Source organism: Lysobacter sp. TAB13 (assembly GCF_052113885.1).
Taxonomy (GTDB): domain Bacteria; phylum Pseudomonadota; class Gammaproteobacteria; order Xanthomonadales; family Xanthomonadaceae; genus Lysobacter; species Lysobacter gummosus.
In genome coordinates this window covers 113,127-169,451 of sequence record NZ_JBFRDR010000004.1, presented here as the reverse complement: position 1 = coordinate 169,451, position 56,325 = coordinate 113,127, and the positions used below count along the sequence as shown (strand labels likewise).

Genomic DNA, 56,325 nt, shown 5'->3' with positions numbered 1-56,325 from the left:
GCGGCGGCGCGAGCAGGCCCGAGGATTCGCCCGGGAAGCCGCTGCCCGGCTTGCTGCCGTAGCCGAAGTTTCGGATGAACTTATAGAAGTAGTCGTTAGGCAATGGCAGCGCCAGCTTGGCCGCGCCGATGTTCGAGCTCTTGGTGATCACGCCGGTGACGGTCAACACGCCGTTGTTGTGCGTGTCGGTGATGCGGTAGCGGCCATTGGGCATCCAGCCCGGCGAGGTGTTCACCAGGGTGGTCGGCTTGACGGTGCCGGCGTTGAGCGCGGCGGCGACGGTGATCGGCTTCATCGTCGAACCCGGCTCGACCACGTCGGTGATCGCGCGGTTGCGATGAGTGTCGCGATTGCCGGCGCCCAGCATGTTCGGGTTGTAGGTCGGCAGATTGGCCATCGCCAGCACTTCGCCGGTCTCGATGTCCAGGACCACGGCCGAGGCGCTGCTGGCGCCGGTGTCGATCAGAGCGCGGCGCAGTTCGCGATAGGTCAGGTACTGGATGCGCCGGTCCAGGGTCAGGGTGATGTCCTTGCCCGGTTCGGCCGACTGCACCAGATCGACGTTCTCCACGATGCGGCCGGCGCCGTCGCGGATCACCCGCTTGGTGCCGGGCTTGCCGCGCAGTTCGTGGTCGAACGCCAGTTCCAGGCCTTCCTGGCCGCGGTCGTCGATATTGGTGAAGCCCAGCACGTGCGCCATCGATTCGCCCTGCGGGTAGAAGCGGCGGAACTCGCGCTGCGAGAACACTCCGGGAATCTTGTAGGCCAGGATCTTGCGCGCCTCGTCCGGATTGATCCGGCGCTTGAGGTACATGAACTCCTTGCCCGAACGCTGCGACAGCTTGCGGGTCAGTTCGTCCGGCGCCACGCCCAGGGCCTTGGCCAGTTCCGGCAGGCGCTCGGGGCTCTTGGCCAGTTCCTTCGGGTTGCCCCAGATCGATTCGACCGGCGTGGACACCGCCAGCGGCTCGCCGTTGCGGTCGGTGATCATGCCGCGCGAGGTCGGAATCGGAATCTCGCGCAGCGAGCGCGCGTCGCCCTGCTGGCGGTAGAAGTCGTTGCTGATCACCTGCAGGTCCAGCGCGCGGCCCAGCAGCGCCAGCGAGCACAGCCCCAGCGCGCCGCCGACCAGGATCAGGCGGTTGCGCAGATTGAACTGGGCGTTGCGGTTGCGCGGCTTGTTGCCGGCCGCGCGCGCGCGCTCATCGCGCAGGCGCGAGAAGCCTTCGCCGAGGTTCTCGACCAGCCGGTCCAGGCCGCCGCCGCGATTGCCGCGCTCGCCCAGCACGCGGTCGAGCGGACCGCTGCGGCCGGGGCGCTTGTTGTTCTTGCGCGCGCTCATGGCCGGATCACCACGGTTTCGCCGCCTTCGGGAAATTTCATCCCGATGCGCTCGCGCGCGACCTGGTCGATGCGGTTGCTTTCCGCCCAGGTGGCCTGCTCCAGCTGCAGCCGGCCGAATTCGATATTGAGCTCGTCGCGTTCGCGCTGCAGCTTGTTGAGCTGCACGAACAGCTGGCGATGCTCGTGGCGCGCGAACACCACCAGCAGCGCGGACACCACGTTGGCGACGATCAGCAGGGCCAGCAGCAGGCGCATCATGCCGCCACCTCCAGCTTCTCGGCCACGCGCAACACGGCGCTGCGTGCGCGCGGGTTGTCGGCGGTTTCCTCCCACTCGGCCTTCTGCGCGCCGTCGATGGCGAGCAGGGTCGGGGTGAAGTCGATCTCCACCGGCATGCGGCGGTTGGCCGGCGGCGCCTTGGAGTGACGCAGGATGAATTGCTTGACGATGCGGTCTTCCAGCGAATGGAAGCTGATCACCGCCAGCCGGCCGCCCGGCTTGAGCCGCGCCAGCGCCGCGTCCAGGCCGAGTTCCAGATCGGCCAGCTCGCGGTTGATGAAGATGCGGATGGCCTGGAAGCTGCGCGTGGCCGGGTGGATCTTCTGGTCGCCGCGCGGCATGACCGAGGCGATCAGGTCGGCGAGCTGGGCGGTGCGGGTCAACGGCTGCCCGTCGCGACGCGCCACGATGGTGCGCGCGATCTTGCGGCTCTGCCGTTCCTCGCCATACGTCCACAACACGTCCGCGATCTCCTTCTCGCCCGCCTTGGCCAACCATTCCGCCGCGCTGAGCCCGTTGTCCGGGTCCATGCGCATGTCCAGCGGGCCGTCCTTGCCGAAACTGAAACCGCGCTCGGCCACATCCAATTGCGGCGAGGACACGCCCAGGTCGAGCAGCACGCCGTCCAGACCGGCCGCGGTCGCGTCCCACTGCGCCAGGTCGGCGAAGCTGCCGCGATAGATGGACACGCGCGGATCGCCGCCGAACTCGCTTTCGGCCACGGCGATCGCTTCGGGGTCCTTGTCCATCACCAGTAGCCGGCCTCCGGCCTGCAATTGCGAAAGCACGCCGCGGGCATGCCCGCCGCGTCCGAACGTGCCGTCCAGATAGGCTCCGTTCCCGTGCACCCGCAGGCCTTCAAGCACCTGCCGGTACATCACGGGAAGGTGGCCGGATCGCGCGTGCGTGCGTTCCATGCCACCGCCCGTCATAGCTGCAAGTCGAGCAGTTCGTCGCTCAGATCGTCGTCGGTGATGGTCTGACGGATCTGCGCGTGGTGCGCCTGCTCGCTCCAAAGTTCGAATTTGTCGCCCATGCCCAGCAATACGGCCTTCTTCTCGATGCCGACCGCGGCGCGGTGGCTGGCCGGGACGGTGATGCGGCCGTTGCCGTCGAGTTCGACGAACGCCGCCGCGCCGACCAGCTTGAGCTGCATGTTGCGATTGACCTGCTTGACCTTGGGCAGCTTGTTGACCTGGTCGCGAACGCGTTCCCAGATCGACAGCGGATACAGATAGAGAGAGCCCGACTCGAAGGGGTTGTAGGTGATGACCAGGCGGTTGTCGCACTCGCGCGCGACGAGGTCACGGTAAGCGGTGGGCACCGCCAGCCGGCCCTTGTCGTCGATCGTGATGGCGGTTTCGCCTTGGAACATTGCGCACCTTTGCGGCTCCCGTCTCTACCGGACGGGTCACCTCAGTTCTTTCGCCCGGCTGGGCGATTGGCCTCCGAAAACCACTAAAACCCAGGTTTTCCCTCGGATGTCCACATTAGCAGGGCCCACAGGGTTGTCAACAACTTTCCTGGCCAAATTTCGCTAGGCGCATCAATGGCTTGCAGCGAACTTCAGAGTCTTATTCAAGACTTATCCACTACCCTTTGTTTCGTCTCATGTTTTGAGACTCTGAACGTCACAAAGTGACCCTTGAGCGAACTCCGTCACAGTTGTTTGGACATGCCGCGGCCATGTTGCCGCGCAGCAAAAGGCGAAGATCGGCGCAGAAGATCGGATTTGCCGGCGTGATCGCTGGCAACTATCGACATGGGCGCAATGCGGCGGCCGCGCAGACCGACATCGGGTTCACGCAGCAGGGCCTAGCGTGGCCGGCACCGTTTCCCGGAGTCCCGCCCCATGTCCACCACGCCCCTGCGCGCCGGCCTGCTGGCCCTGTCCCTGGCCGCCTTGTTCGCAGCCGGCTGCAACCGCGCCCCGCCCGACCGCGCGCCCCTGACCGCCGCGGCCGCCGACGCGACCATCCTCAAGCGCATGCAGGCCGAACAGGCCCAGCAGGACCGCAACCTGCAGACCTTCGACGAGCTCGATTTCGTCCACTACAGCAACCAGCAGTGGAACGATTTCCATAAGAGCCACGCGCAGAACATCCTCGTGCACTACCCCGACGGCCGCACCACCACCGGCCTGGACGCGCACATCGCCGAACTCAAACCGCTGTTCGCCTTCGCCCCAGACACCAAGATCAAGGTTCATCCGATCAAGATCGCCCAGGGCAACCTGACCGCGGTGACCGGAGTGATGGAGGGCACCTTCAGCCAGCCGATGGCGCTGGGCGACGGCAAGACCCTGGCCCCGACCCAGAAGCGCTTCAAGCTGGACATGGCCACGATCGGCCGGTGGGAAAAAGGGGTAATGGTTGAGGAGTGGCTGTTCTGGGACAACCAGGCCTTCATGAAGCAGATCGGCGCGGCGCAGTAACGGCGCGCAGAACCGGATCGAGCCCTTCTCTCGCGAGCGGGAGAAGATGGCCCGAAGGGCCGGATGAGGACCAGCCGCTGCAGCTCACGCAGACGCGTGAGCTCGCGCGCCCTCACCCAACCCGCCCCAGCCCAAACGCGTAGCGTTTGGGCGTTCGCGGACGCGCGAGCCGATGGCTCGCAAGCAGCGCCCACTCACCCCGCAAGCGGGAGAGGGCTTCAAGCGAAAGCGGATCGTTCGCCGCGCCCGCATCGATACGAGAGCCCCCTTTAGTAAAGGGGGCGCCCCGAAGGGGCGGGGATTTGGATGCCAATGAGCTGGGGCCCAAAGTTTGCTACGCAAACTTTGGGGCTTCTTAGGCGAATGCCTAAGAAGCGCGAAGTAGGCCGATAAGCCGGGTTCTGTCGTGGACAGTCATTCCTCTAGGCGCAACGTCACCGTTACGCTCAAGCAACCTACCCGGAGACATCGCGGGCCGCGACATAGTCTCCCTATTTGGTTTTGCTCCCGGTGGGGTTTGCCGTGCCGGTCTGTTGCCAGACTCGCGGTGCGCTCTTACCGCACCGTTTCACCCTTACCACGCACCCTTGCGGGCCGTTCGGCGGTCTGCTCTCTGTTGCACTTTCCGTCGGCTCGCGCCGCCCAGGCGTTACCTGGCACCGTGCCCTGTGGAGCCCGGACTTTCCTCGGCACCGGATCTTGCGACCCGATGACGCGACTGCCTGGCCTACTTCGCGCCGGCATTGTCGCACGCGCACGCGCCCAACCGCCGTCGCGCAGTTAAATTGGCGAATACCGCGCATCCGCGCGCCGCGGCGAGGATCGGCCGGCCCATGCAAAGCGACGACCCCGAAGACCATTACCCGCTGTACCCACGCGGCATGCTCCGCCGCGCCGGCCTGCTCGACGCTCAAAGCCTCTCCGAGCGCCTGCCCGATTGGACCGAGGAAGAACTGCAGGCCGCGTTCTGGCCGGCCTATGGCTCGATCCGCCGAAGCGAAGCCGACGGCGAACGCTCCTTCAGCATCGACGGCGGCGAACGCACGCTCCAGGTCAACGGCCTGCCGATCTTCATCTCCGAAGACCGCTGGTGCTTCGACGTAGTGGCGGGGCCGGAACTGCTGGATCAACTGGTCGCGGCGATGCGGCCCCTGCGCAAACCGCCGCCGGGCTAATCGACCGCGCTTACTCGCCGCTGCCGTACAGGGCCTTGCGCGGTGCCCCGCTCAACTCCGCCGCCAGCTTCGCCGCGGTGGACGGCGGCAGGTGTTCGCTGAGCTTGGCGTAAATGCGCTTGCCTTCGATCACCTTGGCGTCGGCATCGTCGCCGGCGCCTTCGACGATCACCACGAACTCGCCCTTGCGCTGATTGGGATCGGCCTTCACTCGCGCCGCCAGTTCCACCAGCGGGCCGTCGAGCACGGTCTCGAACAGTTTCGTCAGCTCGCGCGCGATCACCGCCACGCGCTGTTCGCCGAACGCGGCCACCATGTCGTCCAGGGTTTCCTCGATGCGGTGCGCCGACTCGTAGAACAACAGCGTCTGCGGCTCGGCCGCCAGCCGGGTCAGGCGCTCGCGCCGCGCCGAGGTCTTGGCCGGCAGGAATCCTTCGAAACTGAACCGATCCGAGGCCAGGCCGGCGACGCTGAGCGCGGCGATCGCGGCGCAAGCGCCCGGCACCGGCGACACCCGGATGCCGGCCGCGCGCGCGGCGCGGACTAATCGATAGCCCGGATCGCTGACCAACGGCGTGCCCGCATCGGACACCAACGCCAGCGACTCGCCCGCCTGCAAGCGCGCCACCAACTGCGCCGCCTGTTGTTCTTCGTTGTGTTGATGCAGAGCCAGCAGCGGCCGCTCCAGGCCGAAATGCGACAGCAACTGGCGGGTATGGCGCGTGTCCTCGGCGCAGATCGCCGCCACGCTGCGCAAGGTTTCCAGCGCGCGCGGAGTGAGGTCGCCGAGATTGCCGATCGGGGTGGCGACGATATGTAAGGTGGCGGGAGTCTGCATCGTGCTCAACTGAATGAAATCGCTTGGCCGGTGGCGCCGGGTGCGCCAGAGCCGGACCGGCGCGCGCGCCGGATGCCGTACCCGCCGTCCAGCGCCGTACCTGAAGCCGGGGCGGCGCGAATGATTCACCGCTACCCAGGCCGGGTAGAATCCTAACCGGTCCCATAGGAACGCCGCTGCGCGGCGAATGCAAGCCGATGACTTATAAGAAAAACCGGCCCGCTTTGACATGGATGTTCAGTGCTTTGGCGGCGACCGCGCTGTTGGGCGGCTGCGCCAGCGTGGAAACCCGGCCCACCGCCGCGGTCAGCGCCTCCAATCCGATCGTGGCCCAGGCCGGCCATCTGGCCGGCAAGCACGGCGGCCTGACCGGCGCGGAGCGCGCCGCGAACGAACAACAGATCGATCGCCTGCTGACCCAGCTCGACGACGCCACCTTGAGCCGCGAAGCCAACGCGCTGCCGCCCGGCGATCCGCTGTACAACTTCGTCGGCCGCGCGCTGATGAAGCGCGGACTGCCGCTGCCGCGCCCGTTCGACCGCAGCTCGGACTGGAGCTTCAACGCCGGCCAGCGCCCGCCCGCGGAAGCCGACGGTTACCGCCCGCCGATGAAACTGGCGGTGCTGCTGCCCTCCAGCGGCCCGAGCATGATCGCCGGCGCGTCGGTGCGCGACGGCTTGAACGCCGCCTATTACGGCGAAACCCGGCGCCGTCCGGAAATCAATTTCTACGACACCGGCAGCACCGGCGGCGGCACCCTCGCCGCCTACGACAAGGCCGTGGCCGACGGCAACGACTTCGTCATCGGCCCGCTCGGCCGCGATGAAGTCAGCGCCCTGTTCGCCAAGGGCGCCTTGCCGGTGCCGGTGCTCGCGCTCAACCGCGGCAACGTGGCGCCGCCCAGCGGCAACGTCAGTTTCTCGCTGACGCCGGAAGACGAAGGCCTGGCCGCGGCCGACTACCTGCTCGAACGCAAGGTCAAGCGCGTGCTCGCCATCGACGGCGGCGACGACGGCCAGCGCCGCGCGATCGCCGCGCTGAAGGAACGCCTGGCCGGCGCCGGCGCGGTGGTCACCGACAGCGTCAGCGAAGGCACCGCCGACCTGGGCCCGTTCGTGGCCAAGGAAGGCGGCGTCGATGCGGTGTTCCTCGCGGTCAAGGGCAGCTCGGCGCGCAATCTGGTACCCAAGCTGGCGATGGTCGGCCTGTCCGACAAGCCGCGCGTGGCGACCTCGCAAGTGCTGCAGGGCACCGGCAAGCCGGAGCAGGACCGCGTCCTGGACGGCATCGCCTTCCCCTCGGAAACCTGGACCGCCGGCGGCATCCGCGGCCTGTCGCCGGCGGTCGGCGTCGCCCAGACCCTGCCGACCGCGCGCGGCCCCGGCGGCGCGCGCCTGTTCGCCTTCGGCTACGACGCCTGGCAGCTCAGCGCGTATCTCGAACGTCTGGCTTCGCGTCCGGACGCCTACATCGCCGGCGCGACCGGCGTGTTGCGCATCGACGGCGGCGGCACCGTGCTGCGCACGCCGGCGTGGTCCACCTTCAGCAGCGGCGTCGCGGTGCCGCTGGCGGATGCCTCGCGCCGCTGATCCGGCGGCCGATCCGGCGCGCAGCGCGTCGGATCGTCGCGGCCGCGGCGCTGCAGTCGAAGCCGCGGCGCGCGCGTATCTGCTCGAACACGGCCTGCGCGCCGTAGCGGCCAATGCCAACTACCGTTTCGGCGAGCTCGATCTGGTCGTGCTCGACGCCGACACCGTGGTCTTCGTCGAAGTGCGTTACCGCCGCGACGATCGCTTCGGCGGCGGCGCGGTCTCGGTGGACGCGCGCAAACGCCGCAAGCTGGTGCTGGCCGCGCAGGCGTTTTTGCTCGCTCATCCGCGTTATGCCGAGTGTCCGTGCCGCTTCGATGTGATCGAGGCCGATGGCGATCCGGCGCAGCCTCGCTTGAACTGGTTGCGCGATGCGTTTCGCGCCGACGATGTCTAGCGTTTTTGCGCTTGTGGCATTTGCTGCTGTGGGATTTGCTCTTGTGGGAGGGGCTTCAGCCCCGATGCCTTTCGATCAGGTCGCCAAACCTTTCCGCAATCGCGCAATCTGATCGAAAAGCATCGGGGCTGAAGCCCCTCCTACAAAAGACTTCGCCGCTGCGCGGCGATCCGCCAGCAGCAACCGCCGGCCCGCGGCGATACCATGAGCCCACTATGCCGACCATCATGACCCACGCCGTGGTTCCGCTCGCCCTGGGCTGGGCGCTGGGCCCGCGCACGATTCCGCCGCGGCTGTTGGTCGCCGGCGCGATCGCGGCGATGCTGCCCGACGCCGACGTGGTCGCGTTCAAGCTCGGCATCGCCTACGCGGACGACTTCGGCCATCGCGGCGCCAGCCATTCCTTCGCCTTCGCGGCGATCCTCGCCGTATTCGGCGCGCTGGCTTCGCGCTGGTTGCGCGCGCCGCCGTCGCGCGCGGCCTTGTGGCTGTTCGTTTGCGCCGCCTCGCATCCGCTGCTGGATGCGCTGACCGACGGCGGTCTCGGCGTGGCGCTGTATTGGCCGTGGTCGGACGCGCGCATCTTCGCGCCGTGGAGGCCGATCGAAGTCTCGCCGATCGGCGCGCGTTTCTTCAGCGCGCGCGGCTTGCAGGTGCTGTGGTCGGAAGCGCGCTGGATCGTGCTGCCCGCGCTCGCCGTCGGCGCGCTCGGCGCGGCGTTGCGGCGGATGTCGATGCGCGCGGAACCGGCGCGATGAGCAGCCGCCTGCCGCCGGCCTTGCACGAGGAACTCGCGCGGCTGCTCGGCGACGCGTGGCTGACCGATCCGGGCGACCGGCTGTCCTACGCTTACGACAACTCGCGCCGGCAAGCGTTGCCCGACGCGGTCGCGCTACCGCACAACCGCGAGCAAGTGCAGGCGCTGGTGCGCGCGTGCCGGCGCCATCGCGTGCCGGTGGTCGCGCGCGGACGCGGCACCAACACCACCGGCGCATCGGTGCCGATCGCCGGCGGCGTGGTGGTCTCGTTCGAGCGCATGAACCGCATCGTCGAAATCCGTCCCGGCGACCGCTGCGCGATCGTCGAACCCGGCGTGCTCAACGGCGATCTGCAGACCGCGCTCAAGGCTCACGGCCTGTTCTGGCCGCCGGACCCGACCAGCGCGGCGTTCAGCACCGTCGGCGGCAATCTGGCCTGCAACGCCGGCGGCCCGCGCGCGGTGAAGTACGGCGCCAGCCGCGACAACGTGCTGGCGCTGACCGCGGTGACCGGCGCGGGCGAATTGATCGTGTGCGGCACGGCCACGACCAAGGGTTCGACCGGGTACGACTTGCATCGTCTCCTGGTCGGCAGCGAAGGCACGCTGGCGCTGATCGTCGAAGCCAGCCTGCGCCTGACGCCGTCGGCGCCGGCGCGCGCGGCGGTGCGCGCGATCTATCGCGACGTGTCCTCGGCCGCGCTCGCGGTCGCGCGGCTGATGGCGCAACCGGTGACGCCGTCGATGCTGGAATTCATGGACGCGCACGCGGTGCAACTGGCGCGCGACGTCGGCGGTGCCGATCTGCCGCACGAGGCCGGCGCCTTGCTGATGATCGAAGCCGACGGCGATGCGCAGACCTTGCCGTATGCGATCGAAGCCTTGAAACGCGCCGCCGCCGGCGACGGCCTGCTTTCGCTCGACGACGCCGCCGACGAAGCCGCGCGCGAAAAACTCTGGGCCGCGCGCAAGGCGCTGTCGCCGTCGCTGCGCACGCTGGCGCCGGGCAAGATCAACGAAGACGTGGTGGTGCCGGTCTCGCGTATTCCGGAACTGGTCGATGGCGTGCAGGCGCTGTCGCGCGAATTCGACTTGCCGATCGTGTGCTTCGGCCACGCCGGCAACGGCAATTTGCACGTCAACCTGCTCTACGACCCGGCCGACGAATCGCAGAACCAGCGCGGGCACCGCGCGATGAACCGCGTGTTCGAACTGGCGCTGGCGCTGGGCGGCACCTTGTCGGGCGAACACGGCATCGGCCTGGCCAAGCGCGAATTCATGCCGCAGGCGGTGGGCGCGCAGACGCTGGCGTTGATGCGGCAGTTGAAGACGGTGTTCGATCCGGACGGCATTCTCAATCCGGGCAAGTTGCTGCCGGACGAATAAGGCGTCGGGCGGTGCCTTTCACCGCCGATGCGATGCTGTTGTTCGTTTCGCAGCGCCTGCACGGCACACGCGTGGATTGAAGTATCGGCTCGAAACGATGCTGCGCCTGGACCTTGGACTTGAATGTTCCCGCCTGCTCAGCGGCGCGGCTCACAACATCCGCACGCCCGGCAGATCGCGAAAATATGTCGACACATCGCCCGCGCTGAGTTCGGCATGTCCCGGACGCCCCGGCAAACCGTCGGGAGCGGTCGAACCATAAGTGCCGTAACGTCCGCTGCGGCCCGAGTGGCTGCCACCGCCGCCGCTGCCCTGGCTGCCGCCGCTGCCGCCGTCGCCGCCCGGGCCGGGAGGGCCGCCGGAAACGTCGAAACGCAGCAGTTGCGCGAGTTCCGGATAACGCCGGTCGTAGACCAATTCGATCCCGCCGCCGTCGCCGCCGATACCGCCTGGCGCGCCGTAACCGCCATCGCCTCCGTCGCCGCCATCGCCGCCGTAACCCGGGCGATCCTTGTCGCCTTCGCCGCGTCCGCCATCGCCGCCGCTGCCGCCCATGCCGCCGTCGCCGCCCGCACCGCCGATGCCGCCGGTCGCGATCAGAGTCAGCGGACGATCCGCCGGCGCCAGCACGAAGTCCTCGAAATCGCCGAGCACGCGCACCGCGATCAGCTTCGGATACAGCCGCGTGCTCGCGAAGGTGGCGTACATGCGCAGCCGCGGCCCTTGGAAACCGGGGCCGCCCGGCATGCCGTCGCCGCCGCGACCGCCGTTTTGTCCGTCCTGGCCGTCGTAACCGCTGCGTCCGTCGCTGCCGCTGAAACCGCTGGCGCCGTCCGCCCCCTCCAGCCCGGGTCCGCCGGGCGCGCCGACACCAACGATGCAGCGGTAATCGGCTGGGTAATGCTGCGTCTGCGCCAACGACGCGGTCGGATGCAGCAACTGCGTGCTGATCGCGAAACCGCTGTCCACCGTCGCCAGCACATCGGGATCCGGCGCGAACCAACCCAGTTCGTCGAACCGTCCCTGCGCGCTGGAAAAAACGAAATTGCGAAAATCCAGCATGCCGTTGCGACGCGTGCCGTTGCTGCCGCTCCAGGTCTCGAAGCTGGCCGGCGCCGGTTGGCGCGGCAGTTGCGCGGTGACCACCACGTGCATCTGCACCGGCTGGCGCGGGCAGATCGTGTTGACCCCGGGGCCGATGTCGGCCTGGATCGCGCTGACCTTGGCGTCGCGCAGATGGACGGTGTTGATGCCGGCGATCGAACGCACCGCGCCGCAGCCGCTAAGCAGCGCCGGCACCAGCAGCGCCAGCGCCGACGAAGGCAATGCGATCCGTCCAAAACGCCCGAAACAGATCGACCGAATCGTCGGATGCATAGTCTGGATAAAGGGTGGGTTAAGCGGAAACTGGCACTGCCGCGATGAAATGAACCTGAATTCCGGCGTTCAACGCACCCAACCTCAGACACTGCAGGCCGCCCGACATCCGATCGCAAGATCACCCGCCAAAGTGATCGACGACGTTGAAACCACTCATGTCGGTGCGAATCGCTAATACCATGCCAACTGGGCGCCCCAATGCATCCAGTTCAGCCCTCGCGTCGGCAAGGGATTTATAGACCATGGTCGCCTGCATCTCACATCCAGCCACCGTGAGGTCTATCCCGCAGCCGAAATACAACTCCACCGATACCGGATCGCCAACGACGGACAGGGCCTGGGTAAAGCTCGCATAGTCGCTTACGTTCAACACCGCTTGCGGATCGTCGGTGTGGGACATCAGCGCGATCGATACCATCAGGGCCAACAACGCACCCTCCACCGCAATTCCGGCCGCGGCGCCCTCCGCCGCCGTTGCTACATGACCTAAGCCGTAGAGCTCAAGCGCAGTATCCACGCCTTCAATCACGACCTTCGGAGTGCTGTGCTCGACATGCACCAGTTGGAAGCATCTGGGCTCGATCGGAAATCCACAAGCTCCGTACTCGGCGCCGTCGGCAAGACCTTCCGCATAAACGTCCCGCGCGAAATCCGGGATCCCGATGAAAGGATCCGCCTCGCTTGCATCGGCCACATAGCCCTTGGCGAATCCCAGCTGATAGTAAGCCAGTTGTTCGCCGTTATAAGGCTTGAAAGGAAACATGTCATCCTCCTGATTTGATTCGATCGATGATCCGGTTCGGGTATTTGAGCTATCGCAGAACCTTCACGACGTTGAGTGCACCCGATCGCATGACGTCATTGAACGGCCTGGCGAATCGGCTTGCGTTGACCGCATAGTCCAGTTGCACCTGCGCTCCCTTCGCCGCCAATGCCTGCGCGGCCGGAGACTGCGAAAGAACGGTCAATCGAGCCGTGGTCTTGTCGCTCGCCGATACAGTGCGCGGCATGGGCATAGGCAGCAGTCCGACCGCCGACAACATGTCCCGGGCCGTGTCCACCTGCGTACCCACGAGCGATGGAACAGCGACCTGATCGCCTGCCGCGGGCTGGACTCGGCGTTTCAATCTCACCGTCGGCAATCCCGCGACTTCAAGGTAGGGCGTGATATCGCCTCCCTCCGTCAACCGGGTTGCATGCGCCATGACCTTACCCCAGGCCTCGGTGTAAGCGGTTCTCCATTGCCTGGCCTCCTCGTCGTCGGGAGGCGACTCGAAATAGGCGCGATTCTGACCGGCCAACAAAAAATCCAACTCGTCGATGACCTGCTTATAGGTAGTGCGCTTGCGAGCGCAATCGTCAAGATATTCGCGCAACTCGAACTTTGCCAACTCATTGGACTGCAAGCCGGGAATGCTGGCATAGGGCGCGAGTTCAACCTGCACGGAGATGGGATGCGCTTGAGCGATCCGCGGAAAGTCCTTGAGACGGTCCATGACACCGGCTACATCGGTCACGATGCTGACCTCGACCCCGACACCGGAAGCCTGGTACTGGATGACGCGAAGTTGCGACTGACTTGCCTTGGATTTGGTGTCGGTGGATAGACTGAAACTGATTTCAGCACTGGAAAAGAATGCGTTGTATTCGGCCTGCAGACTTGCCGCGAGGCTCTTTTGCACCTGCACCTCCGAGTGCACGATCTCAACGATTACGTAGAATTCGCCACCCGTCAGCGCAGCACGCACGTAACTGTCCCCGTACATCGCGACAAAACTTGAATCCTGGGCGCGCATGTCCTTGGCGGCCTGCTTGGCGCTGGGATCGAACAGGCCGATGGGCGGATTTCGCACATCGCACTTCGCGATGATGTAGGTCGCAAATTCCTTGTATTGTGTCTTTTCCCTCATCTCGAACTTACCAGTGGCCTGAAACAGGCCATAGCGCATTTCCGCGCCGACGGACAGTCCGAGCGATTCCTCAAGCTCCTGCGAGGTCTCGATTATGTTGACGTCATAGCTGACGATCTGGCCGCTGTTGTTGGGATCGATGATGGGCGTGTCGGGCACTATCGCAACACCGAGAGGCGAGCCGCTTGCCGAATCCACCCCGCGTCCCAATTGCAACGACGGCCGCCCAGCCGAGTTCATGAATTTGACCGGCATAGCAATCTCCTTCGCTTGTTAACGTCCGAGTCCGCGCAAGCACCGACGATCATCGCGGCGCACGCGAAGCACGAAAAATTCCGCGGATCCGAGGCGTCAATCGACACGGTAAGTGACGTAGTAGCAGGAGCTTTCGATCAGCGACTGGGCTTTCTTTGCGATCACCCCGGCCCCAAGCTCGGATTCGTACATCGTGACCGAACCCATCAGATCGTCGTCAGACACGTCGGCATCCCACAGTGAAATGTTCTGCGAGAACCCAAAGTTCACCGCCACCATCGGCGATTCCGATTGACCGGCCTGCATCTCGACTTTCCGGCCAGGTTCCGGCCAGATGGCATGATCGCGCCCGCTATTGGTGCTGGTGGTCATGTAGAGTTGGTCGGGATCGGATCGCGCCGCATCGATGATCGCAATCACTCCGGGAATTTGTTTGACTGCATCCAGGATCGAAAATCCTGCAACGTTCCCGAACGGAATTATCTCCGGCAGAGTCGCGAATGCTTGGTTGACTTCAGCGTCAGTCCCCGTGGACTGCTGGACGCAGAGCAGTGAAAGAATAGTCGCGCTGGGCATGGCCAAGTCCTTATGTAGAGTGATGAGTGCCGAATCGGTCCGGAACGCCAACAAGGTCCGACGACAGAGTTGATTGAGCACATGGCATCCCGCGTAGCGGGCGGCCAATTCGGCAACGGCGTCTTGCGACGCGATTGCCGACGTCTCCAACTCAGGCTAGTTCCACCGTGATCGCTGTTCTATCGCATGACGATGCGACAAGATCGCGCACAACGCGGAACGCGATCAGACCAGGCCATGCCGCAACGCGTAGGCCGCGGCTTCGGCGACGCTGTGCACTTGCAGCGCGGCGTAGATCCGCCTCACATGGGTGCGCACGGTATCCAGCGATATCTCCAGCGCGCGCGCCACTTGCGGATACGACTTGCCCTTGACCAGTTCGCGCAGCACGTCCAGCTGACGCGGCGTCAGCCCCAGATCGGCCGGCAGCGCGTGGTTGAACGCGTGGGCGTTGCCGACGCGGATGAAGTTCATCACCGTCGCCGCCAGTTGCGGCGACAAGGCCGCACCGTGGCCGGCGACTTGCTCCAGTTGCTCGCCGATCTGCGCGCCCATCGCACTCTTGAGCAGGTAGCCGTCGGCGCCGGCGCAGATCGCGGCGAGCACGCGGTGTGGTTCCTCGAACACGGTCAGCACCACCACGCGCACCTCGGGAAACATCGCCTTGAGTTTGCGCGTGGCCTCGATGCCGTCGAGTTGCGGCAGACCGATGTCCATCAGCACCAGGTCCCACGGCCGCTGTTCGCCGCGACGCTGCGCTTGAGCGGCGCGCGCGAGCAACGGCTCGGCGGCCGCATAGGCGGCCACCAGCGCGAACCGCGGCAGATGCCGCGCCAGCGTTTCCAGGCTGGCGCGGTAGCGCGGATCGTCTTCGACCACGGCCACGCGGATCGCGGCAGGCACGGTGTTCATGCGTTGCACCGTGCAGGTCGCGGCGGCGGCCGCATATCGCATGGGCATGCGATCCACGCCCGCCGTGTGTCGAAAGGGTTCGAGCGCGACGGGTTCATTCACCCACCGAATGGTTCGAAATACACCGCGATGCGGGTGCCGGCGCCCGGCGCGCTGTCCAGTTCCAGGCGCGCGCCGATCGCGCGGGCGCGCTGGCGCATCGTGTCCAGGCCGCTGCGGCGCGCCGGATGCTCCGGGTCGAAGCCGACGCCATCGTCGTCGATACGCAGCCGCCAGCCGGCGGCCTGCGCGCTCAATTCCACCACCACTTGCGCCGCGTGCGCATGGCGGGCGGCGTTGTGCAGCGCTTCCAGCGCGATCATCAACACGTGCCGGCGCACTTGCGGCCGCACCGTGCCGGGCGGGAATTCTTCCGGCCAGCGCATGCGCAGTTCCGGCGCCGGTCCCGGCAGCAGGCGTCCGGCGTGCTGGGCCAATTGCGCGGCCAGATCGGCCAGGCCGGCGCGGCTCTCGCGCATGGTCCACACCAACGAACGCAGGCCGCCTCCGAGCAGCTCGGCGACCGAGGCGATCTCGCCGGCGATCTGGCGCCGCTCGCCCTCGTCGTAACCTTCGCGCGCGGCGACGTTGGCGAGCACGCTGATCGAGCCCAGGCCGGAGCCCATTTCGTCGTGCAGGTCCATGGCGATTTCGTTGCGCTGCCGCTCCAATCGCAACAGTTGCCGCACCCGCAGTCGATACAGGACGACGCCCACAGCGACCAGCGCGCTCAGCCAGATCAATCGCGCCCACCACGTCGCCCACCACGACGGCGCGACCTGGAACGCGAAGGCCCGCGCCGACGACCAATGCCTGCCGTCCAGACTCGCCTGCATCTGCACGCGATAGTCGCCGGCGGGCAGATCGATCAGTTGCAGGGTCGCCTCGTTGCCCGCCTTCGACCACCGATCGCGATCGGAGGTGCGCGAACGAAAACGCAGCAGGCCGCGGTCGCGATAGGTCAGCGCGGCGTATTCCAGGTCGAGCCGGCGCTGTTGCGGCGACAGGCGCAGCGGCTGGTCCGGATCGTGCTCGCGTCCGTCCAGCGTGACCCGCACCAACCGTACGTTCGGCGCCGGCGTGCGCAACTGCCGTTCACTGGCCGGGACCGCGATCACGCCGCGATTGCCGACCACCCACAAGTCGCCGTTGTCGCGCTCGAAGGCGCCGGTCGCCGCGTTGCCGGGCATGCCCTGCATCGCGCCGGGTTGTTCGAGTACGCGCCAACCTTGCGCGCACTCGTCGCAAGGCGCGAGCCGCCACAAGCTGCCGCCGCCGGCGACCCAATAACCGCCTCGCGGCGACGCGCGCACCATGCCCATGTAGTTCACCGGCAGCGAGTCGTTGCCGGGCAGCCGCCGGATCGTCTCGCCGCGCAGTTCCTGCAGGCCGTTGACGCTGGCGTACCAGTAACGTTGCGCACCGACGCGTTGCAACGGTCCGGAACCCGACGAGCGCGGCGCGGCGATGCAATGGCGCGGCCGCAGCGGCATCGTCGTGTCGGTGCGATACCAGCAGGCCTGGCCGCCACCGACGCGCAACAGTTCGTCGCGCTCGGTCAGCGCGATCAAGGTCGGTTCCTGCGGATCGGAGGCCGCGGCCAGTTCGATCGCGCGGGTATCGGCGCGTTCGATGTCATGCTCGATACCGCGTTCGATCCGGAACAGCCCGCCGGTGGTGTTCAACCACCAGCGCCGCTGCGCATCGACGGCGCAGCCGGTGCTCATGAATTCCGGCAACGGTCGCGCCGGGGCCGCGGCCCGGCGCAGGCCGGAGCGGTCGAGGCGATAAATCAGCCCGCCGCGGGTCAGCCATAGTCCGCCCTCGCTGTCCTCGCACGGCACCCCGCCGATCAGCGGACCGGGCAGCGGGTCGAGCCTGCGCATCGCGTCCGCGTCGAAACGCACCACGCCGGCCCAGGTCGTTATCCACATCTGTCCGCGATACGGCGCGGCGCGGAATACATGGTTGGACGGCATGCCTTCCAGCTCGGTCCATTGCCAGGTGCGCGGCCCGGGGAAATGCAGCAGGCCGACGAAGGTGCCCAGCCACAGGCTGGCTTCGCGATCGATCAGCAACGGTCCGCCGCTGGGCACGCCCTGGCGCAGGTCCTGCAGGCGCTGGCTGCCGTCGTCGGAGACGGTGACCAGCACATGATCCAGCGACAGCCACAAAAGGCCGCCGCGCTCGACCAGATCGATGGCGCGGCCGTGCGGGCGCAAAAAACTGCGCAGGCCGCGCGCGTCCTTGCGCCAGATCAGGGGCGGGATCTTCTCGGTGCGATGGCCGACGAACCAATACGGCGCGTCGCCGCCGCCGGCGACCGCGAACAATCCGGGCTGGCTCAGCAACCGCTGCGCGCTGGCGTCCGGATTCAAGCGCCATGCGCCGCGATCGGTGACCAAGGCGACGCCATCGCGCAGCGGCCACAACCGCCAGGGGATTTCGCCGTCGATCGTCGCCATCGCGAGCGAATGCCAGCGGCCGTCGGGATCGCGCCGCCACACGCGTTCGCCCAGCACTGCCCACAGCCGTCCCTGTGCGTCGAATAAGGCCGCGTTGAGATCGCGCACCACGCGCCCTTGCGGGCCGCGCCAGGGTTCCAGGCTATCGCCGCGGCGCTGGTAAGCGACGCCGACCTTGGTCGCCGCGATCAGTTCATCGCCGTGGGTCACCACGATCATGGTCGGTTCGTGCAGGTGTTCGCGGCCCCAGGACTTGAAGGTGCGTCCGTCGAAGCGGACCAGTCCGCCGAACGTACCCAGCCAGAGGAAGCCGTCGCGGTCCTGCGCCAGCGCCGACACTTCGCCGGAATTCAGGCCCTGGCTCTGGTCGTAGAACACCGAATGATTGCGTTGCGCAGCCGCGCGACCGGCGCATAGTGCCGTCAGCAACGCCAGCCAGACCGTCAGGACTCGCTCCATCGCACTGCGCCGAGCTTCGGGACTGGCCGAGCTTACGCGCCGGGGCGTGCGTTCGACTGTGTCGTTCGATCCAGACCTTCCGTGCGCGGCGTCCGGGCGCGGGCGCGAACGACGGCGCGTCGGCGAGCGCCGCCGCGGCCGATCAAGCGAAGTGCTGGTAGCCGCTGCGGGCCGGCGTCCACGCCGAGCCGTCGGCCAGGCGCACGCGCACCGGCGGCGTCGCCGCGGCCGGCGCGGCTTCGATGCGGCCGATCACGCAAGCCGGCGTGTCGAGTTTGCGCAAGGCCTGGGCGATCACCGCGCGCTGCCGCGGCGGCGCGGTGAAGCACAGTTCGTAGTCGTCGCCGCCGCTGAGCTGCAAGGCCCGACGCGCATCGCTCTCGCATGCCGCTAGCAAAGCCGCCGACGCCGGTAAGGCTTCTGCGTCGATGCAGGCGCCGACCGCGGAGGCCGCGCACAGGTGGCCGAGATCGGCAAGCAGGCCATCGGACACGTCGATGCCGGCGCGGGCCAATCCGCGCAGTGCGCGGCCCATCGCCACCCGCGGCGTCGGCCGATGCAGACGTTCGCGCAGGCGTGCGGCGTCGGTTCGCGCATCGCCGCTGTTGCGCCGCACTTCGTGTTCGCAGTACGGCGCGACACCGGCCAGCGCCAGCGCTGCCGCGGCGTCGCCGAGCGAACCGGTGACCCAGATTTCGTCGCCGACCTGCGCCGCGTCGCGACGCAACGCCCAGCCGGGTTCGACGAAACCGATCACGGTCACGCACACCGACAAGGGCCCGCGCGTGGTGTCGCCGCCGACCAGGGCCACGCGGTGTTGCGCGGCCAGTTCCAGGAAACCATCGAGAAAACCGTCGACGAACGCTTGGCGCGACTCGCCGCCCTCATCGGGCAGCGACAACGACAAGGTGCACCAGGCCGGATCGGCGCCCATCGCGGCCAGATCGGACAGATTCACCGCCAGCGCTTTCCAGCCGATATCGGCCACGGCCGCGTCGTCGCCGAAATGCACGCCGCGGTTGAGCGTGTCGGTGGCGACCGCCAATTGCCGACCCGGCGGCGGCTGCAGCAAAGCGGCGTCGTCACCGATGCCCAGCACCACGTCCTCGCGCGTCGCCGCGCGGGCGCGGATGCGTGCGATCAGGTCGAATTCGGCTGCGCTCATCGCGACGGTCCCGGCGCGCCCGCCGTGTTCAACGGGCGCGGCGCGAGCGGATCACTTCTTCTTGGAAGCGTTGAATTCCACCGCGCGCCATTGCGCGGCGGCATGGTCGAGCACGCCGTTGACGTAGGTGTGTCCGTGCTCGGCGCCGAAGCGCTTGACCGTTTCGATCGCCTCGTTGATGACCACGCGATACGGCACGTCGGGGCGATGGCGCAGTTCGTAGGCGGCGATGCGCAGGGTCGCGCGCTCGATCGGATCGACCTGCTCGATCTCGCGATCCAGGAACGGCGTGAGCGCCTGATCCAGATCGTCCTGATGTTGGTCCACGCCGCGCACCAGATCCTCGAAATAGATCAGGTCGGCCACTTCGTGGGCCTGCTCGTGGGCGAACTGCGAGATCACGTCGTTGACCTTGGCGCCCGACAGCTGCCAGGCGTACACGGCCTGCAGCGCGCGGCGGCGGGCGCGCGAACGCGCTACGGGGTCGATTCCATCCTGACGGCGGCGATTCATGACAGTTGCTCCAGCAGGTGACTCATTTCCAACGCGGCCAGCGCCGCTTCCTCGCCCTTGTTGCCGTGGCTGCCGCCGGCGCGGTTTTCCGCGTCCTCGTGGCGTTCCACCGCGAGCACGCCGTTGGCGATGGCCAGGCCGTGATCCAGCGACACGCGCATCAGGCCATCGGAGCAGCCGTCGGCGACTTGTTCGTAATGACGGGTGTCGCCGCGCACCACGCAGCCCAGCGCGACCACGGCGGCGTGCCGGCCGGCGAGCGCGAGGCGGCGCGCGAGCACCGGCAGTTCCCAGGCGCCGGGGACGCGGATCACGTCGATGGCGTCCTCGGTGACGCCGTGTTCGGCGAAGGTCTTGCGCGCACCGGCCACCAGGGTGTCGGTGATGCGCGGGTTCCAGCGGCTGGCGATGATGGCGTAGCGCGCGCCCGGCGGGCTGCGCAGGTCGCCTTCGTAATGGGGCATGACGGGGTCCGCTGAACTGAGGGGGGCTGGACGAAAGGGGGCTAGTTTACCGGGTGCAGGCATTGGCTGCCGGTTGGGTGGGCGGTGGCTGGGGGTTGGCCCGGCCTTCGTTTTTGCTCGTCATTCCCGCGAAGGCGGGAATCCAGGGCCTTTCGTGCGAGGACGTTTGAAGTCGCTGGATGTTCGGCTCCGCCGAAGTAAAGCGGAGCCCGCCTTCGCGGGAATGAGGGGCTGGAGGGGATGGCGCTGAAGTCTCTGGATTCCCGCGTTCGCGGGAATGACGGTTTGGAGAGATGACGCTGAAGTCGCTAGGTTCCTGCCCTCGCGGGAATGACGGCATGGAAGCAACGAACCGCGGCCGGCGACCATCGGCCGCCAGCCGCCGCATCGAATCGCCAGCCGGCCTCAGCCCAGCGCCGCGATATCCACGTACTCGACCACTTCCAGCCCGAACCCGGCCAGGCCGATCTGGCGCCGGGGCGTGCCCAGCACGCGCAGCTTGCCCAGGCCCAGGTCGGCCAGGATCTGGCCGCCGGCGCCGTTGCGCCGCCATTCCAGCAGGGCGTGGCCGCGGGTCGGCGGCTCGGTCTGGGCCGGTCCGCCCTGCCCCTCAAACGCGGGCTCGTGCGCGCCGTGCCCGTCCGCGTGCGTGGCCGGCTGCTCGCGCACGCGCGCCAGCAAGGCCTCGGCGTCGGCATGGTCGGCCAGCAGCACCAGCGCGCCGCGGCCTTCGCTCGCGATCGCGGCCAGCACGTCGCCGACCGCCGGGCCGAAGTCCGGGCGACGCCAATGCAGCGCGTCGGCCAGCGGATTTTGCACATGCACGCGCACCAGGGTCGGCGTGTTCGCGTCGGCGGCGCCGCGGGTCAGGGCGAAATGCAGCGAATGGGTCAGGCGGTCGCGATAGCTCAGCAACTGGAACGGGCCGTGCTCGGTTTCGATCTCGCGCGCATCCACGCGCTCGACCGTGTGCTCGGTGGCCAGGCGATAGCGGATCAATTCCTCGATCGAACCGATCTTGAGCCCGTGTTCGGCGGCGAAGGCTTCCAACTGCGGACGCCGCGCCATGCTGCCGTCGGCGTTGAGGATCTCGACCAGCACGCCGGCCGGTTCCAGGCCGGCCAGCAGGGCCAGATCGCTCGCCGCCTCGGTGTGGCCGGCGCGGCTGAGCACGCCGCCGGGCTGCGACATCAGCGGGAAGATGTGGCCGGGCTGGGCCAGATCCGACGGCTTGGCGTCGGGCCGCACCGCCGTGCGCACGGTATGCGCGCGGTCGTAGGCGGAAATGCCGGTGGTGACGCCTTCGGCCGCTTCGATGCTGACGGTGAAGTTGGTGTGGTGCGAGGACGTGTTGTCGCGCACCATCGGGCCCAGGCCCAGTTGCAGGCAGCGCTCGCGCATCAGCGACAGACACACCAGGCCGCGGGCGTGGGTGACCATGAAGTTGATGTCGGCCGGACGCACGAGTTCGGCGGCCATGATCAGATCGCCTTCGTTCTCGCGGTCTTCGTCATCGACGATCACCACCATGCGGCCGGCGCGGATTTCTTCCAGCAGTTCGGGAACGCTCGCGAAACTCATGCCGCACCCCCGGGCCGGCGCTCGCCGAGCAGACGCTCGACGTAACGGGCCACCAGATCGATTTCCAGATTGACCGAAGCGCCCACGCCGGTCTGCGCAAACGCAGTGTTCTGCACGGTGTGCGGAATCAACGCGACCTCGAAGCCTTCGCTGTCGGCTTCGTTGACCGTCAGGCTGACGCCGTCGACGCAGATCGAGCCTTTCTTGGCGATGTAGCGCAGCAGCGGCTGCGGCGCGCGGAAGCGCCAGCGCTGCGCGCGCGCGTCCTCGTGCACCGACAGCACCGCGCCGACGCCATCGACGTGGCCGCTGACCATGTGGCCGCCGAGGCGGTCGGTCGGGCGCATCGCGCGTTCCAGATTGGTCAACGCGCCGGGCTTGAGCGCGCCCAGCGTGGTCAGCGACAGGGTTTCGGTGGAGGCGTCGGCGTCGAACCACTCGGAGCCGAACGCAATCACGGTCAAGCACACCCCATTGACCGAAATACTTTCACCCAACTTGGGCTCGGAGAAATCCAGCGTCCCGGTAGCGATGCGCAACCGCACATCCCCGCCCAGGTCCTGCGTGGCGGCAAGGCTGCCGACGCCTTCGATGATGCCGGTGAACATCAGCGCACCTCCCGACGGAGGGCGATCGGGCGCGAGGCCGCGCCGGTGTTGCCATTGAACTGGGTCATGAAACGTTTCCCGCATGAAGTGAGCGAAAAACGCCTCAAGGCTTTGAAGACAACGCACGACGCGCGGCCGGGGCCGCGGGAGTCGTCTCGCCCGTGCGCGCGAACATGTTCGCGAACGGGCTCGCGCGTAGCCGTCTTCTTTCATCCGGACTGTGACCGTCGGCTCCGGCATTGGACCGGATCTGCTGACCCTGCGGTTCGCGCGGCCGAGGCCGGGATCCGCAGGCGCTCGCGGGCTCGCGCGTTGCCGCGCCTACCGCCGGTGGGGAGTTTCGCCCCGCCCTGAAGACGTTACCTGTAGTGTGCCGGCGAACCGGCGGGGGGAGTTTAGCACCGGGGGCGCGGGGGCCGGTTGTCCGGGGCTGGCTGGGGGCGGATGGTTTGTTCTGTGGGTGCGGGGGTTGGGGTGCTTTCGGGTGGCGACGCCTCTCTCTCGTCGTCATTCCCGCGAACGCGGGAATCCAGCGACTTTCGTGCAGCCCACGACAAAGACACTGGATTCCCGCGTTCGCGGGAATGACGGTCTGGAGGAATGGCGCTGAAGTCTCTGGATTCCCGCCTTTGCGGGAATGACGGCGTGGCGGATCGCGCTAAAGGCTCTGACCCGCCCTTCGCGGGAATGACGGCCCGAAGGTTACGCCCCCACCTGAATCATTCCGCCTTACGCCGCAAATGCAGATGCAGCGGCCACTGGATCGTGCGCACGTCCTCGGCCATGCCCCAGGTCTGGGTCAAGGCGGTGCGGTGCATCGCGACCGGGTCGTCGCCGGTCGCGGCGCGGCAGCGCTCGCTGGCCGACAGACTGTTCAGATAGCCGAGAAAACGCCCCAGGCCCCACTCCGCTTCCAGCCACACCGGCGTCGTCGGCAACGCCGCGAACGGCCACGCATAGCCGGCGTAGCCGTCGCGGACTTCGGCGTTTTCGCGCTGCCAGTATTCGTCGATCTGGAAGCGGAACGCCGCCACCGCCTCGACCATGCCTTCCGGGGCCAGGAAATCGCCGTAGGCCCACGCCGCCAGCACGCCGCCCGGCGCGAGCACGCGATCGCACTCGGCGAAGAAGCGTTCGCGATCGAACCAATGCACGGCCTGCGCCACCGCGACCAGTTGCACGCTGCCATCGGCCAGTTCGGTGCACTCGCCCGGCTCGATCGCCAGACTGACCGGTCCGTCGCCGCGCATCGCCGCCTCGCGCGCCCAGTGCTGTTCGATCTGCTGCGCGCTCGGATCGGTGGCGTGCACCTGAGCGAAATGCGCGGCCAATCCGCGTGTGGCCTGGCCGCTGCCGCAGCCGGGCTCCCACACCCGCGCCTGCGCCGGCACGTGGCGCGCGATCTGCTCGAACAAGGCAGTCGGATACTCCGGCCGCGCCGCCGCGTAGGCGCCGGCGATCGCGGAGAAATGGTCCTTGAACGCGTTCGGGCTCATGAGTTGGAGCTAACAGTGAGTGAAGAGGAGTGAGGAGTGAGCGGGATCAAGAGCGAAGGCAGCGTGAGTAGGGCGAACATCTCTGCGCACTGATGAGAATCGGTAAAAACCGGCGAACCCGCGTGGTCGCAACCGCCAACGCTCTTGATCTCACTCACTCCTCACTCCTCTCCACTCATTTCTAGCGCCTGGGCTGCAACAACACCCGCGTGTCCTCGCCGAGCCGGCGCACATCGATCACATCCAGTTGCAGCTTGTGAGTCATCGCCTCGATGCCCAGGCCATCGAACAGGGGCCGCGCGTTCTCGCCCAGCAACACCGGCGCGACGTACAGCAACACCTCATCGACCAGCCCCTGGGCGAGAAACGCGCCGGCCAGGGTGGCGCCGGCTTCCAGCTGAATTTCGTTGACGCCGCGCTCGGCCAACAGCTTGAGTACCGCTTCCAGGTCGATGCGGCCCTCGCGCACCGGCACCGCCGCGTGCTGGGCGCTGAAATCGCGCGGCGGCTTGGCGTCGGGCGCATGCAGGTACAAGGTCGGCGCATCGCCCTCGCGCACGCGGCCGCGCGCGACCGTGGCCAGACCGGGATCGAGCACCACCCGCAGCGGCGCGACGAAAGCGGTGTCGTCGCCCAGGCGCACGGTCAGCGAAGGATCGTCGGCCAGCACGGTGCCGGCGCCGGTCACGATCGCTCCGCAGCGCGCGCGCCAGTGCTGCACGTCCAGGCGCGAGGCCTCGCCGCTGATCCACTTGGACTCGCCGCTGGCCAGCGCGCTGCGGCCGTCCAGGCTGGTCGCCAGCTTGACCCGCAGCCACGGCCGTCCACGCTCCACGCGCGAGAGAAAACCGCGATTGAGCGCGCGCGCCTGGGTTTCCATCAGTCCGCTTTCCACCGCGATGCCGGCCGCCTGCAGCTTGGCGAAACCGGCGCCGTCCACTTGCGGGAACGGGTCGCGCATCGCCGCAACCACGCGCGCCACGCCGGCTTCGATCAGCGCATCGCTGCACGGCCCGGTGCGGCCGGTGTGCGCGCACGGCTCCAGGGTCACGTAGGCGGTCGCGTCGCGCGCGCGCTCGCCGGCCGCGCGCAGCGCATGCACTTCCGCGTGCGGCTCGCCGGCACGCACGTGCCAGCCCTCGCCGACGACTTCCTCGCCGTGCGCGATCACGCAGCCGACCATCGGATTGGGTTTGGTGGTGTAGGCGCCCTTCTCGGCCAGGCGCAGGGCGCGGGCCATGTGGGCGTGATCGGTGGCGCTGAAGTTCGTGGTCATGGCACGCGCTTGAAATGAGTGGCGTCGGGAAATCGCAGATCAGATTGCCGGATAAAGCTGCGACTCAGCGCCTGCGTTTGGAAAGCCGATCAAGCGCGAGACCGAAATCCGATCTCCGCCGTTTCTCGCCGAACGCCGGTCGCACACCGCAACCGCTCCGCCGCGCAGTTCAACGTTTCTTCTTGTCCAGCCGCGGTTCGTCCTCGCCCAACAGCGGCAACTGCCCGTCGCCGGGAATATCGCGTTCCAGCCGGTCGAGCTCCTCGCGGAAATCGGCCACGTCCTCGAACGAGCGGTACACCGAGGCGAAGCGCACGTAGCCGACATGGTCGAGCTTGCGCAGTTCGGCCATGACGAATTCGCCGATCCGGCGCGAGGCCAGTTCGCGCTCGGCGGTCATGCGCAGTTGATGGACCACCGCGCGCACCGCCGATTCGATCTGTTCTTCCGAGACCGGGCGCTTTTGCAGCGCGCGATCGAAGCCGGCGCGCAGCTTGCGCGCGTCGAAGGCCTCGCGGCGGCCATCGCCCTTGATGATCACCGGCAGCTTGAGTTCGATCGTCTCGATCGTACTGAAACGTTCCCCGCAAGCCTCGCAGACGCGGCGCCGCCGGATGGTGGCGCCGTCGTCGGACACGCGCGAGTCGATGACCCGGGTGTCCACGTGCTGGCAGAAGGGACAGTGCATTGGGCTAGGAGTGAGTCGAAAGGAGTGAGGACTGAGTGGAAAAGCCGAAAACCCGGCCACTGTCCTCTGAACCAGCAATAAGAACAAGCCACAAAGCAGTTGCTCTTACCCGTTCCTCACTCCTCATAACTCATTCCTCGTTCTCAGCCGTAAACCGGAAACTGAGCGCACTGCTTGGTCACGTTCTCGCGCACCCCGGCGATGACCTTCTCGTCCTTCGGGTTGTCGAGCACGTCGCAGATCCACTCGGCCAGGGCGACGCAGTCGGGTTCCTTGTAGCCGCGGGTGGTGACGGCCGGAGTGCCGATGCGCAGGCCCGAGGTCACGAATGGCTTCTGCGGATCGTTGGGCACCGCGTTCTTGTTGACGGTGATGTGGGCGCGGCCGAGCGCGGCTTCCGCGTCCTTGCCGGTGATGCCCTTGCCGATCATGTCCACCAGCATCAGATGGTTCTGGGTGCCGCCGGAAACGATCTTGTAGCCGCGCGCGATGATGGTCTTGGCCATGGCCTGGGCGTTCTTCACGACCTGGGCCTGATAGTCCTTGAACTCCGGCTCCAGCGCTTCCTTGAACGCCACCGCCTTGGCCGCGATCACGTGCATCAGCGGGCCGCCCTGGATGCCGGGGAAAACGATGCTCTGCAGCTTCTTCTGCATCTCGTCGAAATCCACAGCGCCAGTGCCGGTGTCCACCGCCGATTCCCAGCGCTTAGCCACGATGATGCCGCCGCGCGGGCCGCGCAGGGTCTTGTGGGTCGTCGAGGTGACCACATGCGCGTGCGGGACCGGGCTGGGGTAGACGCCGGCGGCGATCAGGCCGGCGACGTGGGCCATGTCCACGAACAGGTAAGCGCCGATCTTGTCCGCGATGGCGCGGAAACGCGCCCAGTCCACCACCTGCGAATAGGCGCTGAAGCCGGCCACGACCATCTTCGGCTTGTGCTCCAGGGCCAGGCGCTCGACTTCGTCGTAATCGATCAGGCCCTGCTCGTTGACGCCGTACTGCACGGCGTTGAACAGCTTGCCGCTGGCGTTGACCTTGGCGCCGTGGGTCAGGTGGCCGCCGTGGGCCAGGCTCATGCCCAGGATGGTGTCGCCCGGGTTGAGCAGGGCGAAATACACCGCCTGGTTGGCCTGCGAGCCCGAATGCGGCTGCACGTTGCCGTAATCGGCGTCGAACAGCTGCTTGACCCGGTCGATCGCCAGCTGCTCGGCGACGTCCACGAATTCGCAGCCGCCGTAATAACGCTTGCCCGGGTAGCCCTCGGCGTACTTGTTCGTCAGCACGCTGCCCTGGGCCTCCAGCACGCGCGGGCTGGCGTAGTTCTCCGAGGCGATCAGTTCGACGTGGTCTTCCTGGCGACGCGCCTCGTCGGCGATGGCCTGGGCGAGTTCATCGTCGAATCCGGCAATACGGGTGTGGCTGGGAAACATTCGCGGCCTCGGGGAAAGAGCGGACGGGGAAGGGGGAGGAGGTCTGACGGGCCGGGCCGGCAACGCACGCGGTGCCGTTAACGTGCCGGTGGCTTGACGCAAGACTTGAAATGTTAGCCTAGGGGCGTATGGCGGCCAACCGCCAAGGCGGGGCTGCCATCGGCGCCCGCTCCGGCGGACAATACTCGCCTCACACTTTTAATGTGCCCGCCCAGCCGCCGGACCCGCCGCCCCACCCCGGCGCCCCCGACTTGCGCGGCCCCTGATTCGGATGTTGCGACCATGAAATGGGTCTTCGTCTTCCTGTTCCTCGCCAGCGCGGTTTACGTGCATTACCGCGGCCGGGTGCGCCATCGTCTGGGCCGGCAGTTGCTGGACCATTCGACCTTCATGGCCCCGATCAACGTGCTGATGTACGCCTGCTCGCGGGTGCCGACCACCGCCTTCCTGAGCCCGGACCAGTACTTCCCGGAACTGGAGCCGCTGCGCGCGCGCTGGCGCGAAATCCGTGCCGAAGCCCTGCATCTGCGCGAACTGCAGCAGATCAAGGCCGCCGAGGGCTACAACGACGTCGGCTTCAACTCGTTCTTCCGCCGCGGCTGGAAGCGCTTCTACCTGAAATGGTACGACGACGCCCATCCCTCGGCCGCCGAGCTGTGCCCGGTCACCACCCAGCTGTTGCGCGAGGTGCCCAGCGTCAAGGCGGCGATGTTCACCGAACTGCCGCCGGGCGGCGAACTGCGCCCGCACCGCGACCCCTACGCCGGCTCGCTGCGCCTGCACCTGGGGCTGGATACGCCCAACGACGACGCCTGTTTTATCGACGTGGACGGCCAGCGCTACAGCTGGCGCGACGGCGAATGGACCATGTTCGACGAGACCTACATCCACTGGGCCCAGAACGGCTCCAGCCAGAACCGCATCATCCTGTTCTGCGACATCGAGCGGCCGATGCGCTGGGGTTGGGCGCGCGGGCTGAACCGTTTCATCGCCAAACGCCTGATCGCAGCCGGCGCCTCGCCCAATAACGAGGGCGACAAGACCGGCGGGATCAACAAGGCGTTCAAGTACTTCTACACCTTGCGGCTCAAGGCCAAGGGGCTGAAGGAACGCAGCAAGGGGACGTACTACTTCTTCAAGTACGCGGCGGTGGTGGCGCTGGTGGCGTTTATTGTCTGGCTTTGAGGTTGGGGGCTTGCTCCCCGCCTGACTACACGGAGTCCTTCGCCCTCTCTCCAGGCCGTCATTCCCGCGAAAGCGGGAATCCAGGGCCTTTCGGGCGAGAACCTTTGAAGTCGCTGGATTCCCGCGTTCGCGGGAATGACGGCCTGGAGGGATGGCGCTGAAGTCTCTGGATTCCCGCCTTCGCGGGAATGACGGTCTTGGAGGATGGCGCTGAAGTCTCTGGATTCCCGCGTTCGCGGGAATGACGGTCTTGGAGGATGACGCTGAAGCCTCTGGATTCCCGCCTTCGCGGGAATGACGACCTGTGCGGAAACAACGGCCTGGCAGCAACGCAGCCCCGGAAACTCCAATCCCGCACCCCTTTGCGACTCCAACGGCCCACACCCCGGCCAATTTGAATCCCCGCCCCGCGCCACCATCTCCTGATCCCATCCCCCGCGCTGGAACCCAGCCGGCGCCTGCGGGATAATCCTCGTTTCCCGCCCCGCCCCTGCGGCCTTCCCCGGCCCGGCTCGGCGCGTCCATGCTTCGGAGTTCGCATGCAATACATCTACACCATGAACGGCGTCAGCAAGACCGTGCCGCCGAAGCGTCAGATCATCAAGGACATCTCGCTGTCGTTCTTCCCCGGCGCCAAGATCGGCCTGCTCGGCCTGAACGGCGCCGGCAAGTCCACCGTGCTCAAGATCATGGCCGGCGTCGATCAGGACTTCACCGGCGAAGCGCGCCCGGCCACCGGCATCAAGGTCGGCTACCTGGCCCAGGAGCCGCAGCTCAACCCGGAACACACCGTGCGCGAAGCGGTCGAGGTCGGCGTGGGCGACGTACTCAGCGCCCAGGCCGCGCTCGACAAGATCTACGACGCCTACGCCGAGGAAGGCGCCGACTTCGACAAGCTCGCCGCCGAGCAACAGCGCCTGGAAGCGATCCTCGCCTCCGGCGACGCCCACACCCTGGAACACCAGTTGGAAGTCGCCGCCGACGCGCTGCGCCTGCCGCCGTGGGAAGCGATCATCGGCAAGCTGTCGGGCGGCGAGAAGCGCCGCGTCGCGCTGTGCCAGCTGCTGCTGCAAAAGCCCGACATGCTGCTGCTCGACGAACCGACCAACCACCTCGACGCCGAATCGGTCGAATGGCTGGAACAGTTCCTGACCCGCTACACCGGCACGGTGGTGGCCGTCACCCACGATCGCTACTTCCTCGAAAACGCCGCCGAGTGGATTCTCGAACTCGACCGCGGCAAGGGCATCCCGTGGAAGGGCAACTACACCGCGTGGCTGGAGCAGAAGTCCGAGCGCCTCAAGCAGGAAGAATCCGGCGAAAAGGCCCGCCAGAAGGCGCTGGCGAAGGAACTGGAATGGGTGCGCAGCAACGCCAAGGGCGGCCGCACCAAGGGCAAGGCGCGCATGGCGCGCTTCGAAGAGCTCAACTCGGTCGAGTACCAGCGCCGCAACGAGACCAATGAAATCTTCATCCCGCCGGGCGAGCGCCTGGGCAACTCGGTGATCGAGTTCAAGAACGTGTCCAAGTCCTTCGGCGACCGCCTGCTGATCGACGACCTGAGCTTCATCATCCCCGCCGGCGCGATCGTCGGCATCATCGGTCCCAACGGCGCCGGCAAGTCGACCCTGTTCAAGATGGTCACCGGCCAGGAAACCCCGGACAAGGGCGAGATCGTCAAGGGCCCGAGCACCAAGATCGCCTATGTCGATCAGAGCCGCGACAAGCTCGACGGCAACCACAACGTGTTCCAGGAAATCTCCGGCGGCGCCGACATCCTCAACATCAACGGCGTCGAGATTCAGTCGCGCGCCTACCTGGGCCGCTTCAACTTCAAGGGCCAGGACCAGCAGAAGATGGTCGGCACGCTGTCGGGCGGCGAACGCGGCCGCCTGCATCTGGCCAAGACCCTGCTGCAGGGCGGCAACGTGCTGCTGCTCGACGAACCCTCGAACGACCTGGACGTGGAAACCCTGCGCGCGCTGGAAGACGCGCTGCTGGAGTTCCCGGGCTGCGCGGTGGTCATCTCGCACGACCGCTGGTTCCTGGACCGCATCGCGACCCACATCCTGGCCTTCGAAGGCGACTCGCACGTCGAGTTCTTCCAGGGCAACTATCGCGAGTACGAAGACGACAAGAAGCGTCGCCTCGGCGAAGAAGGCGCAAGGCCGCATCGTCTGCGGTTCAAGGCGCTGAAGTAAGACCCCATCGGGCCGCGTCGATCGACGCGGCCCGATTCGTTCGGCATACCCGGCGTCGAGATCTTCACGCGCGGTGCCGACCATAGCCATGCCATTCGCAATTCCCGTCGAGCCGTACCGTCATGCCGATCCTTCTGCCGATCCTCGCCTTCATCGCGCTGCTGGCGTTCGCGCCGGAAGCCGCGTTGAAACTCGGCGCCTGGTTCGCCGTCACCACCGTGACGGTGCGGATCAGCGCCGACAAGTTGGTCGGTTGCGCGGTGAGCTACGGCGAAGCCGCCTGGGCGGTGATCTACGCAGCGATCCTGCCGGTGCTGGTGATCTTCGGCCTGCTCAGTTTCGGCGCGTCCACCGGCATCACCCAGTTCCAGGGCACCGGCGCCTTCGTGATACTGGCCATCCTGCTCGGCTCGTTCATCGCAGCGTTCATGCTGGCGCTGCGCACCAGCTTCAAGGACAGCGCGATCATCGCCGCGGTCAGCACCGTCGCCAGCGTGGCGCTGGCGCTGCTGATCCGCGCCCTGACGTGAACGCCCGCACGCCCGGAACACGCGCATTGCGCGATCATGCACGCACACCCGCGCCGAACCCGAGGATGACCCCATGACCGTCCTGCACGCATTCGAACTCGAAGGCCTGCGCCGCGCCGGCTCGCTGGTGGCGTCGATCCTGACGACCATGCGCGAAGCCGCCGTCCCCGGCGCGGTCTCGCGCGATCTCGACGCCATCGGCGCGGCGATGCTGCGCGACGCCGGCGCGCGCTCGGCGCCGCAGCTGACCTACGACTTCCCCGGCGCGACCTGCATCAGCATCAACGCGGTGGCCGCGCACGGCATCCCCGACGCGACCGTGCTGCGCGAGGGCGACCTGATCAACATCGACGTCTCGGCCGAACTCGACGGCTACTTCGCCGACACCGGCGGCAGTTTCGTCATCGGCGCGCCCAACGCGACCCAGCAGAAACTGCTCGACGCGACCTTGGAAGCGCGCGACACCGCGATCGCGCAACTGCGCGCCGGCAACCTGATCAACAGCATCGGCCGCACCGTCGAAGGCGTCGCCGCCAAGCGCGGCCTGCGCGTGATCCGCAACCTCGGCAGCCACGGCGTCGGCCGCGCCCTGCACGAAGCGCCGGGCAACATCCCCGGCTATTACGATCCGCGCGACACCCGCCGCCTGCACGAAGGCATGGTGATCACGGTCGAACCGTTCCTGGCCACCCATTGCACCCAGACCGACGAAGGCGCGGACGGCTGGGCGATGCGCTGCCGCCGCGGGTTCGCCGCGCAGTTCGAACACACGGTGGTGGTGACTTCGGGCGAACCGATCATCGTCACTTGAAGGCCGGGATTCGGGATTCGCGGGAACGTGGCGACGCGATAGTTTTCCGGCCGGATTTTTTCTTCAAGCCGCGGCGACTGATGCCGCCGGCCCAACAAGGATTCCCGATATGAGTTTCATGCAGTCGTTGCGGCAGCGCTGGCACAGCGCCGACACCCTGGTCTGCGTCGGCCTGGACCCGGAGCCGGCGAAATTCCCGGCCCGGTTCGCCAGCGACGGCGACGCAGTGTTCGCCTTCAATCGCGACATCATCGACGCCACCGCCGAGTACGCCTGCGCGTTCAAGCCGCAGATCGCCCACTTCGCCGCGCTGCGCGCCGAAGACGCGCTCACCCGCCTGATCGAATACGTGCACGCCACGCATCCCGGCATCCCGGTGATCCTGGACAGCAAGCGCGGCGACATCGGCAGCACCGCCCAGCATTACGTGAGCGAGGCCTTCGACCGCTACGGCGCCGACGCGGTCACCGCCAACCCCTACCTGGGTCGCGATTCGGTGCAGCCGTTTCTCGATCGCGCCGACCGCGGCGTGGTGGTGCTGTGCCGCACCTCCAATCCCGGCGCCGGCGATCTGCAGGATCTGCTCGTCGATGGCCGCCCGCTGTATCAGCACGTCGCGGAAAAAGTCGCGCGCGACTGGAACGGCAACGGCAACTGCTCGCTGGTGGTCGGCGCGACCTGGCCCTCGCAACTGCGCGAAGTGCGCGCGATCGTCGGCGACGTGCCGTTCCTGGTGCCCGGCGTCGGCGCCCAGGGCGGCGATGTCGAAGCGGTGGTCAGCAACGCCAAGACCGCCGACGGCACCGGCCTGATGGTCAGCAGCTCGCGCGCGATCCTGTACGCCTCCGCTGGCGAGGATTACGCAAAGGCCGCAGCCATTGCCGCGAAGTCGCTGCGCGATCAGATCAACCGCTACCGCTGAGCGCGGCCGCGCGTGAGCCGCTCGTTCCTGCACATGGACAACCACGAGGTAGCCGCCGCGCTGCGCGTGCTGTTCGCGCGCGGCGAGGTCGAGCTGCTCGGCGAAGGTCTTGTCCCCGAAGCGGATTTCTTCTTATGCCGCTGGCGCGGAAAACGGGTGAACGCGAAGTTCGACCTGGCCTACGGGCCGGAGCTGCATTTCATCGAGCCGTGCACGGCGCAGGAACAGGCCGAGCTGGAAGCCTTGATCGCCGCGGTCGAACCGCGCGCCGGCTGACCGCGGCGCCGGCGCCGCTTCAATCGGCCAGCACCTGCAGGCGGTCTTCGCGGAACACGTACAGCGCCCGCGACAGGTTATAGGCCGAGGACTGTTCGATCTGCGCGGCGATGTCCTTCAGCGACGCCACGCTGTCCGCGTCGTCGCTGCCGCAGACCATCACCTCATCGCGCGCGGCGATCGCGAACACCGGATCGCCCTGCACGTCGATGCGCTCGCGCCAGCGGTCGAACAACAGCACCATGCTGGCGTCGTAGTTGCGGTCCAGGCGCGCGACATAACGGCCTTCGCCGCCCTGGATCTGAAGTTCGGGCAGGAATTTGGTCAGGTTGTTCAGTGCCTGCGCGTGCAGCGCTTCGCGGCCCAGGCCGCGGCGTTCGGCTTCGGTCGGCGACAGGAAGCTCATCGACTCGGGCGTGTCTTCGACATAGGTCAGCACCAGATCGCCGGCCAGCGGTTCGACGATGAAGGGAATCTGCGCGCCCGCGCCGATGGAGCGCGCCTGCTGCAATGCGATCTCATGCCAGCCGCGAGTCTTGAGCACCGGCAGGATCACCGCGTTGGCGCGATCGGCATCGTCGTTGTCGCCACTGGCGAAACTGCGCTGCATCGCCCGCGCCGAGGCCAGCTGATCGCTCAGCACCTCGCTCAGCCGCTGCGGCGCGTCGAGATAACGCTGGTAACTGTTGCCGAGAAAATTCGTGGCCTTGAAGCCGTCCGGCAACGACCACTCGATGCGCGTGTCCGCGACCAGCGCGCCGTGCGTGATCGCCAGCCTCGCCTGCGGCCAGGCCTCGCGCAGCAATGCCGCGTAGCGGTCGGCGAAGGCGTGCAGATCCATCGGATGCTCCAGCGGCCGCCCCTCGGGCCGGCCGCCGAACAGCTTGCTGAAGAAGGACATGACCGGTTCCTTGTGGTCGGCCCGCGGGCCCGTGTCGGCCGACTATACGGGTCGCCCGGTGGACAGGTGCATTCACAACCTTCACGCATCCCGGTCGCAGGTTAGGCTAACGGCCATGGACCGATTCACCGATCGCACACGCCGCCGCCTGCTCGGCGCCTCAGTCGCCGCGCTGGGCTTGAGCGCCCTGCCCGCGCTCGCCGCGGCGGACGCCGGCCCGGCCGGGAAACCCGTCCCGAAACCCGGGTCGCGCACGCGGCTGATCCTGCTCGGCACCGCCGGCGGGCCGACGCCCAAGGCGCTGCGCGCGGCGCCGGCCAGCGCGGTGGTGGTGGACGATGCGATCTACGTCATCGACTGCGGCAACGGCGTGGCCCGGCAGATGGCCCTGGCCGGCTTGTCGCTGGGCGCGATCGGCAACGTGTTCCTCACCCATCATCACTCCGATCACAACGCCGACTACGGCAATCTGCTGTGGCTGGCCTGGGCGGCGGATCTGCGCCATCGCGTCGATACCTGGGGTCCGCCGCCGCTCAAGCGCATGACCCGGCAGTTCCTGCGCCTCAACGACACCGACATCCGCACCCGTATCGCCGACGAAGGCCGGCCCGAGCTGGCCTCGCTGATCCGCACGCACGAGTTGCGCGCCGGCGGCGAGGTGATGCGCGACGAACGCGTGCGCGTCACCGCGGCGGTGGTCGATCATCCGCCGATGCATCCGGCGTTCGCGTATCGCTTCGATACGCCGGATCGCTCGATCGTGTTTTCCGGCGATACCCGGCCCAGCGCGGCCTTGGTCGAACTGGCGCGCGGCGCCGACGTGCTGGTGCACGAGGTGATGTATCTGCCGGCGCTGGAGAAGCTGATCGCCAGCGAGGCGCAGGCGGCGCGGTTGCGGCAGCATTTGCTCGACAGTCATACGACGACCGAGCAGGTCGGCAGGCTCGCCACGCAAGCGGGCGTGAAGACGCTGGTGCTCAATCACTTCGTGCCCGGCGGCGATCCTGCCTTGACCGACGAGGTGTGGCGGGCGGCGGTGGCGCCGCATTTCAAGGGTGAGTTGGTGATCGGGCGCGATCTGATGGAGCTTTGACGAACTGCGGAATCTTTGTGGATTCTTTTGTGGGAGGAGCTTCAGCCCCGATGCTTTTCGCTCCGATCGCGCGCGCCCGCGAAGTCGAGCGATCGACTCACCTGAAAGAAAAGCATCGGGGCTGAAGCCCCTCCTACAAAAGACCTCAGCGCATCGCCGCGCGCATCGCCGCGATCGGAAACCGCAGCCAGATCGCCGCGAACACGCCCGCGCGCACCAGCGCGCCGCGCCGCGGCGCTTCGAATTTGCGGAAGTAACGCCACAGGCCGCGATGCTTGTTCCATTCCACGAAGAACGGCCGCGAGCGGCTGGACACGCCGCGCACGTGCATCACCCGCACGGCGTTCGCCACCGCGATGGTGCCGCCGGCTTCGCGCACGCGCCGGCACAGGTCCAGGTCTTCCGCATGCAGGCGGTAGCCTTCGTCGAATCCGCCGATGCGCGCGAACAGATGGCGCGGCATCAGCATCAGCGCGCCCGAGGTCGCTTCCACCACCTGCAGCGCCTGCGTGTCGTCCGGCGCCACGGCCATTTTCGGCGCCGCCCACGGCCGCGCGATGCCGGCCAGCATCGCGCCGAAATCCGGATCGCGGCGGCGCACCGCGGCGTCGCGTTCGCCTTGTTCGTTGACCAGATCGGCACTGATCAGCACCTGTCCCAGCGGCGCGGCCAGCGCGTGCAGGCGTTGCAGCGTGTCGGGTTCGACCATGCAGTCGGGATTGACGAAGGCCAGCCAGTCGTCTTCCTCCGGCGCCGGCTCCAGATCGGCGGCGCCCTGGTTGCAGCCGACCGAGAAGCCGGGGTTGTCCGGGTTGGCGATGAAGCGCAGGCGCGGATCGAGCGAGGCGTGGCGCTGGATGATGTCGAGGGTGCCGTCGTCGGACTGGTTATCGACCACGCGGATCGCGACGACGCCGTCGCAGGCGCGCAGCCGCTCCAGGCATTCGTCGATGGTGGCGGCGCTGCGGTAGCTGACCACCACGGCTTTGAAGGCCGGGCCCTTGAAGGCCGGGCTCATCGGTTGGTCAGAGGAAGAGATCACGTTGCATGTCCGGTGGGCCGACGCGTTCCAGGCGTTCGGCGAGTTGTTGGCGCAGATCGCGCAGGGGATCGTGCATGAGGAAGTTGGCCAGGCGCGCGTGCCAGTCGGGCCAGCGCGCGGCCAGCGCGTCCATGTCGCCGTCGCTGGGCCGGCCTTCGCCGGCGCGGGCGACGAAGGCGGTATCGCACAGGACATTGCGCCATCCCAGTCCGGACAGGCGCAGCGACAGATCGGTCAGGGCCGCGTACCACGATCCGTAGCTGGCCGCGTCGAGGCCGCCGGCGCGGCGCCGCGCGCTACCGCGCAGGAGCACGGCGTGGCCGATCGCGGCCGGCAGTTCGGGATGCACGGCCGGCATTTGCGCCAGCGCGCGCGCCAGGCGTTCGGCGTCGGCTGCGTCGGGCGGCGGTTCGATTTCGCCGATGCGCGGCCACGACGCCGCTTCGCCGGCGTTGCACCACGGCGTGGCCGAGGCGATGGCGCCGTCGGCGGCGAAGCAGGCGTGCAGGCGCGACAGCCAGCCCGGCGCCGGCACGGCGTCGGCCGCGAGCACGGCGACGTCGGCGTCGCCGCAGACCTTCAGGATTTCGTCCAGGTGCGCGACCTCGCCGATGCTGCGCTGGCGGCGGCTGTAGTCGGCCTTGAGCGCGGTGCGCTGCAGCCAGCGTTCGATGATGGCGTAACCGCGCGGCCCGGCTTGGGCGTCGTCGGCCAGCCACACCCGCGCGCCCGGCGGCGTGCACAGTTCCAGCGCGGCGAGGCAGGCGTCGAGGGCGTCGTCGTCGACGCCGACCGGGACCACGATGATGGGCAGTTCGCTCATCGGGCCGGCGCTCCACGCGCGGGCCGGGCCGGGCCGCGCGCGATCGGCGGCGCGGCGAAGCGGAACGAGGGCGGGTGCGGACGTTCGGGCATCTGCGCGTTCGTAAGGGACGCGCATAGTGTGCGCGATCGCGGGCGGATGCGGGTGATGGCGGTGTCGCGGCAAAAGCGCGTCAATTCGCCCCCTTTGAAAAAGGGGGCTGGCGCCTGTGAGGGCGCGGAGCCTGGATCGACTGCGGGCGCCGGGGATTTGGCTCTTTGCTGTGGAGCGTGGCGATCTGTTGGTAAAAGCGAATCCCCCCAGCCCCCCTTTTTCAAAGGGGGGAACAGCAAAGGCTGCTTTCGGAGCGAGCGTCGGCACGCGTCAATTCGCCCCCTTTGAAAAAGGGGGCTGGCGCCTGCGAGAGCACGAAGCCTGGATCGACTGCGGGCGCCGGGGGATTTGGCTCTTTGCTGTGGAGCGTGGCGATCTGTTGGTAAAAGCGAATCCCCCCTGCCCCCCTTTTTCAAAGGGGGGACAGCAAAGGCGCTCTCCGTGTGGACGGCAGCGCGCGCTAATTCGCCCCCTTTGAAAAAGGGGGCCGGCGCCTGCGACAGCACGAAGCCTGGATCGACCGCGGGCGCCGGGGGATTTGGCTCTTTGCTGCAGGGCGTGGCGATCTGCTGGTAAAAGCAAATCCCCCCTGCCCCCCTTTTTCAAAGGGGGGAACAGCAAAGGTGGCTATTCAAAAAAACGAGGCCGGCAATGCCGGCCTCGTACGTGGTCGCTTTGATCGCGCTCGCGGCGCGAGCGGCGCTACTTTTTCTTCGACTTGGGATTGAGCGGTTCCATCGCCCGGAAGCGACGGCTGTATTCGTCGGTCAAGTCGCGCGATTCCTGCGGGTTACGCACCAGCGTGGGCGTCAGCAGGATGATGGTCTCGCGACGCTCGGTCGAACTGGTCTGGCGACCGAACAGTCCGCCGAGCACGGGCACCCGTGCCAGCCCCGGCAGCCCCCTGGAACCGCGATCGGTCTGATCGGAGATCAGGCCGGCCAGCAGCACCGTCTCACCGCTTTGCACCGCCGCTTCGGTCTTGAGTTTCTTGGTGGCGATGGTGACATTGGTGCTGTTGGCGTTGAGCGGCTTACCGGCGCTGCTGACCTCCTGCACGATGTCCATGAACACCATGCCGTCGCGGCTCACGCGCGGACGCACCTTGAGGATCACGCCGGTGTCGAGGTACTGCACCTGGCTGTAGGTGTTGTTGTTGCCGGTACCGGTGTTGACCGACACCGACTCGATCGGAATGCGCGTGCCGACATTGAGCGTGGCTTCGGCATTGTTGCGCACGAACACCGACGGGGTCTGCAGCACGTGCACATCGGTGACCGCATCCAGCGCCGAAAGCACGGCCGCGGCATTGTTCTTGATCAGCGACCACGACAAGCCGTCGCCGCTCTTGCCGCCGATGCTGCCGGCGATGGTGCTCCACTTCGGCGGCACCAGCGGATTGGTGTCGCGGTTGAGGTCGCCGAAGCCGTTGTCGATCGTGGCGCGCTCCAGGAACCACTGCACGCCGTACTCGAGGCCGCTGGTCAGCGTGACCTCGGCCACCTGCGCTTCGATATGCACCTGCATCGGCATTACGTCGAGTTTTTCGATCACGTTGCGGATCGACTTCCAGGCCTGCGGGCTGGAACGAACGAGGATCGAGTTGGTCTCCTCGACCGCGGCCACGCCGACCTTGCTGCCGTCGACTTCCAACGTCACCGCACCGTTGCCGGACTGGCGCGAGCCGAGCGAGGCGCCGCTGCCGAGACCGCCACCGCTGCCGCTTGAGCCGCTGTCGCCGCTGTTCTTGCCGATGTCGGCGCTGGAGTTGCCCGAACCGTCGTCGCGCACCTCGGTGGATTCCAGCCCCGGCATCAACGAAGGCGCGCCATCGCCGCCGCCCGAGCTGCTACCGCGGCCTCCGAACACTTCCGATAGACGATCGGCCAAATCCTTGGCCTTGATGTACTTGAGTTCCTGCGTATACAGCTGGACGTTGGCGCCGGCGCTGTCGATGCGGTCCAGCCAGTCCTTGATGTCGTCCAGATAGTCGGCCTGCGGGGTGATCACCATCACCGCGTTGGCGCCGTCCAGCGGCATGAAGCGGAACATGCCCGAGACCGGCGACTTGCTCTGTTCGCCGAACACTTTTTCCAGGTCGGCCACGACCTTGCTCGCCTTGCCCGACTGCAGCGGGAACACGCCGACCGACATGCCCGACAGCCAGTCCACGTCGAACACTTCGATCGTGCGCAGATAGTTTTCGAGCTCGGCGCGGGTGCCGCCGACGGTGACGACGTTGCGCGAGTTATCGACGTTGACGATCGCGTTGGGACGCGCGTACGGCTTGAGGATCTTCTCCATCTCGGTGGCCGAGATGAACTTCAGCGGCACCGTGCGCACTTCGAAGCCGCGCGCGTCGGCGGCCGAACCGGTGCGCGGGGCGACGTTGCCCGGCAGCGCCTGATCGGCCGGCACGATGTTGTAGCGACCGCCGCTGTAGACCAGGCGGGCGTTGTTCCAGCTCAGCACCATCTCGAGCAGATTCAGCGCTTCGGCCGCGCTGACCTGCTTGGGCGTGGCCAGGGTGACGGTGCCCTGCACGCCCGGCGCGATCACGTAGTTCTGCCCGAGCATGTCGCCGAGGATGGCCTTGACCACCGCGTGCACGGACTCGCCTTCGAAATTGAACGAAGCGGTGCCGGTGGTGACCGGCAACCCCGGCGGCGGCTTGACCGCGGCGCTGCGGTTGATGGTCTGGCCGGTGCCGCGGCGGATCTGCGCCTTGGGGCCGTCTTCGTCGGCCTTGCCCTCCAGCGGTTCCTGTTCGACGCCGTTATGAAGCAGACGCGCGCCGGCCTGTTCTTCCTTGGAACCCTTCAGGGCCTGCGGATCGCCGTTGCGCTGGACGCGCGGCGACATCACGCTGGCGCACGAGGCCAATTGCGAGGCGATGATCGCCGCGGCCAGTGCGTGGGTGGCGTATTGCTGGGGACGTAGCTTCATGCGTTCACTCTACGGCGTGTTGGCCGGTGGTTGAGCGGCTTGTTGCTGCCGCAGTTGCGCGCGACGCGCCTCGATCCGCTTGCGGATGGCTTCCATCTGCGCCTGCTCGGTGAGCGGCGCGGATGCTTCGGTTGATGCGGGTTGCGGTTGCGGCGTGGGCGGCGGCGGCACCTGCGAGACCTGCGAGACCTGCGGCGAGCGGTTGGGCATCGGCGGCGGCGGGATCGACGGGATCGGACGCCCGACCGGCTGCGGGCCCGCCGCGCCGGGCGGCGCCGAGGTGGACGCGGTCGGCGGTTCGCCGCCCTGGCCGTTGAACACGCGCAGGTCGAGTTCGCGCCGGCCTTCGGGCCCTTCGAATACGGCATGGCGCGGCTGCAGCGAGGTCAGGCGCCAGGCCGGATGCGATTCGGGCACCTCGCCCAGCTTGACCCGCACCGACTCGCTGCCGTCGGCCGGCTGCAGGAACGCCATCGACAGCTGCGGGGTCAGGATCACGCTGGTCAGCAGGTAGTCGAACGCGGCCGCCTGGTTCTCGCCCTCGCCCTTGCCCTGCATGAAGAACGGCTTGGGCCGGCGGTCGTCCACGAACAGGGGACGCGAGGCGATTTCGCTGTATTGGGTGAGCGGGCCGAGGGTGTCGGTCGGGTTCTTGCGCACCTGCGGCAGCGGTTTGACCAGGCTGGGGTCTTCCGGCAGCGCATCGACGCTGCGGCCCATGCCGGCCAGCGCCAGCACCCAGGTCAGCAGCGCCCAGCCGGCCACGGTGGCCAGCAGCCAGGTACGCGGGCTGGCGTCGTTAAGGCGCATTGGCGGCTCCCGCGGCAGGGGCGGCGGGCGCCGCGGTCGGAGCCGGGCCCGGACGCAGGTAGCCGTACAGGTCGAAGCTCACGTCCAGGCCGCCGTCGTTGGCCGGGCCGGCGGTGCCGGGCACGAAATAACCGCGCGTGGACAGCAGGTTGAGATTGCCGACGAACAGGCGCGGCGAGCCGCTTTCCAGCGAATGCAGCACCGCCGCGGTCTCCGGCGCGCCGCAGCGCAGGCGCACCTGCACCACCACGCGGGCGTAGCGATCGCGGCGCGGCTCGGCCAGCGGCGAGCGGTTGACGATGCCGCAGCTGCGGTTGCCGGGGCTGGCCTGCAGCACCACGGTTTCCAGGCGCTGGACCAAGCCGGCCGTGGCCAGTTCGGCGGTGGCTTCGGGCAGGAAGCCCGGGCGGGTCTCCTGCTGCTTGCGCACCTGTTCCAGGCGCTGCTTGATCTGCGGCGCCTGCTTGAGTTCCATGCGCTGGCGCAGTTCGCGCTCTTGCAGGTCGTGAAGATTGTCGCCGGCCTCCAGCATCGGCACCGTCCACCACGGGTGGATCAGCACCGCGTAGGCGATGCCGAGCGCGGCCAGCAACAGGCCCAGCGCGAGCCAGCGTTCGCGATCGGCGGCGAGGTTGCGCAAGCCGGACAGATTAGGGGCCACGCGCGGCCTCCGGGGTCTGCTGCTTGGGCGGGCCGATTTCGGCGGTGAGGGTGAAGCGGTCGCGGCTGGTGGCCGGGTCGGGCTGGACCGCGCCGGTCAACGCCGGCGAGCGCCACAGCTTGGTGCCCTGCAGCTTGCCGATCAGCGAAGACGCCTCGCGGCTGAGACCGATCATCAGCAGGCTTTCGTCCTCGATCGCGAGTTTTTCCAGGTAAGTGCTGTCGGGCATGCGCCGGCTGAGTTCGTCGATGATTTCCACCGTGCTCGGGCGCGCGGCGCGGGTGCGGTCGAGGAAGGCCTGGCCTTCGATCAGATCGACCATCTGCTGGCGCTGGGTCGCGGCCTGGCGCGCGGCGTTGGCGTTCTTGGCGATGGTCTGCTTGAGGGTCACGATCGCGTCGCGGCGGTTGTCGAGCACCTGCCACATCGCCGCGGCCAGCGCGAACACCGCGACCGCGGCCAGAGCCAGATTCCAGAAGCGGAACGGATCGCTGCGGGTGCGGCGCTGGGCCGGCGGCAGCAGGTTCACGCCCAGCGGCACGCCGTCGCCGCCGGCGACTTCGATGCCGGCCAGGGTCGAGGCCAACGGGCCGATCGCGTTGAGCTGCGGGTCCAGCGACTGGCGCGGCACCGCCACCAGTTCGGCGTCGAGCTGGCCGTCGCTGTCGCGGCGCCCGATCACGCGCGCATCAAAAGCGACCGCGTCGGCGGTGAACGGGGTCTGGCGGTCGATCTCGAAACCGACCACGTCGCGCAGCCGATCGGCCGCGGCGGCAGGCAGCGTCAACCGCCTGCGCAAACTGGCGGCCGGCGGCAGCAGCAGCCACCTGGGCAATTCAGCCACGCGAGGCGGCAGCAGCGGCGCCAGCGGATCGGCGACGACTGTGTCGCCGGCGGCGTTCAAGTCGGCCAGGCTGGGCAGCACCGCCAGATCGCGGACGTCCAGGCCCTGTTGCAGGCGCAGATGGACCTGATCGCCATCGACCTGCAGCAACAGGCGGCCGCGATCCACGCCCAGCGCCTGGCGCGCGCGCAGCGGCAACCATGAGGCGAGGGTTCGTCCCCACCATGAGAAAAAGCCGCCCGCCCCGGGTGCAAGCCGCGCGCTCAGACTTCTCAACCGGTTGTTGCCCAACCGGCCTTCGGCAACCTGCGAGTTCATCGTGATGAAGCTCCCTCCTCCCAACGTAGCGGGGTGTACGGCAATCCTGGAACTGCCCCCCCTCCCGCTCGCACGACCACCCGCAAAACCGATTCACGGCCATCCGCTAGCCGTGCACGGCTGTCGATACTATAGGTGCCGCTGCGTTCGCCGACGAGACCGCCGACGCCGCCGTTACCGTCGGCACCCGGCAATTGTGATCCCGGCTGGTTTCTTTCTCGCTGTTGCACCAGCTGGTTTCCGTTCAACCCCATAGCATCCAGCACTTCCTTCGATGCGAAAGCCTGCTCGGGCCGGGTGCGGCCGCTGTAAACCGTGACGTGGGGCGCGATCCGCGCATACAGCTCGGGCGTGAAGCCCAGCACCTGTTCCAGTTCGGCCACGCTTTCGAACTCCGCATCCTTGGCGCCGTAGGGCCGCGAGGCCGACGCGTAATCGGCATCTTCCGCGCCGCCGGAGGGCTGGGTCAGCGTGTCGGCGTCGCGCCAGTCGATGATGGCGCCGGCCAGTCGCGCCGCTTCGGACTGCTCCATCTTGCCCGCGCCCTGCAACAGCGCGGTCAGCAGCGCGGCGTCGGCCTGGTTGAGGTCGATCTTGCCGTTCTCATCGACGATCTTGATCTCCAGCTGCGCGTCGGCGTAACGCCAGCGATGCGGGCGGCCATCGGGCTGCCACTGCAGTTTCTGGTCGGTCATCGCCACCCGCGTCAGCGAGTACTCCATGCCGGCGCGCGCCGCGTTCTGCGCGACCAGGCCGCGAACCATCACCCGGCCCTGCAGGTTTTCGGTGCGCGCGGTCAGCGAAAACGCGCCGATCAGCGCCGTCAGCAGCGCGATCAGCCACATCACGAGCAGCAAGGCCGCGCCGCGCGCGCGTGCGCGGCTGCGCGAACGTGCGCGAATCATGGCGAGGGGAGCGGAATGCGCGCGCATCACAGCTCCGGCACGAAGCCGTTGGAGGACGCGCTGGCCAACGGCAGCGACACCACCAGCGGCGGCCAGTTGCGGCCGTCGCGATCGGTCAGGGTGACCTCCACGAACAGCGGCAGTTGATCGGGCTGCTGCCAGCGCTCTTGCCAGTCGCCGAGCGCGCCGCGCTGCGGGTCGATCGCGCGATAACGAAAACGCGCCGACTTCAAGCCATCGACCAGCAATTCCGGCGGCCGCTCGCGTTCGTCCTTGATGGTCTCGCCGGCCAGCACCATCGACAGCGACAGCATCATCCGCGTCTGGTCGCCGTCGTTCTCGATGGCGAAATCGTGCAGATACGGGCCGCCCTGGCCCAGGTAATCGGGAAGGTCGGCGACGAAACGCAGGCGGTCGGGCTCGCCGACGAAGCGCTGCGGCACGGCCGTGCTTTGATCGAAAGCGAACGGGATCGGCCGGGTCGCGGCGATGCGTTTGCGCAGGAAACCCTCGACCGCGCGCTCGCGTTCGCTGCGCTGGGCCAACAGTTCGCCGCGCGAAGCGGTCTTGGTTGCCGCGGTCAGCGTCGCGAACGCCAGGGCCAGCCCGGCGACCAGCAACACCATCGCCAGCAGCACTTCGATCAGGGTGAAGCCGCGCGCCGCGCGCCGCACACGGCCGCGATCGATCGCCGCGCGTTTTGCCACGCTGCGCGTCGCCATCGCGCGACTCACAACGACACCTCGTTCGACGCCGTGCTGCTGCGCAAGGTGCGCAGGAACAAGCGCCGGCTCGGGCCGCCGTCGCCCCACTCCACCGCCAGCTGCACTTCGAACAGGCGCATGGCGTTGGGGTCGATGGGCTGGTTGGAGGCCGGCAGCGAATCGCGCCAGGGGGTGATGCCCAGTGTCCAGCGGTAACGGCCGTTCTCGAAATCGCCGCTGCGCTGGCCCGGCTTGAGCGCCTGGCCGACGCCGACCTGATCCATCAGCGATTGCGCATACAAGGCGGCGCGGCCGGCATCGCTGGACCAGCGCACCTGCTTGGCCGCGCCCGACAAGGTGCCGAGCAACAAGGTCAGCGCCATCGCCAGCAGGGCGAAGGCGACGATGACTTCCAGCAGCGTGTAGCCGCGCTCGCGCGAGGACGGCGCGCGCCGCAGCGCGCTCAGGCGGCGCTTTGAGGGCGCCGGTGTCGTGCGTAGCGCGCTCATCGCGGCGCCTCGCCGCGCTTGAGCTTGACCTCGCCGGTCAGCCAGGCGACATCGACGTTCCACGCCGCCTGCTTCGCGCTGAGCTTGACCCGCCCGCCGGTGGAGGCGCCGTCGGAGAAAAACATGATCGCGCCTTCGCCGCGGCGCGGTTGCACTTCGCGCGCGCCGGTGAAGATCAGCCCGATCGACTTGGGAATGCTGCCGCTGCGGCCGTTGGGCGCGCTCCAGGTGTGGGCGCCGGGGTCGAGGGTGAATTTCTGCGAGCGCCCGGTCGCGATCGCCTGACTGCGCGTGTAGCGCAGTTGCGCGGCGATTTCCTTCGACGCCGAGCGCAATTGCATGCCGGCGATGCCGCCGGTCAAGGCGGCCACGGTCAGCACGCCGATGGCGGCGATCAGGGCGATCACCAGCAGCATCTCCAACAAGGACATGCCGCGCTGGCGAACGCGCCGCCGCCCAACGCGCGCGCGCGCAGGCCCAGGCTGCGTCGCGGCCTGTTCCCCTCGCCCTCCTCGGGCGGAGGGACTGTGCCGCGAACGCATCATCGATTACCGACCTCGCTGGGGCCTGATCTGCCTGGCGTGTTTACCGCCGGCCTCAGTTGTTCTTGATATCGCCGTCCACGCTGCTGCCGCCGGCCTTGCCGTCCTTGCCGTAGCTGACCAGGTCGTAGGGACCGCTCTCGCCCGGCTGGCGGTATTCGATCGGATGGCCCCACGGATCCTTGAGCTCGACTTCCTTCGCATACGGGCCGAGCCAGCCGCTGGCGTCGGCCGGCTGCTTGACCAGTTCTTCCAGCGTGCCCGGCAGGCGGCCGGTGTCCATCTGGAACGAGTCGATCTTGCCGGCCAGGGTCTGCACCTGGCCCTTGGCCAGGTTGTAGTCGCCGCGGTCCTTGCCGCCGAGCACGCGGTTGCCGACGAAGGCGAGCACCGCGCCGATCAGCACGATCACGATGATGATCTCGATCAGGCTCATGCCGCGCTGGTGGCGGGGGGACGGGGAGCGGGTCTTGGAGCGGAGGTTACGCATCGTCGTCGTCATCCGTAGAAAGTGGGTTACAGGTTGATGCTGAGATGGGGCGCGGCTTTGGCGGGGCATGGCGCGGCCGGCCATGCTGAAGCCTCAACGTCCGGCGGGCAAAAACGGGGTTGCAAGGATTCTGTTCCGCAGCGATTGCCAAAGTTCGCTGAAACCCGCCGTGCGCGCGAGTCGGTACAGCGGGCGTTCAAGGCCGCTGGATGAACAGGCGCAAGGCTGCGGCGCGGGGCGGTGGTGGCTGGATTGGGCTGATGCGGGCGGCGGGTCGTGGCTTCGCTGCGCAAGCGCAGGCGGCTCGGTTCGGCTTCGGGATGCGGGCGCCGGGGCTGGGGGTTCTTCGCGGCGAGGGGATGCTTGGTCGGTTTTCTCATGGTCAACCGATTGAGTTAGTGAGGTCGTACAGCGGCAACAGCACCGCCATCACCACCGTGCCGACGATGCCGGCCAGGACCACGGTCACCACCGGAACCAGCGCGGCGAGCATGCGGTCCAGCGCCATCGCGGTGTCCTGCTCGAAGGTCTCGGCGGTCTTCATCAGCATCGCGTCGAGCGCGCCGGATTCCTCGCCGACCTGGATCATCTGCATGGCCAGGCGCGGGAAACGCTTGCCCTTGGACAGCGCGGTGGACAGCGCCACGCCGTTCTTGACCTCTTCGGCGGCGGCATCGACGTCGGCGGCCAGCACGCGGTTGTTGAGCACGTTGCGGCCGATGCCGATGGCGGTCATCAGCGGCACGCCGTTGCGCACCAGGGTGCCCAGGGTGCGCGCCAGCCGCGCGGTTTCGATCTTGCCGATCAACGGCCCGACGAACTTGCGCTTGAGCAGCCACGCGTCGAGCGCCTCGCGGAACGCCGGATCGCGGCGCTTGCGGTCGAACCACAGCACCGCCACCGCCGGCACCGCGATCAGCAGGATCCACCAGTTGCGCACGAACATGCCCGCCCACAGCACGACCTGGGTGAACATCGGCAGCTCGGCGTCCAGGCTTTCGTACATCGCGCCGAACTGCGGCACCACGTAGCCCAGCAGGAACATCAGGCTGGCGCCGACCATGCACAGCAGGATCGCCGGATAGATCAGCGCGTTGATCACCTTGCCCTGCAGCAGACGGCTGCGTTCCAGGTAATCGTCCAGGCGCGACAGGGTTTCGTGCAGATTGCCGCCGGCCTCGCCGGCGCGGACCATGTTGATGTACAGGCGCGAGAACGTGCCGTGCTGGCGCTCCAGCGCCACCGACAGCGAAGTGCCGCCGCGCACCGCGTCGCGGATGTCGGCGACCGTGCTCTTGGCCGCCTCGTCCTCGGGCAGGTCGAGCAGGATGGTCAGGGCGCGGTCCAGCGGCTGGCCGGCGCCGAGCAGGGTAGACAACTGCTGGGTGAACTGCACCAGCCGCGCGCCGGTGAACGGCTTGGGCTTGAACAGGCCCTTCCACGACGACGCCCCGCCCGCTTCCGAGGCCAGCTTGGCCTCGACCGGCAGATGGCCTTGTTCCTGCAGGCGCTGCACGACCTCGGCGTTGCTCGCGGCCTCCATCTGGCCGTCCAGCAGCTCGCCGCGCGCGTTCAGGGCTTTGTAGTGGAAAAGGGGCATTCGCTGGGATCGGCTGGGCGGTGGGTCGGTTGAAGGGAGTCAGTGGCGGGCGCTGGTGGGGTCGAGCTGGAATTCGAAGTTCTGCATATGGGTTTCAGGATCGCGTTGCGTGGTCTTCACGGTCAAGCCGACGCGGCGCGCGTCATCGACGACTGCGACACAGCGCACCAAGTCGCCGACCTGCTCGCCGAGCGGGCCGTCGCACTGCACCGACTGCGCGCTCAGCTTCGTGCGTTCGTTCAAGGCCGCCTTCAAGCCGGCCTGCAAGCGCTCGCGGGTGATGGGGATGGAAATCTGATAACGCATTTGCGAGACGTCCTCCCCCACCTGGACCACCGTCAACCAGACCGGCTCGGTCTCGCCCGAGGGCAAGGTCGCCACGCAGTCCATACGGCGGCCGACCGGGCCGGTCAGCGAACCCGGGCAGGCGACCTTGGCCGCGGCCGAACCGCTCTCGGCCAGGGTCCGCGCAATGGTGTCTTGCAGTTCGCGGGCGGTGACGAACGGCCGGACTTCGCGCAGTTCGTATTGCAGCAGCTGGCCCTGGCGGTGTTCGCTGGTGAACCGGTAGTGATAACGATCGCCGGCGGCCGAGACCACCGCGCACTGCACCGTATCGCCCGGCGTGGAGGTGAGTTTGCGCGGGCACGACACCGACTTCGGCGGCGGCAGTTTCTGCTCGGCGATGTGCGTGCGAATGCGTTGTTCGAGCTGCGGGGGCTTGAGCTGCGGCGGAAACCAGCGGTCCATCGCCGCGTCGCACCCGGTCAACGACACAAGCGCGGCGGCCGGGCCAGCCCACTTCATCCATCTGCGTCCGTGCATGGCCTGTTTCATGTCGAATGCTTCATCGCGCGCGCGCAAGGTCCGGGCGCGGCGGCGCGCATGCGCCTGGCGTCGCGGGCCGCCGGGGCTTACGCATCCTCGGTCACCCGCAGCACTTCCTCGATCGTGGTCAGCCCGGCCATCGCCTTGACGATGCCGTCCTCGTACATGGTGCGCATGCTCGCGGTCTCGCGCGCGATCTGCTCGATCTCGCCCATGCCGGCATGACGCATCACCGCGCGGCGCAGCTCGTCGTTCATGACCAGGAATTCCATGATCGTGGTGCGGCCGTGATACCCGCTGGGCGCCAGCGCCGACGGGCGCGGCCGGTACAGGCAGATCTCGCCCTCGGGCTGGTAGCGGCGCAGGTTGAACTTCTCGATCTCTTCCGGCGAGGCGGGGTATTTCTCCGCATGCGTCGGCTCCAGCCTGCGCACCAGGCGCTGGGCGAGGATGCCGTTGATGGTCGAGGTCAGCAAATAATCTTCCACGCCCATGTCGAGCAGGCGGGTGATGCCGCCGGCGGCGTTGTTGGTGTGCAGCGTGCTCAGCACCAGGTGGCCGGTGAGCGCGGACTGGATCGCGATCTTGCACGTCTCCAGATCGCGCATTTCGCCGATCATGATGATGTCCGGGTCCTGGCGCACGATCGAGCGCAGTGCGTGGGCGAAGTCCAGGCCGATCTGCGGCTTGGCCTGGATCTGGTTGATGCCCTCGATCTGGTATTCGACCGGGTCTTCGACGGTGATGATCTTGACGTCGCTGGTGTTGAGCTTGCTCAGCGCCGTGTACAGCGTGGTGGTCTTGCCCGAACCGGTCGGGCCGGTCACCAGCATGATCCCGTGCGGTTGATCCAGCACCTTCTGGAACTGCGGCAGGAATTCGTCCGTGAAGCCGAGCTTGTAGAAGTCGAACACCACCGTTTCGCGATCGAGCAATCGCATCACCACCGACTCGCCGTGCGCGGTCGGCACCGTGCTCACGCGCAGGTCGAGTTCCTTGCCCTGCACGCGCAGCATGATGCGGCCGTCCTGCGGCAGGCGGCGCTCGGCGATGTTGAGCTTGGCCATGATCTTGATGCGGCTGATCACCGCCGCGGTCAGGTTGGCCGGCGGGCTTTCGCCTTCGGTCAACACGCCGTCGATGCGGTAGCGCACCTTCAGGCGGTTTTCGAACGGTTCGATATGGATGTCCGAGGCGCGCAGTTCGACCGCGCGCTGGATCACCAGATTCACCAGGCGGATGACCGGCGCTTCCGAGGCAAGGTCGCGCAGATGCTCGACATCGTCCATGTCGCCGGCGCCTTCGCCCTCAGCGGTCTCGACGATCGCGCCCATGGCGCTGCGGCCCTGGCCATGCCAGCGCTCGATCAGATCGCCGATCTCCGAGCGCAGCGCCACATAGGGCTTGATCTCGCGCTGGGTCGCCAGACGCAGCGCGTCCATCTGATAGGCGTCCTGCGGATCGGCCATCAGCACTTCGACGTGACTGTCGCCCTCGCCCACCGGGCAGATCGCGAACTGCTTCATGAACTTCAGAGTCAGCGCCACGCCCTCCGGCGGCATCTCCGGCGCGTCCTTGATGCTGACCAGCGGCAGGTCCAGCGCGGCGGCGACGGTCTCGGCGTGATCGCGCTCGGACACCAGGCCCAGGCGCGAGAGCAGCGCCAGCAGACTGCCGCCGGTTTCCTCCTGCAAACGCCGCGCGCGCGCCAGGTCGGGCTCTTTGAGCCGGCCTTTGGCGAGCAGCGCATCGACAATGCGCGTGTCTACCGCCAACTGGATGTCGCCGCTGCTTGCGGCGGCGGTGTTGACGGATGGATCGATGGTGGTGGCTACTGCGTTCACGTCACCCTCCTGCGCGTGAACCCTGGACTTTAGCAGTTTCGTTCGCGGTCTCTACCAGACCTCGGCGGATCGATTCGGTTCCATAGACGATGGCGACACCGGCAAATCCGCACCAGCCTGCGCGAGCGCGGTCTCGCAAGATCGGATTCGGATGGCAATTCATCGCGGACTGCTGGGATGGTCACATTTCTGACTCCGTGGCCGCTCGGTTCGAGTGCCGCCCGGTCGTGTCGCGGCGGGGCCGCGGTTCAGCCACCGGCGCCGATTCAGCGTCGGCGCCCGCGAACGGATCGCGCGCGCAACAAAAAAGGGCGCCCACCGGGCGCCCTTTTCGTCAGCGGCCGGTCAACCGCCCTGGATCACCCCACCCAAACCCGCGCATTGCGGAACATCCGCAACCACGGCGAGTCCTCGGCCCAGTCCTTCGGCGCCCAGCTGAAATTGGCGCTGCGCAGGGTACGCTCGGGGTGCGGCATGAGGATGGTGGCGCGGCCGTCGCGGCTGGCCAGGCCGGCGATGCCGTCGGGCGAGCCGTTGGGGTTGAGCGGGTAGCGGTCGGCGACGCGGCCGTCGCCGTCGATGTAGCGCAGGGAGATGTCGGCGGCGGCCTGGTCGGTGCCGCTGACGAAGTCGGCCCGGCCTTCGCCATGAGCGACCGCGACCGGGATGCGCGAACCGGCCATGCCGCGGAAGAACAGCGACGGCGATTCGACCACTTCCAGCAGGCCCAGGCGCGCTTCGAACTGCTCGCTGCGATTGCGCAGGAACACCGGCCAATGTTCGGCGCCGGGGACGATCGGCTTGAGCTGGGCCAGCATCTGGCAGCCGTTGCACACGCCCAGCGAGAAGCTGTCTTCGCGCGCGAAGAACGCGGCGAAGGCATCGCGCAGCGCGCTGCGTTCGAGGATGCTCGTGGCCCAGCCGCGGCCGGCGCCAAGCACGTCACCGTAACTGAAACCGCCGCAGGCGGCGAAGCCCTTGAAGTCGTCCAGCTTGAAGCGGCCGTTGATCAGGTCGCTCATGTGCACGTCGAAGGCTTCGAAGCCGGCGCGGTCGAAGGCGGCGGCCATTTCGATCTGGCCGTTGACGCCCTGCTCGCGCAGTATCGCGACCTTGGGCCGCGCGCCGGTGTTGACGAACGGCGCGGCGACATCGTCCGCCGGATCGAAGCCGAGCTTGGGCTTCAGGCCCGGCGCGTTGAAGTCGCGCGCGATCGCGCGCTCTTCGTCGGCGCAATCGGGGTTGTCGCGCAGCTTCTGCAAGGCGTGGCTGGTGGACCACCAGGCGTCGAACAATTCGTCCCAGCGCCATTCGACCAAAATCTTTCCGTCTTCCTTCACGCGCACCGACGCGGCCGTGGTCGGCTTGGCGATGCGCTGCGCGCAATCGATCAGGTTGTGGCGCGAGATCAGGTCGGCGAATTCGGCGCGGTCGTCGTTGTGGATCTGCACGATCGCGCCGAGTTCTTCGTTGAACAAGGTGCGGAACGGATCTTCACCCCAGCCGTCGAGGCTGATGTCCACGCCCAGGCGCGAGCAGAACGCCATTTCCGCCAGGCTGGCGAAGGCGCCGCCGTCGCTGCGGTCGTGATAGGCCAGCAGCAGGCCGGCTTCGCGCGCATCGCGGATCAGTTCGAAGAAATCGCGCAGACGCTGCGGGCTGTCGAGGTCGGGCACGCCGGCGTCGAAGCGGTTGGTGTCGCCGGGCGCGCCGGCGAAGGCCGGCAGCGAATCGCCGGCCTGTTTTTCGACCGCATCGGGGTGCACCTGCGCCAGCACCGAACCGCCCAGGCGCTGCTTGCCGGCGCCCAGGCCGATCAGCCACAGCTCGGTATCGGGATCGCGCGACAGCAGCGGGGTGAGTTGCTGGCGCACATCGACCACCGGCGCGAACGCGCTGACGATCAACGACACCGGCGACACCGACTTCGACGCGCTGTCGCCCGAGCCCCATTGCGCCTGCATCGACAGCGAATCCTTGCCGACCGGGATGCTCAGCTCCAGCTCCGGGCACAGCTCCAGGCCGACCGCCTTCACCGCGTCGAACAGCAGCGCGTCTTCGCCCGGATGCGAGGCCGCGGCCATCCAGTTCGCCGACAGCTTGATGCGGTTGAGCGATTCCACCGGCGCCGCGCACAGGTTGGTGATCGCTTCGCCGACCGCCATGCGCGCGGCGGCGGCGGCGTCGAGCAGCGCGATAGGCGTGCGTTCGCCGATCGCCATCGCTTCGCCGACAAAGCCGTCGAAACCGGACAAGGTGATCGCGCAGTCGGCCAGCGGCAGCTGCCACGGGCCGATCATCTGGTCGCGCGCGACCAGGCCGCCGACGGTGCGGTCGCCGATGGTGACGAGGAAATTCTTCGCAGCGACAGTCGGATGCGCGAGCACGCGCAAACCGGTGTCGTGCAGGTCCAGCCCGTCCCATTGCAGCGCCGGCCACGGCGCCGGCGGCGGGTGGCGGGCGTCGCGGTGCATCTTCGGCGGTTTGCCGAACAGCACGTCCATCGGGAAATCGATCGGCCAATCGGGGTTGGCGATGGCTTGCTCGCCGTAGACGCTTTCGATCGTGGCGCCGTAGCCGACCACCAGGCGCTCTTCCGCCGTCGCATAGCCGACCACCGCGAACGGGCAGCGCTCGCGTTCGCAGATCGCGGCGAAATCGGCAACGCGATCGGCCGGCAGGCCGAGCACGTAGCGTTCCTGCGATTCGTTGCACCACAGCTGCATCGGCGACAGCGAGGGATCGTCGCTGGGCACTTGCGCCAGATCGATCACGCCGCCGAGGTTGGAGTCGTGCAGCAGTTCGGGAATGGCGTTGGACAAACCGCCGGCGCCGACGTCGTGGGCGCTGTCGATCGGGTTGCCGGCGCCGAGCGCGACGCAGCGGTCGATCACTTCCTGGCAACGACGTTCCATCTCCGGGTTGTCGCGCTGCACGCTGGCGAAATCCAGCGATTCGGCGCTGTCGCCGGAGGCGACCGAACTGGCCGCGCCGCCACCCAGGCCGATCAGCATCGCCGGGCCGCCGAGCACGATCACCGCGTGGCCGGGCTTCAGGCCGAGTTTGTCTACCTGGATGCGGTCGATCGCGCCCAGGCCGCCGGCCAGCATGATCGGCTTGTCGTAGGCGCGGGTCAGCGCGCCTTCGGACAGTTCGAAACTGCGGAAATAGCCGACCAGGTTCGGGCGGCCGAATTCGTTGTTGAACGCGGCCGCGCCGATCGGGCCGTCGAGCATGATTTCCAGGGCCGGCGCCATGCGCGGGTTGAGCGCGCGCGGGCGTTCCCACGGCTGCGGCAGGGTCGGAATGCGCAGATGCGAGACGCTGAAACCACACAGGCCGGCCTTCGGACGGCCGCCGCGGCCGGTCGCGCCTTCGTCGCGGATTTCGCCGCCGTTGCCGGTGCTCGCGCCCGGAAACGGAGCGATCGCGGTCGGGTGGTTATGGGTTTCGACCTTGATGCAGAACGCCGACGGCGTCTGCGCTTCGGCCGTATAGGCCTGGCTGCCCGGTTGCGGGCGGAAACGCCGGGTCGGATAGCCTTCCACCACCGCGGCGTTGTCGCTGTACGCCGACAGGGTGTTTTCCGGCGTCTGCGCGTGGGTGTGCTTGATCATCTTGAACAACGACTGCGGCTGGTCGCGGCCGTCGAGGGTCCAGGATGCGTTGAAGATCTTGTGCCGGCAGTGCTCGGAATTGGCCTGGGCGAACATCATCAGTTCGACGTCCGACGGCGCCCGGCCGAGCGCGCCGTAGCGTTCGCGCAGGTAGGCGATTTCGTCCTCGGCCAGGGCCAGGCCGAGGCGGCCGTTGGCCGCTTCCAGTTGCTCCAGAGCGATGCGCTCGAGTTCGCCGCGCGCCGGCACCGCGAACAGCGCGGCCGCGTCGTCGCGCGTTTGCAGCAGCGACTGGGTCATCGGGTCGTGCAGGACCTTGGCCAGCGCGCCTTGGGTGGCGGCATCGGCCGGCCAGCCGCTGAGGTCGTAACGGGTTCCTCGCTCCACGCGCTTGACCGGCTGGCCGGCGCCGCGCAGCAGCTCGGTGGCCTTGCTGGCCCAGGGCGACAGCGTGCCCAGGCGCGGGGTCACATAGCGCGAGGTGGCATCGCTTGCGCGCGCCGCTTCGCTGGCTTCGGCCTGCAGGATGCGCCGCAAGGTGGCGTCGTCGGGCGTGGCGCCGGGCTCGGGCTCGACCCAGTACACGGGCCAGGCGTCGAGCAGTCGTACGTCGGAATGGAGGGCGGACAGGCGGGCTTGGAGCCGCTCGCGGCGGAACGAAGACAGGGCCGAGTGGCCCTCGAGGACGATCATGTCCGGGAAACCGTGCAACGCAGGGCCCGGTATTGTATCGAAAACGCGGGCGGGCTTCGGGCCGCGCCGGGGCGAAGAGGGTCGCGAGGACCGATCGCGACAAGCTCGGGGTGCCGCATCGGGGTTTAGAGGTTCGGGCGGCGGGGTTCGGGCGCTGCAAGTTCGGCGCAGCCGCCCGGGTCCGGGACCGGATCGAACGACGCCGCAGCGATGGATTCGGCGCGCGCCGGCATCCGAAATGTTCCACGCCTCAGCTGTGAAACCCCATCAACTTCAAGTTGCACAACCCATCCGAAGTGGCCATTGCGCCTCGGCTAAGCCGCTGAAATACAAAGGGCCCGCCTGAGCGAGCCCTTCGTTGACGCTGGCCGGCCGGCGACCGCCGGCCGCGATCAGGCCAGGCTCAGAGCCCGCCCACCGGCGTGGCCACCGCCGCGGTCGGCTTGGCCGCGGTCTTGGATTCGGCCGCCAGCTTGTCCAGCGCCTGACGCAGCTGCGCCGGCGGGACGTAACCGCCGAGCTGGACGCCCTCGCTGGTGAGAATCATCGGCGTGCCGGTCAGGCCGGCGCGCTGGCCGATGTCGTACTGCTGCTCGACCGTGTTCTTGCACACCTTGGTTTCGACGCCGTGGTCGCTCTTGGCTTCGGTCAGGGCCTTGCGGCGATCGGCCGCGCACCACACCGAGACCATCTTCTTGTAGTCGTCGCTGCCGATGCCGGCGCGCGGGAAGGCCAGGTATTCCACCGCGATGCCCTGGCGGTTGTATTCGGCGATCTCGCTGTGCAGCTTGCGGCAGTAGCCGCATTCCACGTCGGTGAACACCGCGACGGTGTGCTTGGGATTCGGCGGCGAGAACACGATGCGCTCGCTGACCGGGATGCTCTTGACCAGGTCCTTGCGCATGCCGGCCAGGGTGTCTTCGCTGAGGTTGCGCTTGGCCTGGGTGTCGAACAGCGCGCCGCCGGAGCCGGGCAGGAACAGGTAACGGCCGTCGTCGCTGACGTAGACCACCTGGCCCTGGGCCAGGGCTTCGCGGAAGCCCGGCATCGGCGCGGCGCCGACCTTGTCGATGTTGATATTGGGGCTGAGGGTGCGGATGGCGTCTACCGCGCGCGCATCGGCGCTGCCGGCGGCGACCTTGGGCGCGGCGCCCTTGGGGGCTTCGGCGGCGGCGGCGGCGGCCGGCTTGACCGGATCGGTCTTGGCGGCGGCGGCCTGCGGTGCCTGGGCGCAGGCGGACAGGCTGATCGCGCCGAGCACGGCGAACATGATGCGCTTCATCTATCGAATCCTTGGCGTTCTGTTGTCGGGCCTTGGACCGCCCGAGGGGGAATAGGTTCGTCCGATTGTGGCATGGCCGGGGCTGGGATCGCGGTTCCGCGATGGGTATCACGGGGCTAAGGGGCGATGGGAGTCGCGATTTGGGGTCGCGGGTGGGTGGGAGTGTGCTGGTAGGCGCGCGGCGCCGATGAGCTCGGGGGCTTTGCTGAGTTGGGCTGTATCAGTCTGGGTTGCGACTCGCGTTGGCCCGGTGCGCGTGGTCGCAGCTTGCGCTGCTCCTGCAGTTGCTCCGGGGCGGGAACGGCGTAACTGTGGTCTCGCAAATGCAGCTACGACGAGTCTGCAGCGGCGCTCCCGGCCCGGCGCAGTGCGCCGGGCGTGAAAGCAGGCATGCGGCTGTGCCGCATAAGCGCCTGCTTTCACCCCCTAGGATGAT

51 protein-coding genes, 1 other RNA gene, 1 pseudogene and 1 riboswitch (2 of these 54 running past the window's edge) are annotated in these 56,325 nt (G+C 67.8%); of the genes and pseudogenes, 13 read left to right on the top strand and 40 right to left on the bottom strand.

What is annotated here, in order from left to right:
• The 4 genes in view from AB4Y92_RS06880 to mraZ are tightly spaced (at most 11 nt apart) and all read right to left on the bottom strand, a layout consistent with a single transcriptional unit that may run on beyond the window.
• Positions 1–1,342, bottom strand: the 5' portion of a protein-coding gene (locus tag AB4Y92_RS06880) for a peptidoglycan D,D-transpeptidase FtsI family protein (RefSeq protein ID WP_441818948.1). It extends 671 nt beyond the left edge of the window; the window shows 1,342 of its 2,013 coding nt (coding positions 1–1,342); it begins with the start codon at positions 1,340–1,342; its stop codon lies off the left edge, out of view.
• Positions 1,339–1,602: a cell division protein FtsL gene (gene ftsL, locus AB4Y92_RS06875; RefSeq protein ID WP_215059394.1), complete on the bottom strand. Its 264-nt coding sequence runs from the start codon at positions 1,600–1,602 to the stop codon at positions 1,339–1,341. Before ftsL ends, AB4Y92_RS06880 begins: the two co-directional genes overlap by 4 nt.
• Positions 1,599–2,540: a 16S rRNA (cytosine(1402)-N(4))-methyltransferase RsmH gene (rsmH, locus tag AB4Y92_RS06870; protein WP_441818947.1), complete on the bottom strand. Its 942-nt coding sequence runs from the start codon at positions 2,538–2,540 to the stop codon at positions 1,599–1,601. The genes ftsL and rsmH overlap by 4 nt, the downstream gene beginning before the upstream one ends.
• Before the next feature lie 11 nt (positions 2,541–2,551).
• On the bottom strand, positions 2,552–2,998 hold the full coding sequence (gene mraZ, locus AB4Y92_RS06865) for a division/cell wall cluster transcriptional repressor MraZ (RefSeq protein ID WP_057944121.1): 447 nt from the start codon (positions 2,996–2,998) through the stop codon (positions 2,552–2,554).
• 477 nt (positions 2,999–3,475) lie between these two features.
• Between mraZ and AB4Y92_RS06860 the strand changes: the two genes are divergently transcribed.
• Complete coding sequence (locus AB4Y92_RS06860) at positions 3,476–4,057, top strand: ester cyclase (RefSeq protein WP_441818946.1); 582 nt, start codon at positions 3,476–3,478, stop codon at positions 4,055–4,057.
• Positions 4,058–4,431: 374 nt separating this feature from the next.
• On the opposite strand, the gene rnpB is transcribed toward AB4Y92_RS06860, so the two are convergent.
• Positions 4,432–4,791, bottom strand: an RNA gene (gene rnpB, locus AB4Y92_RS06855) — RNase P RNA component class A.
• A 99-nt stretch (positions 4,792–4,890) separates the two neighbouring features.
• On the opposite strand from rnpB, the gene AB4Y92_RS06850 reads away from it, so the two are divergent.
• Positions 4,891–5,232 (top strand): hypothetical protein, encoded by a 342-nt coding sequence (locus AB4Y92_RS06850; RefSeq protein WP_441818945.1) that lies wholly within the window; start codon positions 4,891–4,893, stop codon positions 5,230–5,232.
• A gap of 10 nt (positions 5,233–5,242) precedes the next feature.
• Here AB4Y92_RS06850 and rsmI read toward each other — a convergent pair whose 3' ends face one another.
• Entirely contained in the window at positions 5,243–6,070 is an 828-nt protein-coding gene (rsmI, locus tag AB4Y92_RS06845; protein ID WP_057944124.1) for a 16S rRNA (cytidine(1402)-2'-O)-methyltransferase, read from the bottom strand.
• 233 nt (positions 6,071–6,303) lie between these two features.
• Between rsmI and AB4Y92_RS06840 the strand changes: the two genes are divergently transcribed.
• The 4 genes from AB4Y92_RS06840 to AB4Y92_RS06825 all read left to right on the top strand — a co-directional run bounded on the left by AB4Y92_RS06840 (position 6,304) and on the right by AB4Y92_RS06825 (position 10,199).
• Complete coding sequence (locus AB4Y92_RS06840; RefSeq protein WP_441818944.1) at positions 6,304–7,659, top strand: penicillin-binding protein activator; 1,356 nt, start codon at positions 6,304–6,306, stop codon at positions 7,657–7,659.
• Entirely contained in the window at positions 7,643–8,056 is a 414-nt protein-coding gene (locus tag AB4Y92_RS06835; RefSeq protein ID WP_441818943.1) for a YraN family protein, read from the top strand. Before AB4Y92_RS06840 ends, AB4Y92_RS06835 begins: the two co-directional genes overlap by 17 nt.
• A 215-nt stretch (positions 8,057–8,271) precedes the next feature.
• Entirely contained in the window at positions 8,272–8,814 is a 543-nt protein-coding gene (locus tag AB4Y92_RS06830) for a metal-dependent hydrolase (protein ID WP_441818942.1), read from the top strand.
• Complete coding sequence (locus AB4Y92_RS06825) at positions 8,811–10,199, top strand: FAD-binding oxidoreductase (protein ID WP_441818941.1); 1,389 nt, start codon at positions 8,811–8,813, stop codon at positions 10,197–10,199. The genes AB4Y92_RS06830 and AB4Y92_RS06825 overlap by 4 nt, the downstream gene beginning before the upstream one ends.
• Before the next feature lie 150 nt (positions 10,200–10,349).
• Here AB4Y92_RS06825 and AB4Y92_RS06820 read toward each other — a convergent pair whose 3' ends face one another.
• The 15 genes from AB4Y92_RS06820 to glyA all read right to left on the bottom strand — a co-directional run bounded on the left by AB4Y92_RS06820 (position 10,350) and on the right by glyA (position 27,419).
• A complete protein-coding gene (locus AB4Y92_RS06820) occupies positions 10,350–11,525 on the bottom strand; it encodes a hypothetical protein (RefSeq protein ID WP_441818940.1) in 1,176 nt (391 codons plus the stop codon).
• 172 nt (positions 11,526–11,697) lie between these two features.
• On the bottom strand, positions 11,698–12,342 hold the full coding sequence (locus tag AB4Y92_RS06815; RefSeq protein WP_441818939.1) for a hypothetical protein: 645 nt from the start codon (positions 12,340–12,342) through the stop codon (positions 11,698–11,700).
• A 49-nt stretch (positions 12,343–12,391) separates the two neighbouring features.
• Positions 12,392–13,744, bottom strand: coding sequence for a hypothetical protein (locus tag AB4Y92_RS06810; protein WP_441818938.1), 1,353 nt, complete (start codon positions 13,742–13,744; stop codon positions 12,392–12,394).
• Between the two features lie 96 nt (positions 13,745–13,840).
• Positions 13,841–14,320 carry a hypothetical protein gene (locus tag AB4Y92_RS06805; protein WP_441818937.1) on the bottom strand — a complete coding sequence of 160 codons (480 nt, stop codon included), beginning with the start codon at positions 14,318–14,320 and terminating at the stop codon, positions 13,841–13,843.
• A 225-nt stretch (positions 14,321–14,545) separates the two neighbouring features.
• Complete coding sequence (locus AB4Y92_RS06800; RefSeq protein ID WP_441818936.1) at positions 14,546–15,274, bottom strand: response regulator; 729 nt, start codon at positions 15,272–15,274, stop codon at positions 14,546–14,548.
• Between the two features lie 56 nt (positions 15,275–15,330).
• Positions 15,331–18,195, bottom strand: a complete 2,865-nt coding sequence (locus AB4Y92_RS06795; RefSeq protein WP_441818935.1) for an ATP-binding protein — start codon at positions 18,193–18,195, stop codon at positions 15,331–15,333.
• A gap of 142 nt (positions 18,196–18,337) precedes the next feature.
• Complete coding sequence (gene thiL / locus AB4Y92_RS06790) at positions 18,338–19,360, bottom strand: thiamine-phosphate kinase (protein WP_441818934.1); 1,023 nt, start codon at positions 19,358–19,360, stop codon at positions 18,338–18,340.
• 51 nt (positions 19,361–19,411) lie between these two features.
• Positions 19,412–19,873 (bottom strand): transcription antitermination factor NusB, encoded by a 462-nt coding sequence (gene nusB / locus AB4Y92_RS06785; RefSeq protein WP_057944130.1) that lies wholly within the window; start codon positions 19,871–19,873, stop codon positions 19,412–19,414.
• Positions 19,870–20,337, bottom strand: coding sequence for a 6,7-dimethyl-8-ribityllumazine synthase (ribH, locus tag AB4Y92_RS06780; protein WP_215059424.1), 468 nt, complete (start codon positions 20,335–20,337; stop codon positions 19,870–19,872). The genes nusB and ribH overlap by 4 nt, the downstream gene beginning before the upstream one ends.
• Before the next feature lie 405 nt (positions 20,338–20,742).
• Positions 20,743–21,918 carry a 3,4-dihydroxy-2-butanone-4-phosphate synthase gene (gene ribB / locus AB4Y92_RS06775; protein WP_441818933.1) on the bottom strand — a complete coding sequence of 392 codons (1,176 nt, stop codon included), beginning with the start codon at positions 21,916–21,918 and terminating at the stop codon, positions 20,743–20,745.
• Positions 21,915–22,526: a riboflavin synthase gene (locus tag AB4Y92_RS06770; protein ID WP_441818932.1), complete on the bottom strand. Its 612-nt coding sequence runs from the start codon at positions 22,524–22,526 to the stop codon at positions 21,915–21,917. Before AB4Y92_RS06770 ends, ribB begins: the two co-directional genes overlap by 4 nt.
• 197 nt (positions 22,527–22,723) lie before the next feature.
• A riboswitch (FMN riboswitch) is annotated at positions 22,724–22,888 on the bottom strand.
• 357 nt (positions 22,889–23,245) lie between these two features.
• The gene (locus tag AB4Y92_RS06765) at positions 23,246–24,022 is read right to left on the bottom strand and encodes a class I SAM-dependent methyltransferase (protein ID WP_441818931.1); all 777 of its coding nucleotides are present in this window, start codon (positions 24,020–24,022) and stop codon (positions 23,246–23,248) included.
• Positions 24,023–24,203: 181 nt separating this feature from the next.
• Complete coding sequence (ribD, locus tag AB4Y92_RS06760) at positions 24,204–25,298, bottom strand: bifunctional diaminohydroxyphosphoribosylaminopyrimidine deaminase/5-amino-6-(5-phosphoribosylamino)uracil reductase RibD (protein ID WP_441818930.1); 1,095 nt, start codon at positions 25,296–25,298, stop codon at positions 24,204–24,206.
• Between the two features lie 169 nt (positions 25,299–25,467).
• Entirely contained in the window at positions 25,468–25,986 is a 519-nt protein-coding gene (gene nrdR, locus AB4Y92_RS06755; RefSeq protein ID WP_215059434.1) for a transcriptional regulator NrdR, read from the bottom strand.
• A 143-nt stretch (positions 25,987–26,129) separates the two neighbouring features.
• Positions 26,130–27,419 (bottom strand): serine hydroxymethyltransferase, encoded by a 1,290-nt coding sequence (gene glyA, locus AB4Y92_RS06750; protein ID WP_441818929.1) that lies wholly within the window; start codon positions 27,417–27,419, stop codon positions 26,130–26,132.
• Positions 27,420–27,701: 282 nt separating this feature from the next.
• On the opposite strand from glyA, the gene lpxO reads away from it, so the two are divergent.
• The 6 genes from lpxO (at position 27,702) to AB4Y92_RS06720 (ending at position 33,344) form a co-directional block, all read left to right on the top strand.
• Positions 27,702–28,604, top strand: coding sequence for a lipid A hydroxylase LpxO (gene lpxO / locus AB4Y92_RS06745; RefSeq protein WP_441818928.1), 903 nt, complete (start codon positions 27,702–27,704; stop codon positions 28,602–28,604).
• Positions 28,605–29,143: 539 nt separating this feature from the next.
• Positions 29,144–30,805 carry an energy-dependent translational throttle protein EttA gene (ettA, locus tag AB4Y92_RS06740; RefSeq protein WP_441818927.1) on the top strand — a complete coding sequence of 554 codons (1,662 nt, stop codon included), beginning with the start codon at positions 29,144–29,146 and terminating at the stop codon, positions 30,803–30,805.
• Positions 30,806–30,927: 122 nt separating this feature from the next.
• The gene (locus AB4Y92_RS06735) at positions 30,928–31,335 is read left to right on the top strand and encodes a hypothetical protein (RefSeq protein WP_441818926.1); all 408 of its coding nucleotides are present in this window, start codon (positions 30,928–30,930) and stop codon (positions 31,333–31,335) included.
• Between the two features lie 73 nt (positions 31,336–31,408).
• Positions 31,409–32,146, top strand: coding sequence for a type I methionyl aminopeptidase (gene map / locus AB4Y92_RS06730; protein WP_441818925.1), 738 nt, complete (start codon positions 31,409–31,411; stop codon positions 32,144–32,146).
• 109 nt (positions 32,147–32,255) lie between these two features.
• The gene (pyrF, locus tag AB4Y92_RS06725) at positions 32,256–33,068 is read left to right on the top strand and encodes an orotidine-5'-phosphate decarboxylase (protein WP_441818924.1); all 813 of its coding nucleotides are present in this window, start codon (positions 32,256–32,258) and stop codon (positions 33,066–33,068) included.
• A 12-nt stretch (positions 33,069–33,080) separates the two neighbouring features.
• Positions 33,081–33,344, top strand: coding sequence for a hypothetical protein (locus AB4Y92_RS06720; protein WP_441818923.1), 264 nt, complete (start codon positions 33,081–33,083; stop codon positions 33,342–33,344).
• 19 nt (positions 33,345–33,363) lie between these two features.
• Here the strand turns inward: AB4Y92_RS06720 and AB4Y92_RS06715 are convergent, their stop codons facing one another.
• Positions 33,364–34,245, bottom strand: a complete 882-nt coding sequence (locus AB4Y92_RS06715; protein WP_441818922.1) for a hypothetical protein — start codon at positions 34,243–34,245, stop codon at positions 33,364–33,366.
• Between the two features lie 115 nt (positions 34,246–34,360).
• On the opposite strand from AB4Y92_RS06715, the gene AB4Y92_RS06710 reads away from it, so the two are divergent.
• A complete protein-coding gene (locus AB4Y92_RS06710) occupies positions 34,361–35,338 on the top strand; it encodes an MBL fold metallo-hydrolase (RefSeq protein WP_441818921.1) in 978 nt (325 codons plus the stop codon).
• On the opposite strand, the pseudogene AB4Y92_RS06705 reads toward AB4Y92_RS06710, so the two are convergent.
• The 18 genes and pseudogenes from AB4Y92_RS06705 to xerD all read right to left on the bottom strand — a co-directional run.
• Positions 35,295–35,408: pseudogene (locus AB4Y92_RS06705) on the bottom strand (DUF6053 domain-containing protein); the annotation flags it as partial. The gene AB4Y92_RS06710 and the pseudogene AB4Y92_RS06705 sit on opposite strands and share 44 nt — an antisense overlap.
• 75 nt (positions 35,409–35,483) lie before the next feature.
• On the bottom strand, positions 35,484–36,356 hold the full coding sequence (locus AB4Y92_RS06700) for a glycosyltransferase family 2 protein (RefSeq protein ID WP_441819059.1): 873 nt from the start codon (positions 36,354–36,356) through the stop codon (positions 35,484–35,486).
• A gap of 7 nt (positions 36,357–36,363) precedes the next feature.
• A complete protein-coding gene (locus tag AB4Y92_RS06695) occupies positions 36,364–37,203 on the bottom strand; it encodes a glycosyltransferase (RefSeq protein WP_441818920.1) in 840 nt (279 codons plus the stop codon).
• Positions 37,204–37,998: 795 nt separating this feature from the next.
• Positions 37,999–40,242, bottom strand: coding sequence for a type II secretion system secretin GspD (gene gspD, locus AB4Y92_RS06690; protein WP_441818919.1), 2,244 nt, complete (start codon positions 40,240–40,242; stop codon positions 37,999–38,001).
• A gap of 9 nt (positions 40,243–40,251) precedes the next feature.
• Positions 40,252–41,052, bottom strand: a complete 801-nt coding sequence (locus tag AB4Y92_RS06685) for a type II secretion system protein XpsN (protein WP_441818918.1) — start codon at positions 41,050–41,052, stop codon at positions 40,252–40,254.
• Positions 41,042–41,713, bottom strand: a complete 672-nt coding sequence (gene gspM, locus AB4Y92_RS06680; RefSeq protein ID WP_441818917.1) for a type II secretion system protein GspM — start codon at positions 41,711–41,713, stop codon at positions 41,042–41,044. Before gspM ends, AB4Y92_RS06685 begins: the two co-directional genes overlap by 11 nt.
• Positions 41,703–42,875, bottom strand: coding sequence for a PilN domain-containing protein (locus AB4Y92_RS06675; protein WP_441818916.1), 1,173 nt, complete (start codon positions 42,873–42,875; stop codon positions 41,703–41,705). The genes gspM and AB4Y92_RS06675 overlap by 11 nt, the downstream gene beginning before the upstream one ends.
• A complete protein-coding gene (locus AB4Y92_RS06670; RefSeq protein ID WP_441819058.1) occupies positions 42,872–43,780 on the bottom strand; it encodes a general secretion pathway protein GspK in 909 nt (302 codons plus the stop codon). The genes AB4Y92_RS06675 and AB4Y92_RS06670 overlap by 4 nt, the downstream gene beginning before the upstream one ends.
• 26 nt (positions 43,781–43,806) lie before the next feature.
• Positions 43,807–44,502, bottom strand: coding sequence for a prepilin-type N-terminal cleavage/methylation domain-containing protein (locus AB4Y92_RS06665; RefSeq protein ID WP_441819057.1), 696 nt, complete (start codon positions 44,500–44,502; stop codon positions 43,807–43,809).
• A gap of 8 nt (positions 44,503–44,510) precedes the next feature.
• On the bottom strand, positions 44,511–44,993 hold the full coding sequence (xpsI, locus tag AB4Y92_RS06660; RefSeq protein WP_441818915.1) for a type II secretion system protein XpsI: 483 nt from the start codon (positions 44,991–44,993) through the stop codon (positions 44,511–44,513).
• Positions 44,990–45,535, bottom strand: coding sequence for a type II secretion system protein XpsH (gene xpsH, locus AB4Y92_RS06655; RefSeq protein ID WP_441819056.1), 546 nt, complete (start codon positions 45,533–45,535; stop codon positions 44,990–44,992). Before xpsH ends, xpsI begins: the two co-directional genes overlap by 4 nt.
• A gap of 55 nt (positions 45,536–45,590) precedes the next feature.
• Positions 45,591–46,025 carry a type II secretion system major pseudopilin GspG gene (gene gspG / locus AB4Y92_RS06650; protein WP_057944152.1) on the bottom strand — a complete coding sequence of 145 codons (435 nt, stop codon included), beginning with the start codon at positions 46,023–46,025 and terminating at the stop codon, positions 45,591–45,593.
• Between the two features lie 382 nt (positions 46,026–46,407).
• On the bottom strand, positions 46,408–47,625 hold the full coding sequence (gene xpsF, locus AB4Y92_RS06645; RefSeq protein ID WP_057944153.1) for a type II secretion system protein XpsF: 1,218 nt from the start codon (positions 47,623–47,625) through the stop codon (positions 46,408–46,410).
• A 39-nt stretch (positions 47,626–47,664) separates the two neighbouring features.
• Entirely contained in the window at positions 47,665–48,450 is a 786-nt protein-coding gene (locus tag AB4Y92_RS06640) for a DUF4333 domain-containing protein (RefSeq protein ID WP_441818914.1), read from the bottom strand.
• A gap of 89 nt (positions 48,451–48,539) precedes the next feature.
• Entirely contained in the window at positions 48,540–50,276 is a 1,737-nt protein-coding gene (gene gspE / locus AB4Y92_RS06635) for a type II secretion system ATPase GspE (RefSeq protein ID WP_441819055.1), read from the bottom strand.
• A gap of 380 nt (positions 50,277–50,656) precedes the next feature.
• Positions 50,657–54,607 carry a phosphoribosylformylglycinamidine synthase gene (gene purL, locus AB4Y92_RS06630; RefSeq protein ID WP_441818913.1) on the bottom strand — a complete coding sequence of 1,317 codons (3,951 nt, stop codon included), beginning with the start codon at positions 54,605–54,607 and terminating at the stop codon, positions 50,657–50,659.
• 403 nt (positions 54,608–55,010) lie between these two features.
• The gene (locus tag AB4Y92_RS06625) at positions 55,011–55,889 is read right to left on the bottom strand and encodes a DsbC family protein (protein WP_441818912.1); all 879 of its coding nucleotides are present in this window, start codon (positions 55,887–55,889) and stop codon (positions 55,011–55,013) included.
• 419 nt (positions 55,890–56,308) lie between these two features.
• Positions 56,309–56,325, bottom strand: the 3' end of a protein-coding gene (gene xerD, locus AB4Y92_RS06620; protein WP_441818911.1) for a site-specific tyrosine recombinase XerD. It continues 931 nt past the right edge of the window; 17 of the gene's 948 nt are visible here — the last part of the coding sequence; its start codon lies off the right edge, out of view; the stop codon is at positions 56,309–56,311.

Excerpts from the sequence above, each read along its gene's own strand:
- ettA (WP_441818927.1), top strand. The coding sequence starts at position 29,144 with ATGCAATACATCTACACCATGAACGGCGTCAGCAAGACCGTGCCGCCG.
- AB4Y92_RS06860 (WP_441818946.1), top strand. The coding sequence starts at position 3,476 with ATGTCCACCACGCCCCTGCGCGCCGGCCTGCTGGCCCTGTCCCTGGCC.
- xpsI (WP_441818915.1), bottom strand. The coding sequence starts at position 44,993 with ATGAGCGCGCTACGCACGACACCGGCGCCCTCAAAGCGCCGCCTGAGC.
- AB4Y92_RS06640 (WP_441818914.1), bottom strand. The coding sequence starts at position 48,450 with ATGCACGGACGCAGATGGATGAAGTGGGCTGGCCCGGCCGCCGCGCTT.
- ribD (WP_441818930.1), bottom strand. The coding sequence starts at position 25,298 with ATGACCACGAACTTCAGCGCCACCGATCACGCCCACATGGCCCGCGCC.
- map (WP_441818925.1), top strand. The coding sequence starts at position 31,409 with ATGACCGTCCTGCACGCATTCGAACTCGAAGGCCTGCGCCGCGCCGGC.
- thiL (WP_441818934.1), bottom strand. The coding sequence starts at position 19,360 with ATGAGCGCAGCCGAATTCGACCTGATCGCACGCATCCGCGCCCGCGCG.
- AB4Y92_RS06815 (WP_441818939.1), bottom strand. The coding sequence starts at position 12,342 with ATGTTTCCTTTCAAGCCTTATAACGGCGAACAACTGGCTTACTATCAG.
- AB4Y92_RS06695 (WP_441818920.1), bottom strand. The coding sequence starts at position 37,203 with ATGAGCGAACTGCCCATCATCGTGGTCCCGGTCGGCGTCGACGACGAC.
- rsmI (WP_057944124.1), bottom strand. The coding sequence starts at position 6,070 with ATGCAGACTCCCGCCACCTTACATATCGTCGCCACCCCGATCGGCAAT.
- AB4Y92_RS06840 (WP_441818944.1), top strand. The coding sequence starts at position 6,304 with ATGTTCAGTGCTTTGGCGGCGACCGCGCTGTTGGGCGGCTGCGCCAGC.
- gspD (WP_441818919.1), bottom strand. The coding sequence starts at position 40,242 with ATGAAGCTACGTCCCCAGCAATACGCCACCCACGCACTGGCCGCGGCG.
- AB4Y92_RS06765 (WP_441818931.1), bottom strand. The coding sequence starts at position 24,022 with ATGAGCCCGAACGCGTTCAAGGACCATTTCTCCGCGATCGCCGGCGCC.
- AB4Y92_RS06675 (WP_441818916.1), bottom strand. The coding sequence starts at position 42,875 with ATGAACTCGCAGGTTGCCGAAGGCCGGTTGGGCAACAACCGGTTGAGA.
- AB4Y92_RS06710 (WP_441818921.1), top strand. The coding sequence starts at position 34,361 with ATGGACCGATTCACCGATCGCACACGCCGCCGCCTGCTCGGCGCCTCA.
- mraZ (WP_057944121.1), bottom strand. The coding sequence starts at position 2,998 with ATGTTCCAAGGCGAAACCGCCATCACGATCGACGACAAGGGCCGGCTG.
- glyA (WP_441818929.1), bottom strand. The coding sequence starts at position 27,419 with ATGTTTCCCAGCCACACCCGTATTGCCGGATTCGACGATGAACTCGCC.
- ribB (WP_441818933.1), bottom strand. The coding sequence starts at position 21,918 with ATGAGTTTCGCGAGCGTTCCCGAACTGCTGGAAGAAATCCGCGCCGGC.
- AB4Y92_RS06800 (WP_441818936.1), bottom strand. The coding sequence starts at position 15,274 with ATGCGATATGCGGCCGCCGCCGCGACCTGCACGGTGCAACGCATGAAC.
- rsmH (WP_441818947.1), bottom strand. The coding sequence starts at position 2,540 with ATGGAACGCACGCACGCGCGATCCGGCCACCTTCCCGTGATGTACCGG.
- AB4Y92_RS06700 (WP_441819059.1), bottom strand. The coding sequence starts at position 36,356 with ATGAGCCCGGCCTTCAAGGGCCCGGCCTTCAAAGCCGTGGTGGTCAGC.
- ftsL (WP_215059394.1), bottom strand. The coding sequence starts at position 1,602 with ATGATGCGCCTGCTGCTGGCCCTGCTGATCGTCGCCAACGTGGTGTCC.
- AB4Y92_RS06825 (WP_441818941.1), top strand. The coding sequence starts at position 8,811 with ATGAGCAGCCGCCTGCCGCCGGCCTTGCACGAGGAACTCGCGCGGCTG.
- AB4Y92_RS06735 (WP_441818926.1), top strand. The coding sequence starts at position 30,928 with ATGCCGATCCTTCTGCCGATCCTCGCCTTCATCGCGCTGCTGGCGTTC.
- AB4Y92_RS06715 (WP_441818922.1), bottom strand. The coding sequence starts at position 34,245 with ATGTCCTTCTTCAGCAAGCTGTTCGGCGGCCGGCCCGAGGGGCGGCCG.
- AB4Y92_RS06670 (WP_441819058.1), bottom strand. The coding sequence starts at position 43,780 with ATGATTCGCGCACGTTCGCGCAGCCGCGCACGCGCGCGCGGCGCGGCC.
- AB4Y92_RS06665 (WP_441819057.1), bottom strand. The coding sequence starts at position 44,502 with ATGGCGACGCGCAGCGTGGCAAAACGCGCGGCGATCGATCGCGGCCGT.
- purL (WP_441818913.1), bottom strand. The coding sequence starts at position 54,607 with ATGATCGTCCTCGAGGGCCACTCGGCCCTGTCTTCGTTCCGCCGCGAG.
- ribH (WP_215059424.1), bottom strand. The coding sequence starts at position 20,337 with ATGCCCCATTACGAAGGCGACCTGCGCAGCCCGCCGGGCGCGCGCTAC.
- AB4Y92_RS06805 (WP_441818937.1), bottom strand. The coding sequence starts at position 14,320 with ATGCCCAGCGCGACTATTCTTTCACTGCTCTGCGTCCAGCAGTCCACG.
- AB4Y92_RS06850 (WP_441818945.1), top strand. The coding sequence starts at position 4,891 with ATGCAAAGCGACGACCCCGAAGACCATTACCCGCTGTACCCACGCGGC.
- AB4Y92_RS06810 (WP_441818938.1), bottom strand. The coding sequence starts at position 13,744 with ATGCCGGTCAAATTCATGAACTCGGCTGGGCGGCCGTCGTTGCAATTG.
- AB4Y92_RS06830 (WP_441818942.1), top strand. The coding sequence starts at position 8,272 with ATGCCGACCATCATGACCCACGCCGTGGTTCCGCTCGCCCTGGGCTGG.
- nrdR (WP_215059434.1), bottom strand. The coding sequence starts at position 25,986 with ATGCACTGTCCCTTCTGCCAGCACGTGGACACCCGGGTCATCGACTCG.
- nusB (WP_057944130.1), bottom strand. The coding sequence starts at position 19,873 with ATGAATCGCCGCCGTCAGGATGGAATCGACCCCGTAGCGCGTTCGCGC.
- AB4Y92_RS06685 (WP_441818918.1), bottom strand. The coding sequence starts at position 41,052 with ATGCGCCTTAACGACGCCAGCCCGCGTACCTGGCTGCTGGCCACCGTG.
- AB4Y92_RS06795 (WP_441818935.1), bottom strand. The coding sequence starts at position 18,195 with ATGGAGCGAGTCCTGACGGTCTGGCTGGCGTTGCTGACGGCACTATGC.
- xpsF (WP_057944153.1), bottom strand. The coding sequence starts at position 47,625 with ATGCCCCTTTTCCACTACAAAGCCCTGAACGCGCGCGGCGAGCTGCTG.
- AB4Y92_RS06770 (WP_441818932.1), bottom strand. The coding sequence starts at position 22,526 with ATGTTCACCGGCATCATCGAAGGCGTCGGCAGCCTTGCCGCCACGCAG.
- pyrF (WP_441818924.1), top strand. The coding sequence starts at position 32,256 with ATGAGTTTCATGCAGTCGTTGCGGCAGCGCTGGCACAGCGCCGACACC.
- lpxO (WP_441818928.1), top strand. The coding sequence starts at position 27,702 with ATGAAATGGGTCTTCGTCTTCCTGTTCCTCGCCAGCGCGGTTTACGTG.
- AB4Y92_RS06625 (WP_441818912.1), bottom strand. The coding sequence starts at position 55,889 with ATGAAGCGCATCATGTTCGCCGTGCTCGGCGCGATCAGCCTGTCCGCC.
- AB4Y92_RS06835 (WP_441818943.1), top strand. The coding sequence starts at position 7,643 with ATGCCTCGCGCCGCTGATCCGGCGGCCGATCCGGCGCGCAGCGCGTCG.
- gspG (WP_057944152.1), bottom strand. The coding sequence starts at position 46,025 with ATGCGTAACCTCCGCTCCAAGACCCGCTCCCCGTCCCCCCGCCACCAG.
- xpsH (WP_441819056.1), bottom strand. The coding sequence starts at position 45,535 with ATGCGTTCGCGGCACAGTCCCTCCGCCCGAGGAGGGCGAGGGGAACAG.